Raw genomic sequence first — 41818 nt, forward strand, 5'->3', positions numbered from 1 at the left:
ACGCCCCTGGTACGACGGCGTCTTCGGGTCGCACCAGCCCGTCACCGAACACGTCGTCGTTGATCTCGAAGTCCGCCGCGATGTTCATCCGCAGCCGTTCCCCCGGACCGGTCAGCCCCCGCTCCCGCGCGACCCGGTCGCTGCGCTCGTGATGGTCGCGCAGCAGGTGCGACACCTCGTGCACCCACACCCCGGCGAGTTCCTCCACCGGGGTGCGGTCCACGAACGCGGGCGAGACGTAGCACCGCCAGTGCCGGTCGACGGCCATCGTCGGCACCAGCCGCGACTCCACGGCGTGCAGGGCGAACAGCGCCGTCGCCAGGTAGGGCCGGGCCCGTGCGGCGTGCAGCCGGGCGGCGAAGAGCTTGTCGCGGTCCAGCGCCCCCGACACGTCCGGGGTCACCGGTCCGCCTTCGTGGCCAGGGCGGCCCGGGCCGCCGCGCGGTCCGCGCGCCGCGACAGGGACACCGCTCCGGCGAGCCGCTCGATCGATGCCGGAACGTCCCAGTCCTCCCGGCGCAGCGTGGCCAGGGTGGTCGCGGGCACGACCACCAGGTCAGGGGCTCCGGTCTCCACCGCCCGGACCAGCAGCGCCCATGCCGCGTCCCAGCGGGACCTCTCGGGGCGCTTGCGGACCGCGTCCACCACCGCGTCCAGCGCGGCCTGGCGCAGATCCCCCCGTTCGGGCAGGGCGGCACCCGCCGGATCGGCGAGCAGCACCTCGGGGTCCGGGAGGTCCATCCGGTCCATGGCGGCCAGCAGTTCCAGCCCCGGACCGTCCCCGACCGTGCCCCTGACCAGTGAGGACAGCACGTCACGGGAGGAGCCCGCCGCGGTCGCGAAGGCGATCAGACGCAGCGTCATCTCCCAGGTGCGGGGCGAGGGCCAGGGACCGCCCCGGCGGGCCTCGTTGCCGGGCAGCCGGTGCACCAGCCCGGGGCGGGCGGCGAGGAGCCCGCACACCGCACGGCGGGCGAAGGCCACGGCCTCGGGCAACCCCGTCGGGTCGAGCCGCGGCAGCGTCGCCCGCGGCCATGTCCCGCCGAGGCCGCGCACCACCACGTCCTGGTCGTGGGTCCACGGGAGATGGACGAACCGGTTGGCCAGCGGCGGGCTCAGCTCCCAGCCGTCGGCCGCGGAGGACCGCGGATTGGCGGCGGCCACGATCCTCACCCCGCGAGGCAGTTGGAGGGCGCCGATCCGCCGCTCGAGCACCAGTCGGAGCAGGGCGGCCTGAACGGCCGGTGGCGCGGTGGACAGCTCGTCGAGGAACAGCAGGCCCCGGCCGGTCCGCACCAGTCGTACGGCCCAGTCCGGCGGGGCCATGGGGACACCGTGTTCCGCGGGATCGTCTCCGACCACGGGCAGCCCGGAGAAGTCGGACGGCTCGTGCACGCTGGCGATCACGGTGGTCAGCGGAAGGTCCAGGGCCGTGGCCAGCCGGGTCAGGGCCGCGGTCTTGCCGATCCCGGGCTCGCCCCACAGGAGCACGGGCAGATCGGCGGCGACCGCAAGGGTCAGGGCCTCCAGTTGCGCGTCGGGGCGCGGTTCGGTGCCGGTGTCCTGCAGCAGCGTCAGCAACGCGTCGGCGACGTCGAGTTGGGAGGCGGGGGCCGGGACCGCGGGGGCGCCGGCTGTGGTGGACGGGGTGGAAGGGGCGTATGCGGGCATGGGCGATCACCTATGGGTTCGTGGCGGGACGAGCGGGAGCGGGGGCGAGGCCCCCGGAGTCAGCCGAGGCCCCCGGCGTCAGCGGGAGGCCGCGTGGCGCGGGCGGGAGCGGTGGTCACGGGGACGGGGACGACCCGGAAGGGTGCGGCCGGGTCCGGGCCCGAACAGGCCGGCCCTGAACAGCCCGTAGGTGATCCGCCGCCGCGCCGCCGCCTCCAGTTCCTCCCGCAGCGTGCCGCTGCGCAGCAGGGCGTCGGGCCCGAGCAGATCCTCGACGGCGGCGAGCGCACCGGCGGTGTCCCCGTGGACGAGGCGTGCGCGGATGTCGGGGAGGCAGTCAGGACGACGGTGCGCCTCGTCGATGGCCCGCAGGCACGGAAGCGGAGTGCCGGTCAGCGCGGCCAGCAACTCCTCCCGGCGGATCTCGTCCGGGGCGTGGTCCAGCGCGGTCAGCACCCCGTCGACCAGCCCGATACGATGCCGGGCTCCCCGGCACTCGACGAGGCGCGGTCGTCCTCCCCGGTCCGCCGGCCGGGACGGACCGGCCGGCCGGTGATCCGGTAGCAGCGCCGACGCGACCAGCGGATGCAGCCGGTCGGCCTCGATCAGCCCGGCGCGGAGCAGTTCCAGATCGGGCGGTACCCAGGTCGCCGCGTCGGGCAGGATCAGCATCCCGGAGGCACCGGCCTCCGCGGGCGCCGCGGGGATCCGCACCGCGGGCGGCTTGGTGCCGTCCTCGTCCGCGGCCACGTCCAGGACCAGCCGATGCCGCGCCCCGAGCCGCACGGCGACGGTCCCGCCGGACCGCCCGTGGGCGCGCAGCAGGATCCCCGCCTCGGCCGCCCACCGGTCGACGGCGCAGTGGCGTCCCCCCGGCACGGCGTCCAGCAGGTCCGGGTCCACCGGGGGCGGACCGCCGGCGGTCGGCCGGTCGGCCCCGGAGCGGATGCGCAGTTCCCCGGCCCGGCGCGCGTCCCACAGATGGCGGTGCAGGTCGAGGCGGAACCGCCGGTCGGGGTGGGGACGGGGACGACGGCGGGCGCCGGCGGGGCGGGACTCGTCCCACAGCGCGAGGCTGAACCGCTGACCGGCGTCGGCCCAGGCCGGCGGGGTCCGGGCCACGAGGTGCACCGGGCAGGCGCCGTCGCCCCCCTCGGCCCCGTACCGGGCCAGGGTGAGGGTCAGACCCGGGCGCAGCAGTCCGTCGGGAGCGGTCCTCGGCATGTGCCAGCGCAGGAGGTCGGGAGCCAGCCGGCGCAGGTCGGCCCGTACCCGGGCCGCCAGTTCCCGGCCGTACTCGCGCGCCACGGAACGCAGGTGGAGATCGACATCGATGCCTGCGGCGGCGCACGCCCCCGCCCAGTCCCCGGCACGGCGGCAGGCGGTCGCAGTCTCGATCACGGAGGGCGGCACGGCGTACTCGCGCACATGCAGCCAGAGGGAAAGGCGGGAATCCCCACGCGCGGTGTCGGTGAGCATCAGCACTCACCTTGCGCGGACGGGTCCCCCAATCTGCTGAGAGAGTGAGTCGTCATCGCGGTGATCGTATCGTCGCGTCCCGTGATGCGCCAGGTTCCCGCCCGCCGGAGCCCCGATCCGGGACGGGGGGCGCACTGGGCCCGCGAAGGTCTCTCATCACTCACAGGGCGGACATGTACGCGTTCCGTGACCGATCTGCCCCGGCTGTGACACCCTCAAGATCACCATCTGGGTGATATTTCCTGCTGTAACAGGACGAAAAGCGCCTGATTCCTTGTCAGATTTAGAACGATTCTTTTTCTTGAATCATTCGCGTTTGTGGAGGTAGGTTGGCGCCATGACCGCATCCCCGACGCCGACCACCGCCGAGGAGCTGCGCGGTGCCGGCCTGCGTGTGACGGCCGCCCGCGTCGCGCTGCTCGAGACCGTCCGGGACGGTGACCACCTCGGTGCCGAGGCGATCGCCTCCGGGGTGCGTGATCGCGTGGGCCAGGTGTCCGTGCAGGCCGTGTACGAGGCCCTCCACGCGCTCACGGCCGCGGGACTCGTACGCCGCATCGAGCCGGCCGGCAGCCCGGCCCGGTTCGAGGGACGCGTCGGGGACAACCACCACCACGTCGTGTGCCGGTCATGCGGTGCCGTCGCCGACGTCGACTGCGCCGTCGGTGAGGCGCCGTGCCTGACCGCGTCCGAGGACCGCGGCTTCTCGATCGACGAGGCCGAGGTCATCTACTGGGGCCTGTGCCCCGGCTGTTCCACCACCGGCAGCTCCTGAGCACCGTGATCCGCCTGGTCCGGAAGGATTCCCATGTCTGAGAACCATGATGCAATCGTCGTAGACGCCAAGTCGGAGGGCGAGGGCGGCTGCCCCGTCGCGCACGGGCGCGCCCCGCACCCGACTCAGGGTGGCGGGAACCGCCAGTGGTGGCCGGACCGGCTCAACCTGAAGATCCTCGCCAAGAACCCCGCCGTGGCCAACCCGCTCGGCGAGGAGTTCGACTACGCCGAGGCGTTCACGTCGCTGGACCTCCCGGCGGTGAAGCGGGACATCGCGGAGGTGCTGACGACCTCCCAGGACTGGTGGCCGGCTGACTTCGGCCACTACGGCCCCCTCATCGTCCGCATGGCCTGGCACAGCGCGGGCACCTACCGGATCAGTGACGGCCGCGGTGGCGCCGGCGCCGGCCAGCAGCGCTTCGCCCCCCTCAACAGCTGGCCGGACAACGTCAACCTCGACAAGGCCCGCCGCCTGCTGTGGCCGGTCAAGAAGAAGTACGGCCAGAGGATCTCGTGGGCCGACCTCATGATCCTCGCCGGGAACGTCGCCCTGGAGACCATGGGCTTCGAGACGTTCGGCTTCGGCGGTGGCCGGGAGGACGTCTGGGAGCCGGAGGAGGACGTCTACTGGGGTCCCGAGAGCACCTGGCTCGGCGACGAGCGCTACACCGGCGACCGGGAACTGGAGAACCCGCTCGGCGCGGTCCAGATGGGCCTGATCTACGTCAACCCGGAGGGCCCCAACGGCAACCCGGACCCGATCGCCGCGGCCCGCGACATCCGCGAGACGTTCCGCCGCATGGCGATGAACGACGAGGAGACGGTCGCCCTCATCGCGGGCGGCCACACCTTCGGCAAGACCCACGGCGCGGGCCCGGCGGACAACGTCGGCCCCGACCCCGAGGCCGCGCCGCTCGAGGAGCAGGGCCTGGGCTGGAAGAGCTCCTTCGGCACCGGCAAGGGCGGCGACACGATCGGCAGCGGTCTCGAGGTCACCTGGACGAACACCCCGACGACCTGGGACAACAGCTTCTTCGAGATCCTGTTCGGCTACGAGTGGGAGCTGTTCAAGAGCCCCGCCGGCGCGCACCAGTGGCGACCGAAGGACGGTGCTGGGGCGGGTACGGTCCCGGACGCGCACGACCCGTCGAAGAGCCACGCCCCGGCGATGCTGACGACGGACCTGGCGCTGCGGTTCGACCCGGTCTACGAGCCGATCTCGCGCCGTTTCCTGGAGAACCCGGACGAGTTCGCGGACGCCTTCGCCCGGGCCTGGTTCAAGCTGACCCACCGCGACATGGGCCCGGTCGTGCGCTACCTCGGCCCGGAGGTACCCACCGAGACCCTGGTGTGGCAGGACCCGCTGCCGGAGGTGACCCACGAGCTCGTCGACGACGAGGACGTCGCCACCCTCAAGGCGCAGGTCCTCGCCTCGGACCTGTCGGTGTCCCAGCTGGTGTCCGCCGCATGGGCGTCGGCCTCGTCCTTCCGCGGGAGCGACAAGCGCGGCGGTGCCAACGGCGCGCGCATCCGCCTCGAACCGCAGCGCGGCTGGGAGGCCAACGACCCCGACCGGCTGGCGACGGTGCTGCGCACCCTGGAGGGGATCCAGGAGTCCTTCAACGCCGCCCAGAGCGGTGGCAAGCGGATCTCGATGGCCGACCTGATCGTGCTCGCCGGCGGTGCGGCCGTCGAGAAGGCCGCCAAGGACGCGGGCTTCGACGTCACGGTCCCCTTCACGCCGGGCCGCACGGACGCCACGCAGGAGCAGACCGACGTGGAGTCGTTCGCCGCGCTGGAGCCGACCGCCGACGGCTTCCGCAACTACCAGGGGAAGAGCAACCGGCTGCCGGCCGAGTACCTGCTGCTCGACCGGGCGAACCTGCTGACGCTCAGTGCCCCCGAGATGACGGTCCTCGTCGGCGGCCTCCGCGTCCTGGGCGCGAACCACCAGCAGTCGCAGCTGGGGGTCCTCACCACCACCCCCGGGGCCCTGACCAACGACTTCTTCGTCAACCTGCTCGACCTGGGCACGACGTGGAAGGCGACGTCCGAGGACGCGAACACGTTCGAGGGCCGCGACACGGCCACGGGCGAGCTGAAGTGGGCCGGCAGCCGTGCCGACCTCGTCTTCGGCTCGAACTCCGAGCTGCGTGCGCTCGCTGAGGTCTACGCGAGCGACGACGTGAAGGAGAAGTTCGTGAACGACTTCGTCGCGGCGTGGGTCAAGGTCATGGACCTCGACAGGTTCGACCTGGCCTGACCGTGATCGACACGTCCGGGCCGGCCCGCACGGGCCGGCCCGGACGTGCTGGATGACGGTGCCCGTCAGGCGCGGGGCGTCAGGACCGGCTCCCACGCGTCACCAGGCGGATGCGCAGCCGCTGCAGCGGGGGCATGAGCCCGTAGATGACGATCGGTACCGCGATGGTGGCCAGGACGAGGGTCCGCACGACGATCGGGGCGCCGTCGAGCACACCGAGACCGCGCAGCAGCAACTGCAGCAGGGTCAGGGTCGGGAAGACCGCGACCCAGATCATCAGGGCCATGTGGTGTCTGGGCGGCGGGGCGGCGGGCAGCGGCGCGCGGGCCGTCGAGTGCTCGGACATGACAGGGTGCTCCTTCGGACAGGGGTCCCACGGCCGTATGCCGTCCGGGGACGGGAATCGTGCGCATGGCAGGGGCGCCGCGCGGACCGGCGGCGCCCGGTGCCCGTCACCACGACGTCGTGTGCCATGGCGCCCACCCTGCGGTGCGTCCGCGTTTTCGGCAAACGTCCTTGCCGATCCCGCAACGGCATCACCACTGTGGGGCGGGCGGTCCGGCGGCCGTACGCGTGTCACCTCCGCCCGACGGGGAACTCCGAGCAACGAGGCGGGAGCGGACGCCGAGGCGCAGCAGGGGGTCCTTCCGTCACGAGGAGGCAGGCACATGACGGACCCCGAGGCAGCGGACACCACCGGCAAGGGGCCCCCGGGGAGCGGGCAGGACGCGCTCGCGACGGTGCTGGAGGCGCTGGACGCCGGCGCGTACCTGACGGACCAGCGCGGACACGTCCTCGGCGTCAACGCCCGGGCCGAACAGCTCCTGGGCCGGCCCGCCGAGGGTCTGATCGGTGAGGACGCCCATGACCTGCTGCACCGCAACCGCCACGGGGAACCCGTACCGAGGGCCCAGTGCGCGGTGCGGGAGAGCATTCTCGCCGGCCGCACGGCGCAGGGCGCCGAGGAGTGGATGGAGCGCGGCGACGGCTCCCTGCTGCAGGTGTGCTGGCTGGTCACGCCCTGCGGCACCGCCGCCCGTCCCGAGGCCACGCTCGTGCTCTTCCACCCCTGTGCCGACCCCGCGACGCCCGGCGAGCGGGAGCCTCGCGCCACCGCCGCGCCGTCCGAGCTGGAGCGGCTGGCGCTGCTGGCCGAGACGACCACGAAGCTGACCTCCACGCTGGACGTGGACGAGGCACTGCGCCGCCTGGTCGCCCTGATGGTGCCGCGGCTGGCGGACTGGGCGGTCATCGACCTGATCACCGAGCGCGACGAGGTGCGGCGCTTCGCCGTCACACACGTGGAGGGCGGCGTCCTGGTGCAGCGCCGAGACCTTCAGGGGCCCCTGCCGCCCGTGCCCGAACAGTCCGCGCTGCCCCTGGCACGCGCACTGCGCGGTGTGGCCTCGGCGCTCGTGGGGCCGGAGACCTGGCAGGGTCCACCGGAGTCGGACATGGCGGCCGAACAGCACCGCCTGTTCGAGGTGACCGGCATGCACTCCGCGGCCATGGTGCCGATCCACGGTCTGCGGGAGGTGCTGGGGGCCCTGACCCTGGGCCGCTCCGAGCAGCCCGGGCCGTTCACCCCCGCCGACCTCGCGCTGCTGGAGGACATCGCCCGCCGTGCGGGACTGGCCCTGGACAACGCCCGCCTCTTCCAGCAGCAACGCCAGGTCGCCGAGACCATGCAGCGCCACCTGCTGCCCCAGCTGCCGCGGGTGCCCGGCCTGGACATGACCGCGCGATACGTTCCCGCCCCCGACGCCTCGCAGGTCGGCGGGGACTGGTACGACGCCTTCACACTGGCGGACGGCGCCACGGCCGTGGCCATCGGAGACGTCGTCGGCCACGACCTGAACGCCGCAGCCGGCATGGCGCAGCTCCGCAACATGCTCCGGGCCTATGCCTGGGCGCAGCACGAACCTCCCAGCAAGATCGTCGAGTGGCTCGACCACGCGTGCCGGCACATCGCGGAAGTCTCCATGGCCACCATGATCTTCGCCCGGATCACCATGACCGACGACGAGCGATGCGAGATGACCTGGACCAACGCAGGCCACCCACCGCCCTTGCTGATCACCCACGACGGCCTGGCCCGCTACCTCACCGGCGGTCACGGCATCATCCTGGGCACCGGCATCCGCGAGGCCCGCGCCGACGCGACCGTGCCCCTGCCGCCCGGATCCACGCTGCTGCTGTACACCGACGGTCTCGTCGAGTCCCGGGACCACTCCCTCGACGAGGGGCTGTCCCGGCTGAGCCGGCACGCGGCAGCCCTCGCCCACCGTCCCCTGAAGCCCTTCACCGATCAGCTCCTCGACCGCGCCCGCCCGCCCCGCAACGACGACGACGTCGCCCTCCTCGCCCTCCGCATCCCCATCCGGGCCTGAGCACGGGGCGGCTGGCGACGTCACCGCTGTGCGCGGCCGCCACCGACGCGAGACCTCACACCCCGTGACCGGATCGTTCCGCCACGAGCCCTGATCGGGCCTGAGGCGAAGGAGCCGTACCTGGTCACAATGGGTGCCATGAATCGCGCACTGATCGTCGTCGATGTCCAGGAATCGTTCCGCGCCCATCCTCTGTGGGACCACATCTCCGACCCGGAGATCGCCGAGCCCGTCGACCGGCTGGTCGCCCTGGCCCGCGCCGCCGGGGACCTGATCGTCTGGGTCCTGCACAGCGAGCCGGGCTCCGGAGGGGTCTTCGACCCGGCATCGGGTCATGTCCGTCCCCTGGAAGAGCTGGACGGCCCGCGGCCGGGCGAGCCGGTGCTCCACAAGACGTCCCACAACGCCTTCACCACGACCAACCTCCAGCAACTCCTCACCGAGGCGGGTATCCGGGAGCTGCGGGTGTGCGGCATCCGTACCGAGCAGTGCGTGGAGACCACCACGCGAGTGGGCAGCGACCTCGGCTACCGCATGGTGTTCGTCACCGACGCCACCGCCACTCACCCCATCGGCGACCTGAGCACCGAGGCGATCATCCAGCGCACCGAGGCGGTCCTGCGCGACCGGTTCGCCCGCATCGCCACGGTGGCCGGACTGGAGGCGGAGGCGGAGGCGGCCGGAGCATGACCCGCGTCGTCTTCGTGCTGCTGCCCGGCGTGCACCTGCTCGACCTGGCGGGCCCCGCGCAGGTCTTCAGCACCGCGGCGCAGTTCGGACGGCCGTACCAACTGGCGTACGTCGCCGAACACGCGCAGGTCGTCAGCGCCCAGGGGCTGCCGCTGCTCGCGGACACCGAGTGGCCCCCGCTGCGGCCCGGCGACCTCCTCGTGGTGCCCGGCTGGCGAGCGCCGGCCCTGCGCGACGGCCCCGCCGTCGGCGACGAGGTGCTGCGGCGGCTGCGCGCCCACCACCTGGCCGGCGGCACGGTCGCCAGCGTGTGCGCCGGGGCGGAGGCGCTCGGCCGGGCGGGACTGCTCGACGGGCGACGCTGCACCACCCACCACGACCTGCAGGAGGAGCTGGCGTCCCGCCATCCGCGGGCGACCGTGGTACGGGACGTGCTGTTCACCACCGACGACCGCGTGGTCACCTCGGCGGGCATCGCCAGCGGCATCGACCTCGCCCTGCACCTGGTGTCCGTGCGGTACGGCCCCGGGCTCGCCGCCCGCGTGGCCCGGGAGATGGTCGTCCACGCCCGCCGCAACGGCCACGAGCCCCAGGCCAGCGCCATGCTGCGGTACCGGGCCCACCTGGACGACGCCGTGCACCGGGTCCAGGACCTGATCGACGGCCGTTTCACCGAACCGCTGCCCCTGGCCGCCCTGGCGGCACACGCGGGTGTCAGCGCCCGCACCCTCACCCGCCGGTTCGCCCGTGCCACCCAGGGCCTCACCCCCCTGCGCTACCAGCAGACCCTGCGGCTGGAGCGGGCCGAACACCTGCTGGGCCACGGCACCACCGTGGAGGCCGCGGCCCGCGAGGTGGGATTCGAGGACGCCAGGATGCTGCGCCGCCTGCGCCACCGCCCCACCGTCCGGTCCTGAGTCGCGGCCCGTCGACGGGGTGAGGCGCCGGCAGGGTCCAACTGCTCACCGCACCAGTAGAGTTGAGTGGCTCGGCGGGGATGGGCTGCCCGACGCCGGAAGGGGCGGGTCATGGAAGTGCTCTGCGGGATGGGCGTGGGCATCGCGGTCTCGTACGGTCTGGCTCACGGGGGAGTGGTGCACGAGGGATGGGTGCTCTTCGCGATATTCATCGGGGTCTCCCTCGCGGCGACGGCCATGTTCACGGCCATGGACCACCGGGCGACCAACGGCGGCAGCAGCCCCTCGGGCAGTGACTCCGACGGCGGTTACAGCTGCGGCGGCGGCCACGACGACTGACCGCCGGGACCGCTCGCCCTGCCTCTCTTCCACCGGTCCCCGGCCCGCCGGGGACCGGTTCCGCCTGCCCCTCCGGCCGTCGCACGCTACGCACGGGCGGCGGAGGACACTCCCGAGGAAAGCCAGCGCACCACCGATTCCGCGCTGTAGGGGGCGCCGTCCGGTGCGATCCGCGGGAGGAAGTCCACGTCCTGCCCGAAGGTGACGATGGGGGGCTCCACGTAGCCGTGGGGCCGGCGCTGCCCGAGCCCGATGGTGGCCAGCAGCCCGTTGCACAGGCACTGCCGCCCTTCCGTCTCCTCGATGGCCCCGCCCTTGCGGAGGTAGGCGACCTTGGGCTCCGCGGGGCAGCGGTAGCCCACGCCGCCGCGCTCGGTCCGGTAGGGAGTACGCAGATAGCCCAGGTCGCAGACCCGCCGGCGGGCGGCGCCGACGTCCGGATCGGAGAGCGTGCCCGGCAGGTCGGCGACCTTGAAGGGGAACGAGGTGGGGGACGCCGCCGGGTCGTTGCGGGCGATCGACGCGGAGCGCAGCGCGCGCTCGGTCAGCTGCCGCCGCAGCCGCGGATCGAGCCCCGACTCCTCGCAGAGGGCGAAGACGCTGCCCAGCTGGACCCCGGCGGCGCCGGCCGCCCGCGCCTGCGCGACCCGCTCGGGACCGCACTGGCCGCCGGCGACCCAGAACGGCAGGCCGAGGGCGGCCATCTTCGACAGGTCCGGGATGTCCTTGGGACCGTAGACCGGTTCGCCGTTCTCATCCAGCCGCAGCGGCCCGCGCGGTGGTGCGCTGTGGCCGCCCGCGGTGTGGCCCTCGACGACGAAGCCGTCCGGCCGGGTCTCCTCGGACCGGTTGAGATACGAGGCCAGCACCGGCAGCGACACGATGGCCAGCACGTCGGGGCGGCGCAGTTCCCCCACGTCGGCCCCGCGCAGGACGGAGGCGGGATCGAAGCGCTGCTGCCAGGGCTTGTCGTCACCCTCGACGGTCACCTGGGCGGTGACGGGCTGCTTCAGGGCCAGCAGGGTGGCGAGCGCCGGAATCTGGGCGGGGATGCCCGCGCCGACCAGGACGTAGTCCACCCCCGCCAGAATCGCCCCGAACATGGCGGGGACCGTGGCGAGCTGGACCTTTTCCAGGTAGTTGATGCCGACCGGCCCGCTGTGGCCCTCCTTGGCGAGCCACACCTCGCAGAAGTTGCTGACGACCGTCAGCAACTGGGCGGGGCAGTCGTCCTCGGCCCGCATCCGCGGGGTGGTGAGGAACCGCTCACCGTCCGCGATCCCGCCCTCGACGAAGTACCGTTCGCGGACGGCGTCGGCGAGTTCCGCGACGGGGAAGGCCGCCAGCGCCCGGCGGACATGCCCGCCGGGGTCGCCGTTCTGCAGCACCCGGGCCACCACGGTGTCCAGAGCGGTCCCCGAGACGACCCCCAGCTGTCCGGTGCGCGCGACGGCCTGGGCGAGCCGCCACCCCGACACCCCGATCCCCATCCCGCCCTGGATGAGCCATGGGCGCTCGGCCGACTGCTGGGTTGTGCTCACGGGTCCTCGCTCTGGGTTGCTGAACTGGGGACGTTCTACTTACGGCCCCGTAACCTACGGAACCGTAGCAACGTACCAGGGGATCTTCCCGTCCCTGCGAGCGGGCCTGGTAGGGCCGTACAGCCGGGGGAGGGGACCGAACGGCCCTATCCCCGCAGAGGAGGCGCGGTCAGCCCCGCGAGCACGAACGCGATGACCGTCTCCGCGTGCGGAAACCCCGAGGGCTCCGCGGGCATCTTGGCCAGAGGCCGCCCGTAGGTCTCCATCACCAGGCTGAAGGCGAGGCGGCAGCGCTCGGTGACCTCCCGGGGCGACAGGCCGGGCAGTGCACGCCCGATGAGCACCTCGAAGGGGGCGGGCGCGAAGAGGGACGAGACATGGGGGAGCTGGCCCGTGGGCAGGGCCGAGCGCGCCAGCAGATGGCACAGCACCCGGCCGTCCCGGGTGCTCACCAGCTCGGCGAAGGGCTCGACCAGCGCCGCCACCAGGTCGCGTACGTCGGGAACGACGCCGGGAGCGCCGGACAGGGCCCGCATCCGCTCCGTCCACAAAGGACGCAACTCCCGTTCCAGAAGCGCGGACACCAGCCCCTCACGGGAACCGAAGTGATAGTGGACCGCCCCGGGATTCAGCCCGGCGGCCGCGTTGACCGAGCGGAGCGAGACCTGGTCGGCCCCCTTCTCCAGGAACAACCGCTTGGCCGCGGCGAGGAGGCGCTCTCGGGTGGGGGCGTCCGCATGGCTCATGGATGTCATTGCACCACAGCCGTCGCCATCAGTGTTCAATCACTGATTGATATGTGATTGAATCGCGGTCGCACACGGCGGCCCCGCCGAAGAGGAGGACTGTATGGGCACCTACGCCATCACCGGATCCGCGTCGGGCATGGGCGCCGCGAGCGCCACCCGGTTGCGCGCGGCCGGTCACAAGGTCATCGGTGTGGACCTCCGGGACGCCGACGTGATCGCCGACCTGGGAACCGAGGGCGGCCGCCGGCACGCCGTCGAGGAGATCCTCTCGGCGGCCGGCGGCACCCTGGACGGAGTGGCCGCCGTCGCGGGCGTCGGCCCGGACACGCGTGACGCCGCGGCCGTCGTGTCGATCGACTACTTCGGCCCCGTGGTCCTGCTCGACGGGCTGCGCCCCGCCCTGGAGCGCTCGGGGGCCGGCCGCGCCGTGGTGATCAGCTCGAACTCGGCGACGACCGTTCCCCTGATCGACGACGCCCTCGTGGAGCTGCTGCTCGCCGGGAAGGAGGACGCGGCCCGTGCACACGCGGCCGCGGCGCAGGGCTCCATGCCGGCCGAGCTCCTGGGGACGGCCCCGAGCATCTCCGCCTACGCGACGTCGAAGCTCGCCCTGGCACGCTGGGTCCGCCGTACCGCGGTCACCCCGGAGTGGGCCCGCCGGGGCATCCTCCTCAACGCCATCGCACCGGGCGCGGTGCTCACCCCCCTGATGACCGGGTCCACCGGAGCGGCGGCGGACTCCGACCCCGACTCCTTCCCGACGCCCATGCCGCTCGGGATCTTCGGGCAGCCGGACGACATCGCCTTCTGGGTGGAGCAGTTCCTGCGGCCCGAGGCCCGCTTCACCACCGGTTCGATCCTCTTCGCCGACGGCGGCACGGATGCCGCGATGCGCGCAGACGCCCAGCCCTCCGCCCTGCGCATGTGACCAGCCCTCCGCCGTGCGCAGGCGACCTGCCGGCCCACCACGCCCCGGGAGACCCCGATGACCCCACCCGCACTGTTCGAGCCCGCCCGCCTCGGCCCCCTGACACTGCGCAACCGGTTCATCAAGGCGGCCACATTCGAAGGCATGACCAAAGGCGCCCAGGCCGGTGACGAGCTGATCGAGTTCCACCGCCGGCACGCGGCCGGAGGCGTGGCCATGACCACCGTCGCCTACTGCGCCGTCGCGCCGGAGGGCAGGACCGAGCGCCACCAGCTCTGGATGCGCCCCGACGCACTTCCCGGCCTGCGCCGGCTCACGGACGCCGTACACGCCGAGGGCGCGGCCGTCTCGGCCCAGATCGGCCACGCCGGACCCGTGGCCGACGGGCGCTCCAACGGCCTGCCCGCCCTCGGCCCCTCGGCCTCCTTCAGCGCCCAGGCCCTGCGCATGGTCCGCCGGGCGAGCCCGCACGACATCGAGCGCGTCACACGCGCCCACGCCGAGGCCGCGCTCCTCGCGATCGAGGCGGGTTTCGACGCGGTGGAGATCCACCTCGGTCACAACTACTTCGCCAGTTCCTTCCTGAGCCCCAGGATCAACCGGCGCGGGGACGAGTACGGCGGATCGCTCGTCAACCGCGCCAAGGTCGCCCGTGGCGCCGCCCGCGCGGTCCGTGACGCGGTGGGCGACCGTATCGCCGTCCTCGCCAAGCTGAACATGGACGACGGCGTGCCCGGCGGGCTGTGGCTGGACGAGAGCCTTCAGGTGGCGCGGTGGCTCCAGGCCGACGGCAGCGTCGACGCGCTCGAACTCACCGCGGGCAGCTCGCTGCTCAATCCGATGTACCTGTTCCGTGGCGAGGCACCGCTCGCGGAGTTCGCGGAGGCGATGCGCAACCCGGCCGTCCGTCTGGGCGTGCGCATGGTGGGCAAGCGGTTCCTGCGCGACTACCCGTACCAGGAGGCGTACCTTCTGGACAGCGCCCGGCAGTTCCGGGCCGCCCTCGACCTGCCGCTCGTCCTGCTCGGCGGCATCTCCCGGCGGCAGACCGCGGAACGGGCCATGGCGGAGGGCTTCCAGTTCGTGGCGATGGCCCGCGCGCTGCTGCGGGAGCCCGACCTGGTCGACCGGATGGAGAAGGACGGCGGCACGCGCTCCCTGTGCATCCACTGCAACAAGTGCATGCCGACCATCTTCAGCGGCACCCACTGCGTCCTGGCGGACAGGGCCGCCTCGCCCTGAACGGAGAGGAGGGCCGGCCCGCGCTCCGGTCGGCCGGAGGGGCCGCCGCCCACGCAGACCGGCTCCCGGGGCACCGCCCCACCGGCTCCCGCATCCATGACGAGCAGGACCGGACCGGCCGCGGGCACCCCGCGGCCGGTCCTCGCAGTGTTTTCCGCCACCCCCTTGCGGTCGTGTATCCGTCACGCGGGTGACGCGCATAGACTCCCTCCGCCGGCCAGGCGCCGGCGCGCCGGCGGATCGACGACCACGGGGGTGCGCGTGCTGCGGGTGGACCTCACCGGCCAGGAACTGTCCCGGCTGCGGATCGCCGAACGGATCGATCCGCTGTGGGAGACCGCGCTCAGCCTCCACCTGCTGCAGGGCCGGGACACCGCGCTCGCGTTCGGGCCCTGGCGGCGCGAGGTCACCGGGGCGCTGCGCCGCGCCGGGCTCCTCCCCGCGACCCGTGCGCTGATGCACCTGTGCCCCGCGGCCTCCTACTTCCCCGACTTCCTCACCCCGGCCTTCGGCGACGCCGACCTGGACACCGCCCTCGAGCGCGTCATGGCGACCCCGCGTCACCGGCTGCTGGCCGAACTCACCCGCCTGTACCACCGCACCAGGACCCCCGTCCCGCGCGGGATGCGGCTCCTGGCCCAGGGCCGTCCCGAGGCGCTCGCCCGACTGGGCCGCTGGGTGCGCGACTACTACACCATCGCCGTCGAGCCGTACACGGCCGCGATCCGGGCCGAGGCCGCCGTCGACCGCGCGGCCCGCGCCGAGGCCGTTCTGCACCGGGGGGCCGAGGGCCTGCTCGCCGGATTCGGCACCCTGCCCGGCTGGCGCTACGAGAGCGGCACCCTGCGCACCCCGTACCCGCTGGATCGCGAACTGCGCCTGAACGGAAGGGCCTTGACGCTCATTCCGGCCTTCTTCTGCGTCCGCGCACCGCTCGCGCTGGTGGACGAGACCCTGCCCCCGGTCCTGGTCTACCCCCTCTCGCCGGCCCCCGGCTGGCTGGAGCGCTCCCGCAACGGCGGCCCCGCTTCGTGTGCCGCGCAGCTGATCGGGGCCTCCCGCGCCCGCCTGCTGGAACTGCTGGACGGCCCCATGACGACCACCGGCATCGCCGCCGCCCTGGACCTCGCCCCGTCCACCGCCAGCCGCCACCTGTCGGTCCTGCGGGAAGCGGGACTGCTGGTCTCCCGCCGGGAGGGCATGCACGTCCTGCACCGTCGCACCCGGCTGGGGGAGGCGTTGCTGGCAGGCACGGTGCGGTGACGGCGCTGCGGAGGCGAGGCGACGGCCGGGACGGCGCCGGGCGTACGCGAAGGCCGGCCCGCCGGCGCCGCAGCGTACAGGGGCCGTACGGCGGACCAGCGGGCGTGAGGGGTGGGGCCGCCGGCCGGTCGTCGGCTGAGGCGGGGGCGGCGGGTCGGGTTCCCGGTGGCCGGAGAGCTGAGGGGCGGTCAGGGCCGGCGGGCCCGCCGGCGTGCGGTACGGGGCGCTGCGCAGGATGCCAGGAGTGCGGCGGCGAGGGAGACGCCGGCCAGCAGGCAGAAGAGCCGCCCGTAGCCGCCGAGGGGTGCGGCGAGGGCGGTTCCGGCGAACGGGGCCAGGGCCGCCGCGATGGTGGCCGGTGCCGCGAGCAGCCCGGAGAGGCGTCCGTAGTGGGCGGTGCCCCATCGGTCGGTGACGGCGGTGGCCTGGAGCAGGGTGAGGTTGCCGCGCACCGTACCGGCCGCGACGGACACGGCGATGAGCAGAGAGTACGGGCCCGGCACGGCGGCGAACCCGGCGGTGGTGAAGCCGCCGAGCGCGACGAGGGCCGTCGTGCGCGTGGCCGCCGCGGTGCGGCGGGCGAGGGTGGCGTACAGGGTGCGGCCGAGCGTCTGGCCGAGGCCGCCGAGGCCGAGCGCCCAGGCCGCCTGACCGGTGGTGTAGCCGCGTTCGAGGAGGAGCGGAACAAGGGAGACGACGACGGCGTACATCGCGAAGGCCGACAGGGTGAAGGCCGCGGCGAGCAGCAGGAACGACCGGCTGCTCGCCGCGGCCCCGGCCCCGCCTGCGGCCGCGTGCGCGGGGCCGGCCGGGGCCTTGGGCCAGGGGCCGCGCAGCGCCAGGGCGTGGGCCGGGACGGTGACGACGGCGAGGACGGCGGCCAGCACGAGGTAGGTGTGACGCCACGACAGATGGCCGGCGAGCAGGGCCGTCAGGGGCGCGAAGACGGTGGAGGCCAGGCCGCCGGCGAGGGTGACGATCGTCAGGGAGCGGACGTGGTGGGGCGCCCACCAGCGGGTCAGGGCGGCGAACGCGGGCTGGTAGAAGGTGGAGGCCATCGCCAGGCCGGCCAGGGCCCAAGCGGCGAAGAACACCGGCAGTCCGGGGGCCGTGGCCACGATGAGCAGGGCGGCGGCGGCGAGGGCCGAGCCGATCGTCATCACGGCGCGTGGACCACGCCGGTCGAGGATCCGCCCGATGCGGAGACCGGCGATCGCGGAGACGACGAGGCCGAGCGAGAACGCCGCGGTGGTCGCCCCGGCCGGCCAGCCGGTCGCCCGGCTGATCTGCGGGTTGAGGACGGGGAACGCGTAGTACAGGATTCCCCAGCTCACGATCTGCGTGGTGCACAGGGCGGGCAGGGCGGCGCGGGGCCGCGACCGGTCCTGCGACCCGGTCGCGGCCCCGCGTGCGGAAGTGCCGAGGCCGCTCACGCGCCGCAGCAGCCGCCCGCCGGAGCCTCCTCGGCACCGGCCGTGGCGGTGGCCGCGGCAGGCGCGCCGAGCTGGACGAGTTGCGGCGCGGGAGCGCAGCAGCCCCCACCCGAGGCGTCGGCCTCCGGGTCGTCGAAGAGTCCGGCCCCGCCGCACACGCCGGTCTCGGGCAGGGTGAGTTCGACGCGGTCGGCGGCCTCGACGTCTCCGGCGACGGCGGCGACGACGGAGCGGACCTGCTCGTAGCCGGTCATGGCCAGGAAGGTCGGGGCGCGACCGTAGGACTTCATGCCGACCACGTAGAAGTCCTTCTCGGGGTGCGCGAGTTCGCGGTGGCCGTGTGGATAGACCGTGCCGCAGGAATGCTGGTTGGGGTCGATCAGCGGTGCCAGGGCGACGGGGGCCTGGAGGCGCTCGTCCAGGTTCAGGCGGACCTCGGACAGGAAGGACAGGTCGGGCCGGAACCCGGTCAGCACGATCACCTCGTCCACCGGCTCCAGCCGCCGGCCGTCCTCGCCCGTGAGCACCAGACGTCCGTCAGCGCGGCGTTCGATCGTCTCGGTGCGGAAGCCGGTGACCGCGTCGGCGTGGCCCTCGTCGACGGCGGCCTTCGCCGCCAGTCCCAGGGCCCCGCGTGCGGGCAGCTGGTCGGCCGTTCCGCCGCCGAAGGTGGAGCCGGAGATGCCACGGCGCAGGACCCACAGCGCCTTGGAGCCGGCACCGTCGTCGGACTCGGCCAGCTCGGCGAGGTGGACGAGCGCGGTGAACGCGGAGGCGCCGGAGCCGATCACGGCCGTGCGCCTGCCCGCGTACCGGGCGCGGACGGCCGGGTCCTTGAGGTCGGGGATGCGGTAGGCGATGTGGCCGGCCGCGGCCTTCTCGCCGAGCGCGGGCAGTCCGTCGGCGCCCGCCGGGGACGGCGTGGTCCAGGTGCCGGAGGCGTCGATGACGGCGCGGGCGACGATCCGCTCTTCGCGGCCGTCGGCACCGCTGATGTGGACGACGAAGGGCTGGGCCTCGCGGTCGGCGTCGACGATCCGGTCGCGGCCGGCCCGGGACACGCCGGTGACCGTGGCGCCCAGGCGTACGCGGTCGCCGAGGGCGTCGGCGAGCGGCTGCAGGTACTGCTCGGCCCAGTCACCGCCCGAGGGGTAGGCCGCCGGGTCGGGGCGCGTCCAGCCGGTCGGGGCGAGCAGCTTCTCCGCGGCCGGGTCGACCACTTCGGCCCAGGTGGAGAACAGCCGGATGTGCGACCACTCGCGCACGGTGGTGCCGGCGGCGGGGCCCGCTTCCAGGACGAGCGGGGTGAGGCCGCGGTCGACGAGGTGGGCGGCGGCGGCCAGACCGGCCGGTCCGGCTCCGATCACGACGACGGGCAATGCGGCGGTGGGCGCGTTCACAGCGGCTCCTTGGGTGTTTCGACGTCTGTCGATGACTGCCCGGCCAGCATGCCAGGCTGTTTCGATGTACGTCAACATAGATACCCATCGAATCAGAACACGAATCGGCGGCTGCCGCGGTGGCCCCCACCGCCCGTGCGGCCTGCGCGGCCCACAGGCCTGTCCGGCGGATCTCGCCGGACAGGCCCCCGCCCCAAAGGAGGGCTCAGCGCTTGAGCGTGAAGGTGAAGTCGCCGGAGAGCCTGCCGCTCAGCCGGACCGCCGAAACGAGCCTCCCCTCCACGATGAGCCTCTCCGCCTCGGCCCGCGAAAGACCGCAGCCTTCAGCGATCAGCCGCACCGGCCGGACGGGGATCCGCGCCGCGAAGCGGACCGACACGTCGATCACCTCGCGGTCCAGGTGATCCGATCCCCCGGTGTCGAGGCGCCAGGCGTCGTCCCAGTCGAGGGCGATGCGGTTACGGCGCCGGACGACCGGATCCTGAAGCAGCTCAGCCGTCAGGCCCGAGTCGTTGTCATGCAGTCGGTCCAGCAGCCCGGGCCGTACGGAGCGCACGTTCGTCCGCTCCAGGACGGTGAGCTTCGCGGTCTCCCCGCAAGCGGTGCAGAGCGCGAGGAGCCAGGCGTCGATGAGCTTGTGGTGCGCGTTGACGCGGAATTTGCCGCTTGCCCGGAAGCGCTCGGACGCGCACGCGTGGCAACGCCGGACGACGAGAGGCAGGCAGGTGGGCACGACCACCCAGGTATTGAGCACAGAAGTACACCGGTTTCAGTGAGAAGTCCGCAGCAAGAAGGAGCGCGGCGCACATGCGCGCCGCGCGACGGTTCAGCGCTCGGGAGGTCTCACAGGGTGTACAACGGCATGTCCTCGACCAGACGACGTGGTTCGGCAGCACGGTAACGGCGGTACAGGGCGCTGTTCCACCGGGTTTCCAGCCGTCGTCGAGCCGGGACAGCGGGCCCTACGGACTCAGTGCAGGCAGAGGCAGAACGGATGGCCGGCCGGGTCCGCGTAGACCCGCCAATTGGCCTCCGGGCGCAGCTGGTCCGTCCGCTCCAGCACGGTCGCGCCGAGCGTGAGCGCCCGCTTCTCCTCCCCGTCGAGATCGTCCACGTCGAAGTCCAGGTGGAGCTGCTGCGGGCGCTCCTGGCCGGGCCATTCGGGCGGTCGGTAGCCGTCCACCCGCTGGCAGGCCAGCGGCGTGCCCTCGAACCCGTGCACCTCGACCCAGTCGGGTTCTTCCGGATCCGTGACCACCCGGCCACCGAGCAGATCCGCGTAGAACTCCGCGAGCCGTACCGGATCAGCGCAGTCCAGCGCGACCGCCTGCAGTTTTCGAATCACTTCCGACACCCCTCGCTCTTCGGCCGCTTCCGTGACGTCCGTGTACGGGAGGGACGTACCCGCCACCGTGCCGGGCATGCGCGGCGGCACGCCGGACCACCGCCGGGCCTCCCCCGGCAACCGGCCGCCGCCGTGCACCGCCTCCGCCCGCGACGGACGACACCTTTTCCGGACCGGGGATCACCCACGCGGTAGGCTCGTTGCGCAACACGACCCGAGGGGGAGACCGGTGGCGCGGGTTGCGGTGATCGGCGGGGGTGTCAGCGGGCTCGGCACGGCGCTCATGCTCGGCCGGCGAGGCCACACGGTCACGTTGTTCGAGCAGGACGCACGGCAGGCCGGAGAGGACCTGGACCGGGACTTCTACCGATGGGACAGGCCCTGGGTCCCGCAGGCGGTCCAGCCGCACTCGCTGCTCGCGCCCGTGCGTACCGTGTTGCGCGCCGAGGCCCCTGATGTCCACGCGGACCTGCTGGCACGGGGAGCCCGGGAGTACCACGAGTTCGACTGGTTCGGTGGGCATCCGCCGTATCGGGCTGGGGACGAGGACTTGGTGACCCTGCGCTCCCGCCGCATCGTGCTGGAGGCCGCCCTGACCGCGGCCGTGCTGCGGGAACCCACCGTCGAGGTGCGGCGAGGCCGCCGGGTGGGCGCCCTGGCCCTCCGGGAAGGCCGTCCTGCCCGGGTCACCGGCGTGCGGGTGGGCGCGGAGACGCACCATGCGGACCTCGTGGTCGATGCGTCCGGTCGTCGCTCGCGGGTGCCCGCATGGCTGATCGCGGCCGGCTGCCGCCCGCCCGTGGTCGACAGCCATCGCACCGGGATCGCCTATGTGTGCCGCTGGTACCGCCTGCGTGCCGACGGCCCGCGTGACCCCGGGCGGGTGAAGACCGGCTCGGCCGCGCCGTTCGCGCTCGGCGGCGTCTTCCCCTCCGACAACGACACCTTCGCGTTGAGCGTGGTGCTCTCCACGGGCGATCCGACCCGCGGCGCGCTCACCGACCCCGCCGTGTTCGAGGCCGTCGCCCGCTGCTTCCCCGCGACTGCCGCCTGGCTCGACCTGGATCCCGAACCGCGCTCCGCCGTCCTGGCGATGGCCGGCCTGGACAACCGCTGGACCGCCCTCGCCGACGATGACGGACCCGTCGTCACCGGCCTGGTCAACGTTGGGGACAGCCTCATCCACACCAACCCCACCTTCGGTCACGGCGCGGCCCTCGGGCTGCGTGCCGCCCAGCACCTCGCCACCCACGTCGACCGGATCGCCGCCGACCCCATGGGCCACCACACGTGGACGGCACAGGCCCTCCGCCCGTGGTTCGACGCTCAGGTCGCGGCCGACCGCGCCGACGGGCAACGCCTCGCCGAGGGCTCACCACCGGCAGACCGGCGGGCTGCCGCCCTGGCCGCCTGTGCCTTCGACGATCCCGTCGTCATGAGAGCCCGAGCCCGGGTGCGCCATCTCCTGCAACCCGCCGACGACGCCTACGGCACCGACGAAGTGGACCGGCACGTCACCGCCTGGCTTGCTGCCCACCCGGACTTCGAGCCGAGACACGACGGCCCGACCCGAGCGCAGTGGGAGGCGCTCATCCCCGGCTGAGCTTGGTGGCGGCGAACGGCGACACGTCGAAGGTCCCCCGGCCCGACCGGCTCTCCCGCTCCGCGCTTGGGCGATGTCCGGGGTGCCGTCCGGGCCGGCCGAACTCCAGGGTGAGCCCGGTGAGCCCGGGGCCGCGCCGCCCGGCGTCGGCCGACCGTCTCGCCGTACCGGCCGCGAGAACCACCACCCGCCTTGTTCGACGTGTGTCAACATAGACGCATGTCTAAGCCGACTGCCGGCCGTGGCATGACCCACAGCGCGAAGCGGGAGAGGGAGAGGGAGCCGCAGGTGAACAGCGCAGCCGTGAGCGCGGTGATCGTGCCGCTGACCGCCGAGCACGCCGAGCGGGTACTGGCGATCTATCAGGTCGGCATCGACGAGGGCAACGCCACCTTCGAGACCAGCGCGCCCACCTGGGAGGCGTTCGACGCTTCGAAACTGGCCGGGCACCGCTTCGCCGCGCTGGACGAGGACGGAGCCGTGCTCGGCTGGGTCGCGGCGACCAGGGTCTCCGACCGGTGCGCCTACGCCGGCGTGGTCGAGCACTCCGTCTATGTCGATCCCGCCGCCCGCGGCCGGGGGGTCGCCTCGGCCCTGCTGAAGGCGCTGATCGACTCCACGGAGCGGGCCGGGATCTGGACCATCCAGTCCGGGATCTTCCCGGAGAACACCGCCAGTCTCGCGGTTCACCAGCGCGCGGGATTCCGCGTCATCGGGAGGCGGGAGCGCATCGGGCGCCACCACGGGGTCTGGCGTGACGTCCTCCTCGTCGAGCGCCGTAGTCCCGCCATCACCTAGCCGATCGGCTGCCGCCGTCTTCGGCGGTGCGGCCTCACCGGAGCCGTGCGATGTCGTGGGCGGCGTCGCGGGCCGGCCGTCCGACGCCGATGAGGGTGGCGGAGGCGGGGCCGGTCCAGTCGCCGTAACCGAGCAGATGCAGCCGCGGCTCACCGAGGGCGCGCGTGCCGTGAGTGGCGACGCGCCCGCGCGGGCCGCGCAGGTTCAGCGGGGCGAGGTGGGCCAGGGCCGCGCGGAAGCCGGTGCACCAGATGACCGTGTCGACGCCGTCGCGGGTGCCGTCGGCCCACCGGACACCGTCGGCGGTGAGCCGGGAGAACATGGGCTTGGCGTGAAGGAGTCCGGCGTCGCGTGCGGCGCGGACGGGCGGCACGGCCACGATGTCTCCGAGCGAGGCCACCCCGCCGGTGTCGCCGCCTCCGGCATCCAGGGCGCGGCGGCGGGCGGTGGCGACGGCGAACAGGGCACGGCCGTCGATGTCGTCGGCCAGGAAGCGCGGCGGGCGCTGCGTCGCCCATGTCACCTCGACGCCTCCGTCCAGGGCGAGGTCGGCGGCGATCTGCGCGCCGGAGTTCCCGCCGCCGACCACGAGGACGTGCTGCCCGGTGAAGTCGGCGGGGCGGCGGTAGTGCACCGTGTGCAGTTGCCGCCCGGTGAACGCCCCGCGGCCGGGGACGGCGGGAAGGAAGGGGCGCGACCAGGTGCCGGTGGCGCTGACCACCGCCCGTGCCCGCCAGGTGCCGCTGTCCGCCTCGACCAGGAGCCGGTCGCCGTCGCGGCGTACGGCGTCGACGCGGGTGCCGTGCCGGACGGGCAGCTCGTAGCGCTTCTCGTAGTCGGTGAGGTAGCCGACCACGTGCCCGGCGTCGGGGTACGGCACGCCGGGCTGGGCGGGCATGAGCCGCCCCGGCAGGGAGGAGTGGTCGGCCGGCGAGAACAGGCGCAGCGACTCCCACATGTGCTGCCAGGCTCCGCCCGGGGCCGGGTCGGCGTCCAGGATGACGTGGCCGAGGCCCTGGCGGCGCAGATGGTAGCCAGCGGCGAGCCCTGCCTGGCCGCCGCCGACGACCACCACATCCACGTGCTGGGTCATGAAGCCGGCTGCGCGGCCGTGAACTTCCTCCGCCAGGCCAGGGAGACGTAGACCAGCGCGACCAGGACGGGCACCTCGATGAGGGGGCCGACGACGCCGGAGAGCGCCTGGCCGGAGGTGACGCCGAAGGTGGCGATGGCGACCGCGATGGCGAGCTCGAAGTTGTTGCCGGCGGCGGTGAACGCCAGGGTCGCCGTGCGGTCGTAGGCCAGGCCGATCGCCTTGCCCAGGGCGAAGACGCCGAACCACATCACCGCGAAGTAGGCCAGCAGGGGGAGCGCGATCCTCGCGACGTCCCACGGCTGCGAGGTGATCGTCTTCCCCTGCAGGGCGAAGAGGATGACGATCGTGAACAGCAGCCCGTACAGCGCCCACGGCCCGATCTTCGGCAGGAACGCGGACTCGTACGTCTCCCGGCCCAGTCTCCTCTCCCCGATGCGGCGGGTGAGGAATCCGGCCAGCAGGGGGATGCCGAGGAAGATGACGACGTTCAGGGCGATCTTCCCCATGGAGATGTCGAGGTGGTCGCCGTCGCCGAGGCCCAGCCAGCCGGGCAGCAGGTCGAGGTAGAACCAGCCCAGCAGGCCGAAGGCGATGACCTGGAAGATCGAGTTGAGGGCGACCAGGACGGCGGCGGCCTCGCGGTCGCCGCAGGCGAGGTCGTTCCAGATGATGACCATGGCGATGCAGCGGGCCAGGCCGACGATGATCAGGCCGGTGCGGTACGCGGGCAGGTCCGGCAGGAAGGTCCACGCGAGCGCGAACATCACCGCGGGCCCGATGAGCCAGTTGACGACCAGCGACGACACCATGAGCCTTCTGTCGCCGGTGACGGCGTCGAGGCGGTCGTAGCGGACCTTGGCCAGGACCGGGTACATCATGATCAGCAGGCCGATGGCGATCGGCAGGGAGACGCCGCCGATCTCCACCTCGGCCAGGGCGCCGTTCAGGCCGGGGACGGCCCTGCCGAGCCCGAGGCCGACGGCCATGGCGGCGAGGATCCATACGGCCAGGTAGCGGTCGAGTGTGGACAGCTTGGCGACGACCGAGGCTTCCTCGGCGGCGGTCCCGGCTGGTTCGGTACGGGTCACGGGCAGGCCCTCTTGGTGTCGGTGTTGGCGCGGGCGGTTTCGGCGAGGGCGGTGAACCGGCCGGCGAGCGTCTCGAGGACCTCGGGCCTGAGCCGGTAGTAGGTGAACCGGCCGCACGGCTCGGTCTCCACCACTCCGGCCTCGCGCAGCACCTTCAGATGGTTGGACAGGTTGGTCTGCTTGGCGCCCGTCTCCTCCACCAGGTGCGTGGTGCACAGCGTCTCGCGGGCCAGCAGGGTCACGATCTGCAGCCTGAGCGGGTCGGCCAGGACCCGGATCAGTTCAGTGTCGACTGACGTCAGCATGGACTGATACTCTCACATCACCCGAGACTGATACCAGTCCGGGCTGACCTGTAGGCCCGTCGGAAGGGTCTTCCCATGTCCGTCCCACCGCCCCTGCTGCCCGACGAGCGCCTGGCCGCCGGCACAGCCCGGCTCGCCACCCTGCACGCAGGCCGCTTCTCCGTGGAGACCGTCCAGGGCATGCTCGCCGACTCCTACCGGCGCCTTGCCGAGACCGCCTCCGTGACCACGCACCTGGTCGTGCTGGCCGAACGCTTCACCGCCGAGCGCCTCGACGCCCTCGCCCACGTCCAGAACACGCCGGGTTCGGGACCGCCCCGGGTCCTGTTCGTGTGCAGCCACAACGCCGGGCGCTCCCAGCTCGCCGCCGCGCTGCTGAAGCACCGGGCGGCGGGCCGGGTCGTGGTCTCCTCCGCGGGAACCCACCCGGGCCCCGCCGTCGAGCCGTACGTCGTGCAGGCGCTGACCGAGGCGGGCGCCGACCCGGCCGCCGCGTTCCCCAAGCCGCTGACCGACGAGGTCGTCCAGGCCGCCGACATCGTCATCACCATGGGCTGCGGGGACGCCTGCCCGATCGTGCCCGGCCGCCGCTACCTGGACTGGCCCGTGGCCGACCCCGAGGGCGCCCCGATCCAGGTCGTCCGCAAGATCCGCGGCGACCTCGACGCCCGCATCACCGATCTGCTCGCCGGCCTGCCGAACACCTGACCCCCGCACCACCTGCCACCACGTCGTGAAGGAAGAACGCATGTCCTCCGCCCCGCTCGCCTCCGTGCTGTTCGTCTGCGTTCACAACGCCGGCCGCTCGCAGATGGCCGCAGGATTCCTCAGCCACCTCGCCGGCGACCGCATCGAGGTCCGCTCCGCCGGCTCCCTCCCCGGCGACCAGGTCAACCCGGCCGCCGTCGAGGCGATGAGGGAAGTCGGCGTCGACATCGCCGATCAGAAGCCGAAGGTCCTCACCACCGAGGCCGTCCAGGCGTCCGACTACGTCATCACCATGGGCTGCGGTGACGCCTGCCCGGTCTTCCCCGGCAAGAAGTACCTCGACTGGGCCCTGGAGGACCCGGCGGGCAAGGGCGTCGAGTCGGTCCGCCCCATCCGCGACGAGATCAGGACCCGCATCGAGGCCCTCATCGCCGAGATCGACGCCAAGCGGCAAGCGTGAGGCGATGACGCCCCAGGCGACGCGCGCGAGCCCCCGCCGGCTGCACCGCGGCCCCCCGCCTCCTGTCCCGCCGGCTGCACCGCGGCCCCCCACACCACCCGCGGCCGGCTCGGACCACCGGCCGCCGCGCGGGCGGGGGACCGCCACAGTCCTTTCGCCTGGCGCTCGGCGAGGCGGTGAACGGACCGGGCGGCTGCTTCAGCGGCCGCCCGGACACCCTCGCCGACTGCCTGCGCGGTACCTTCGGCCACACCGCCCCCGCGACCCTGCCGTGGCGGGACGCCGTGACCGCGCGCAGGCACCCGTTCTCGCGTCCTGACGCGGCCGGCCGACCGTACGACCTGTTCGCCGACGACGTGCTGGATGTCCTGGCCGAGGGCGTGACGCGGGCCGGGGGCCGTGGTGTCAGGCCGATACCAGGGCGACGGCCGCGAGGAGCGCGACCGAAGCCACCATCTCGGCGATGCCGACGCGTTGGGGGCTGAGACTGCGCTGCGGCAGGACGGCCGCGCGGATCAGGTATCCGGTGAAGGGTACGGCGTACAGGGGGGCCAGCCATGCGGCCGCCACCAGCGCCACGACGTGGAAACCGACCGATGCGGCCAGCATGCGCCGGTTGCCTCGCTCTCGGATGGTCGTCCTGACGAAGAGCAGCGACCCGGTGAAATAGAGGAGCGTCACCAGGAACGTACCGGCGACCTGCCAGGGTGCCACGCCCCCGGCCACGGCGACGACGGGCAGAATGAGCGTCGCGGCCACGACCGAGACCAGGCCGTTGCCCAGGGCGCGGTCCCGCCGGGCCGAGGCGAAGAGCCCGTTGACCGCGAGCACCACGGCGAAGACCGGCGCGAAGAGCAGAAGCCGCGGCCGGGCGACGAGGACCGTGCCCCCGGCCGCCAGTGTGACGCTCCCGTAAAGGACGAGCTGGGCACCGACCCGGCCGGGACGGTGTGTCTTGACCGCCAGCAGAGCGAAGTAGGACAGCATGTAGCCGCCCACCCAGGCGAGGAGGAGCGGGACCTGCACCCATGAGAAGCCCACGGTGATCAGGCCGGCGGCATAGGGGACCAGCAGCATGGCCCAGGCGCCGTGTTGAGGCGGAATCCAGCGCCCGCGCCGGCGCCGCCGGGCCGGACCGGGGCGAGGGGCGCCGGCCCTGCGGGTCTCACAAGTTCTATCGGTCGAGGCGGACACGCCGGTCATCACCCTTGGAGATCTCGCTGCCGAGGCGGGTGAGCAGTCCGCCGAGCACCTTCTGCGCCTGGGACTCGTCGAAGTCCTCACCGAGCCGCTTGCGCACGCCGTCGTCGCTGAGCAGGTGGTGCACCGTCGGCGCAACGCCGTGGCGGGCAAGGCAGTTGCGTGCGCACTGCAGGACGCAGCCGTCGATCGCGATGACGGGCCGGCCGCTGGTCGCCTTGCGCACGAGGCTGGGCACGTCACCCCCGACCCCCGCGATGCACGACATCTCGGCGAAGCCGCGACGGTCGAGCTGGATGGCGAGCCAGTTCGTCATCTGCGCAGCGCTTGAGCAGCCTGAACAGGAATAGACGAGTGGGAGATCGCGGCGTTTGGTCAACGGGAATCCTTTCCGGGGCGAGCCGGTCGTCTCCGCCACCCTCCGGGCGCCACGGGGCCGGTCCGCCGGACGCGACGGAGCCCGTAGAAACGAAAGCCATTGTTTCTACTAATCAAGACTGTAACATAATGGGGCGCATATGAGGGCCGCGGGCCGGTCAGCGGGGTGCGACGGCCCCAGCGGCGCCGAGCGGCCCCAAGGGCCCGGCCGGGCGATCCTGACGACGCATGGGAACCGGGCGCGGCCGGATCGTCCAGAGGGCGCCGTGGACACGGGGCGTCGTCGCGGGTGAGGTGGGCCGCGTCCACCGCGGTGTGGCGCTGGTCTGGGAGTTCGCTGTCACCAGCATGGGGGCGGAGGCCGCGGGCCGGCGTGTGCTGTGGGACCTTCGGGGCGGAGGCCGGCCGACACCGGATTCCGCCCCGCCCTCCCACCGGCGAAGCGGCTGGCCAGCAGCGCTCCCGGTGGGGAACTGGCCATGCCGGACGTTTTGGATTCCTGCGCGAATGGAGTTGCTCACTTCGGGGTGTTGAGGCCGCGGAGGGAGGCGGTGAGGTTCGACCGGTCGGCCGGAAGGTGGGGTGGCCATGCGCACGTCGGTCACCTGATGCGTCATGGGTGATTCCTGTGCGCACCGGCCACACCCGTGAACCGCCTTACCGCTGGGTGTAGATGAAGCCGATCTTGTCGACCTCGCTGCCCGAGCGGCCGTGGAATCCGGCTATCTGCCAGCCGGCCGGCGCCGTGCGGGTGACGCAGTCGGAGGTCTTCGTGCCGCCGGCCAGGGTGTTGCCGAGATTCGTCGTGAACTCGGCGTAGAAGACCCTGGTCCGGCCGTCTTTCTGGCCTTGGCACAGGCGGGCGGTCGTCAGGTACTCGCCACTGCCCAGGGTGAGCGAGGACGCGGTGCCGCCGGTGCCGCCGTGGGTGAGCGCGGTGCCGTTCGCCAGGGTGATGCTCATCTGGTCGACGCGGGAACCGGAGCGCAGGGCGACGGTGGTGGCGCGGGCGCCGGCCGGGACACCGTCGATGTCGGTGAAGTAGTCGCCGTGCGGGCCGCCGAACTGATCGCTGAGCCGGAAGGCGGCGTTGCGCGACCAGGAGAAGCCGACGGCGATCGGGTCGTGGTCGGAGAGCATGAGTCCGTCGCCGGTGAGGAACCCGGCATGTTCGTTGGCGTAGGACGTGGCGTTCAGTGAGACGAGCTTGCTGCCCCGGTAGAGGACCTTGTCGACGACCTCGCAGGTGTTGGGCACGGTCGCCCCGGACTGGTCGCAGACGAGCGCGTCGCTGCCCTTGGCGGGCGGGGTCCCGCCGCGGATCAGCCGGACCCAGGCGTCCGTGAGGCCGTTGGCGGCGGCGAACTCGGCGATGGTGTCGCCGGTTCGGGTGTAGCGGGTGTTGGTGTCGCCCATGACGACGACCGCGTTGCCCGCCGAGTGCGTCGCGATGAAGTCGGTGAGCTGACGGAGGTTGTCCGCGCGGGAGGCGAGGTCGCCGTCGTTGGTCCCGGCGTTGGTGTGCACGTTGTAGAAGTCGACGTAGACCCCTTCGGCGAGCTGCTCGCGCATGAAGGTGAAGCCCTTGGGGGTCAGGCAGTCGCCCGAGTCCCACTGGCAGGAGTTCCAGCCCACCCGCTCGAAGTCGTCCTCGTCGTAGGGGATCTTGGACAGGGTGTTGAGCCCGCTGCCGATGCCGGCTCCGCCGCTGGTGGGGGTGCGGTAGGAGTGGGCGGTGTCGGAGGCGTAGAGGTAGGCGTGGTAGTTGAAGTCCTCCTGGACGTGGACGATGTCGTACGGCGCGATCCGCTGGCCGATCGCCGTGGTGCTGGAGTCGCGGGGCGTCGGGGCGCTGGAGAGGCTCTCGGGCAGGCCCGCGATGTTGTACGTGAGAACGCCGAAGGTGCCTGAGTCGGCGGCCGCCGCGGAGGGGGCGGCCGCCGTGAGTCCGCCGAGGGCGGCGGCCGCCGCCGCAAGGCAGGCGAGGATTCTGCGCATGGGGAGTGTCTCCTGGGAAGGGAAAGCGGTTGCGGTCGGAACGGAGCAGAAGTTACCGCCGGTTACCCCATGCTTGTCGAGGCTTTGGACGTTCTTTCCGGGGAACTGCCAGCCGCGCGCGGGCGGTTGGGCACTCACCGTGCACCGCTTCACACGTGTCGGGCGGGCGGTCGGGGCGGCTCCCGCAGCCGGCACCGAACGGTCGGTGTAGGGCGGCGCGCCCGGCAACCGTCCGGGGGTGGGCCGGCCCACCCCATCCGTGCCGTGCCCGCCCGTGTGCCTCCCGGCGGGCATCCGCTGCCGGCCGAGGCGGACCACATCGCGGTCGACGGCCGGCGGTGGCGCATCCTGCCGGACGACGCGCCGCCGGATACCGCGGTGAGCAGGTCGCCGCCCCCGCCGCGCAGTACGCCGGCCCGGCCGGGCCCGGGCCCGACGCCTCTTGCGGCAAGCGGCTGGAGCGCCTCCTGCGCGACTGGCGTGACGGCTGACCGGCATCACCCCGCTGGACCTGGACGACGTCGCCGGCGCCGCCCGCCATCCGCTCCATGCTCCTGCTCACCACCTTCCAGGTGCTTCTCGGCCACGGGACGGGCCGGTGCACTCCGCGTCGGCGGTGCGAAAGCGGCCCGCGGCCGCGGTGCCGGTGCCGCCCGCCCCGACGGGCTGGCCGCCTGCAGGCGGCGGCCTCGGGCGTCCGCGGCGCAGGCGTCCCGCCCGACGCGGGTGACCTCGAAAGGGTTCACCTCCGTGGACGGTGGCCGCTCCGTGCCGCGGTTCGCTGCGCCCGGTGGTCATGGCCGGGTCCTTCTCGCCGGTGCCGGCGTCTGCCGGATGCCCGCCGGCCGCGTACCGGGAGACCGGCGGGGTGCGACGGGGACCGGCCGGCCCTCGCGCGGGCTGCCGCGGCGGGCTGCCGCGACGAGCCGCCCCACCGGGTCTGTTGCCGGCGGATGTGCGGCGGCAGGCCCGTTGCGGGGGAGTGGAGGCCGCCCGAATCCATACCCCGGTGGGTACCCGGGTGGGGACGAGCGGCCCATGTCTGGTGCTCGTCCCCGGCACCACAGTGGGGGCATGGGCACACACCTGGTGATTCTCGGTGGCGGCACCGCCGGCACGATGACGGCGAACCGCCTGCAGCGCACATACCATGACCGGGATTTCCGGATCACCGTCGTCGACCAGGACGACGACCACATCTACCAGCCCGGCCTGCTGTTCGTACCGTTCGGGCTGGCCCAGCCGCACCACCTCGTCCGCTCTCGCCCGCGGCAGCTGAACGCCGCCGTCGACTACAAGCAGGCCCGGATCGAACGGGTCGACCTGAACGAGCGGACGGTCCACCTCGCCGGCGGCATCAGGCTGAGCTACGACGTCCTCGTCGTCGCCACCGGCGCCCGGCTGCTGCCGGAGGAGACGGAGGGGCTGACCGGTCCCGGCTGGGGCGAGAACGTCTTCACCTTCTACGACCTGCCCGGCGCCATCGGCCTGCACCGCGCGCTGGAGCGCTTCGACGGCGGCCGGATCGTGATCGACGTGGCCGACCTGCCCATCAAGTGCCCGGTCGCCCCCTTGGAGTTCGCCTTCCTCGCCGACTGGTACTTCCAGCGCCGCGGCATCCGCGACCGTGTCCGGCTGACCTACGCCACCCCGCTCGACGGCGCCTTCACCAAGCCGGTCGCCGCGAAGGCGCTGGGCGGGCTGCTGGCGGACAAGGGCATCGAGCTGGTCACGGAGTTCACCCTCGGCGAGGTCGACGGGACGGGCGGCCGCCTGGTGTCGTACGACGAGCGCGAGGTTCCGTTCGACCTGGCCGTCGTCGTCCCGCTGCACGGCGGCGCGGAGTACGTCGGGCGCTCCCCGGGCCTGGGCGACGAACTCGGCTTCGTGCCCGTGGACCCGCACACCCTCCAGCACCCCGACCGCCCCGAGGTGTTCGCCATCGGGGACGCGGCGGGACTGCCCGCCTCCAAGGCCGGCTCGGTGGCCCACTTCGAGGGCGAGGTGCTGGTGCACAACATCGGCGCCTTCCTCGCCGGACGCCCGCTGGACGGCTCCTTCGACGGGCACGCCAACTGCTTCGTGGAGACCGGCCACCACAAGGCCCTGCTCATCGACTTCAACTACGACACCGAGCCGCTGCCCGGACATTTCCCGGCCTTGGTCGGCCTGCCGCTGCTGAAGGAGGCGTACGCCAACCACCTCGGCAAGCTCGCCTTCGAGTGGCTGTACTGGCACAGCCTGCTGCCCGGCCGGGAACTGCCCGGCATCAGCTCGGCGATGCCCGAGCACGGCAAGCGCCACGCCCACGCCTGAACCAAGAGGAGCGTCCCCGTGCCCACCGCCACCTACGGCGACACCCCCCCTCCCGGCCGACGACGAGGGCTCCTTCACCGACCCCGACCGGTGGACCGAGCCCATGGCCGGGCGGATCGCCCGCGAAGCCGGCACCGAGGCGCTGACCGACCTGACCGACCGGCACCGGAGGGACATCCGCTTCACGCGCGAGCAGTACGCCGCCGAGGGCACCGGCCCCACCGCCCGCGTACTCGGCAAGACCTCCGGCGTCAGCATCAAGGAGCTCTGCCGGCCCTTCCCCAAAGGGCCGGCGAAGACCACCGCCAAGATCGCCGGGCTCCCCGAGCCCCGCGGCTGCATCTGAGAAGGAGAGGGCCCGCCATGGCCGCCACCGCCACGATCGAGAAGGTCTCGGTCATCGTCTCCAAGGGTTCCCTGGAAGGGATCTACCCGGCCCTGATCATGGCCAACGGCGCCCGCGCCGAGGGGATCGAGGCCGACCTGTTCTTCACGTTCTTCGGCCTCGACGCGATCACGAAGAGGCGCTGGGAGCACATCGAACTGGCCACCGTCGGCAACCCCGGCCTCCATCTGCCGACCCTGCTGGGCGGCATGCCGGGCGTGCCGCACCTGCTCACCCGTTACATGGAACGCAAGATGGACAAACTCGACATCCCGCCGATCCCCGAGTTCATCGAGATGATCTCCGACACCGGCGCGGGCATCTACGCCTGCAAGGCGTCGGTGGACCTGTTCGAACTCGACAAGGACGACCTGATCGAGCAGGTCCAGGGCATCATCACGGTCGGCGAGTTCTACGAGCGCGCCGCCGCCGGCCAGATCGTCTACACCTGATGTCCGGCATGCTGCCCGGCCTGCCGGACGGGGTGCGGCGAGTGATGGCCGTGGTCGCCCATCCCGACGACGAGTCGTTCGGGCTGGGCGCCCTCCTGGACCTGCTGTCCGGCGGAGGGGTGCCCACGACGGTGCTCTGCTTCACCCACGGTGAGGCGTCCACCCTGCACGGCCGGCCCGGCGACCTGCACACGATCCGGGCGGACGAACTCGCCAGCGCCGCAAAGGAGCTGGGCGTCGAGCACGTAGAACTGGCCGACCACCCGGACGGCGCTCTCGTCCAGCTCCCGTTGCCCGGGCTCGCCGCGGAGGTGACCCGCCTGATCGATGAGCAGCGTCCCAGCCATCTGCTCGTCTTCGACACCGGAGGCGTCACCGGGCACCAGGACCATCAGCGGGCCACCGACGCCGCGCTGCTCGCCGCCCGCCGCTCCGGTGTCGCCGTGCTGGGCTGGACTTTGCCGCAGCAGGTGGCGGGGCGACTGAACGCCGAGTTCGGCACATCCTTCATCGGCCGGGACCCGGCCGAGTGCCGTGTCGTAGAACCGGCGCCGCGCGAGCGGCAACGCCGCGCCATCGCCTGCCATGCCAGCCAGTCGTCCGACAACCCGGTGCTCTGGCGCCGTCTGGAACTCCTGGGCGAGCGGGAGTATCTGCGGATCCTGGAGTGACGCGGACCGGCGCCGAGGCCGGCGGAGCGGGAGGCTTCACTGTCGTGTGTCTCCTCGGCGGCGGCACGCTCGCGCGCCCGGCGTGCCAAGGGGCCGGCGGCGGGGGTGGATCTTTGTGGTGAACCCGCCCCGGGACCGGCCCAGCCCGTGATCGTCCGTTTCGGTCCCTGTTCCGCCCGGCGGTTCCTTCTGCGCCGCCCCGGCCCTGCGCGCGCCGGCCGCGTGCTGATGGGCCCGGCAGACGGTGGAGTCGACATTCACCGCCCAAGTGATCAGGCCCGCTGCATCGGCCCGCGGCCGTAGCGCGGTCAGGAGCCAGGCCCACACTCCTTCGCGCTGCCAGCGCCGGAACAACCCGTACACGGTCTGCCAGGGCCCGTACTGGGCTGGAAGATCCCGCCAGGGCACCCCTGTGCGCACCCGCCAGCGGACTCCGTCGATCAACCGCCGCCGATCCCTCGCCGGGCGCCCCAAACCAACCACCGGCAACAACGGCTCCAGCACCGACCACTGCTCATCGGAAAGATCCCCACGCCCCACACCGAGATCATCACGGCATGAGACGTGGTCAGGAGCCGACTTCTAAGAGGTCCTAACAGAAGTTTTTGATCAAGTGACCGTCGGCTTGTCTGCTCGTTGGTCGGGTCGTGGGGAAGCGTCAGTCTCGGCCGTGGATCGTGTCGGACGAACTGTGGTCGCTGATCGAGCCGTTGCTGCCCGAGCCGGGTCCGAAGCTGGTGGCGGGTCGGCCGCGAGTTCCGGACCGGCAGGCCTTGTGCGGGATCCTGTTCGTGCTGCATACCGGCATCCAGTGGGAGTACCTGCCGCAGGAGCTGGGGTTCGGTTCGGGCATGACCTGCTGGCGGCGCCTGGCCGCCTGGAACGAGGCCGGCGTGTGGGAGAAGCTGCACCTGGTACTGCTGAAGAAGCTGCGGTCGGCGAAGCAACTGGACTGGTCGCGGGCGGTGATCGACTCCTCCCACGTGCGGGCGGCCCGGCGGGGCCCAAAAGCGGTCCCAGCCCGGTCGACCGAGCGCGGCCGGGCAGCAAGCACCACGTCCTTGTCGACGGGCAGGGCATCCCGCTCGCGGTATCGCTGACCGGCGGCAACCGCAACGACGTCACCCAGCTGATCCCGCTGCTGGACAAGGTCCCACCCGTGGCCGGCACGGTCGGGCGGCCACGGCGCCGACCGGCCATGCTCTTCGCCGACCGCGGCTACGACCACGACAAGTACCGGCGACTGCTGCGGCAGCGAGGCATCCGACCAGCGATCGCCGAACGCGGCCAGCCCCACGGCTCCGGCCTGGGCATCTTCCGCTGGGTCGTCGAGCGAACGATCTCCTGGCTCCACGGCTTCCGCCGCCTGCGCATCCGCTGGGAACGGCGAGACGACATCCACGAAGCCTTCCTCGGCCTCGCCACCTGCCTCATCACCCACCGACACGTCCAACGCCTTTGTTAGGACCTCTAAGTGCGTTGCGGCAAAGGGAGTCCCTGTTCGATGAGCAGGGGCTTCTTCGTGTGCGGGGCATGATCGCGAAGGGGTAGGGGCAGGCAGCGGACGGCTTGTTGTGGATCGAGGAGGGTGCGATGCCGTCGGTGCTGGGGTTGATGGAACGGCGTGAGGCGCGGGCGAGGCAGGATCTGGAGTCCTGGACGGAGGTTCTGGAGCAGGCTCAGGCGGAGGTGGACGCCGCGCGGGAGGTCGACCAGCATGGCCATCCACTTCACGCCGTTGTCGACCAGGTAGCGCACAGCGTCGAGCATCTCGCGGTGGCAGTACGCCTCCGGACGCCCACCCTGCTTGAGGAGCCAGGCCGGCACCGGCATCGCGGAGCGGGCCTCGGCCCACTCCGCATCCGTCATGTCACTCGGATAGCACCGCACCCGCCGTCCCGGAGCGATCGAACCGAACCTGTGCACGTAGCAGTCACACCCAGGGGTGACCGCGGTGGACGCAGACACAGAGATACTGCTCAACTGATCAGGTAACGGGCTTCCTTGGTCGTGCTGGTGTCGTAACCGCGTCACTACCAAGGGGCCCGTTCTCTCATACCCACGGCCGCACCCGTACCTCTGTCCAGAGGATCACCCGCGCCGCACACCTCGAACGAAATCCGGTTTGCCACAACGCACTGAGGCGCCGGGTAGTGGGCCGGCCGTCCCAGCGAAAGCGCTTGGTCGAGCGCCGAATGAGCATGCGGAGCGTGACGAGGGTGGCGGCGAGGTAGAGGTAGAAGTCCACGACCCTTCCGCTCTTCTCTGTGCAGCGCCGGAGCTTGCCGTAATTGTTCATCCAGGAGTGTGTGCGCTCGACCACCCAACGCTTGCCAGCCTGGATTGGGGCTGGCACGCCCCAGCGTGCGATCTCGGCCGTGAACCTCAACTCAGCCATTACCACACATGACTTGGCACTGAGGTCTTCTCGGCAACGTAACGGTTGCGGTGTGTGACGGGGTGAGGGTGCCCGCTCGCGGCCTAGGCCTGCGGTGCCAGGGTGCGTAGGACGTCGAACTCGTTGCCCTCGGGGTCTGCCATGACTACCCAGTTTCGGTCTGACCCCTGGCCCACATCCGTTTTGGTGGCGCCGAGGCCGAGCAATCTGGTCACCTCGTCCTCGGTGCTGCCGTCGATTGGGCTGACGTCGAGGTGAAGCCGGTTCTTCACGGTCTTGCCCTCAGGTACCTGGATGAACACCAGGGTGGGCGGCATCTGACGGGCCCGAACGTCCTCGACGGTCGGCACCCAGGAGCCGATCTCGACCTTGCCCTCGCTCCGGTCGATCACCTTGAAGTCCAGGACCTCGCACCAGAAGGCCGCGAGCCTCTCAGGATCGTGGCAGTCAACGGCCAACTCAGTGAACCTACTTGTCATGATTCTCCCCAGGCAGTGCGGACGAAGTTCAGAGTATGGGCCAGGCCGCCCGTCCGACAGATCCGCGATCTTCCTGGCTGGCGAGGCCATCAGACGGGCTTGACCCGGCATCAGATACGCGAGAAGCCCCTGGTAGGAACAGGTCTGCGAAGATCACGTTCCGGAACCCAGAGGCTTCACGCGTTGACCAGTATCACCTACACCGCAACACTCGACGTCGGCAGGGAGACCGCCGAGGCTCTCGCCCAACTCTTGCGCGAGCACGGCGAACGGCTCGGCACCCGCAGGGGGACCCGCGCTCTGGGCGTCTTCAAGCAGGGTGTCCTGGTGCTGCGGTGGTTCGTCGACGGGACCCGGCTTGCCCAACTCGCCCGGGACAACGGGGTTTCGGTGCCCACCGCGTACCGCTACTTGCACGAAGGGCTGACCGTGCTCGCCGACCACGCCCCGGATCTGTCCACCGCGCTGGAACGGGCGGCGGCCGCCGGCTACACCCATCTCAACCTGGACGGCACCGTCATCCGTACTGACCGCGTCGCCGCCTCCGGCCCCCAAGGCGCCGACCTCTGGTGGTCCGGGAAGCACCAGCACCACGGCGGCAACGTCCAGGTCATCTCCGCCCCTGACGGCTGGCCGATCTGGGTCTCCCCGGTCCGCCCCGGCCGCGAGCATGACACCACGTGCGCCCGCACCCACGGCCTGGTCGACGCCCTCAACCGGCTCGCATCCACCCTGGACATTCCCACCCTGGCCGACCTCGGCTACGAGAACCTCGGCGACGGCTTCCGCCACCCGGTCAAGAAGCCCAAGGGCAGCGAACTCGATGACGAGCAGCAGGCGTTCAACTCGGTCATCCGAGGCGTCCACGCGGTCGCCGAGCGGACCAACGCCTGCTCAAGGTCACCTTCAAGACCCTGCGCCGGGTCAGCGTCGACCCCAGCGGCATCACCCGGATCGCCCGAGCCGCCCTCGTCCTGCTCCAGCTGCAACACGGCCGCACCGCCTGACCGAAGATCACGAACCGTCACGAACCATCACGAAACGTTACCGAGATAGATTCGCTGTTGTAACCGCGATCGAGGTTGACAGTGACGGTTTCCGGGAGCGCGCCGACCTGATCCTTCGTAGCTTCCAGCGTCGGCTCGAGCAGTGGTGAGTCATGCCGGTTGGCCCCGTCGGAGACGATCCCGAGCGGAACTCCGCAGGCATCGGAGGCGACCGAGGGTTTCAGTCCCCGCTTGCCCCGGTCGACCGGCGATCGCCCCGCCTTCTCGCCACCAGACGGGGCCTTGGTGATGCAGCCGTCCACCGAGATCTCACCCAGTCCGAGGCCGATCATGCGGTCGTGCGCCTCCAAAGCGAGGGTGCACACGCTCGGCGATCCCCTGCTCGGGCCACTCCTTGACGCGACGTCGTATCGTGCGGTCTGAGCAACCGGGAGTGGAGATGCGTTCGTATCCGGAGCCGTGGACCAGCGCGAGCATGACGTGCTCGAAGACTGTTCGGTCGTCGATCCGGCGGCGGTGACAACCCGGCGGGTGCTCCGCGGCGAACTCTCCCCGGGCGGGCAGGAGTGCAGCGAACTGGTCCCACAGGGGTTCGAGCAGGCAAGACGGCAGCGCGGGCACGGTCGTCCTTCGTGATCACTGAGCGTAGAGAACTCCATGATCACGTGGACTCGTGCCCGCGCTGGACCCACCCCGTCTCCTCGCACCACACCGGCTGCCAATTGCCGGTCGGTCTGAGCTTGGCATTTAACCTCGCAGGTCACCCGACCTGCTGATCTGCGGTTCTTCCTGGCCGGGCTACGGCTGCTGGGAGCGGACAACATCGCCAAGACCACCCGAGCGATCCGAGGCGCACCCGAACACGCCATCTGGATCTGGGGCATCACCGACAGCCCGCTCCTACCGGGAACTTGAAGCGGCCCTGCCGACAGTCGGCCTCTGCACGAGGTGCTTACATCCGAACCGATGATGCGGAATGGCTGCCCATCCGCACCCGCCACCATCCCGTGCCGGCGGGCCTCATTGGGGAAGGCGGCCTGGGGCGCTGACCCGCGACGCCCGGCGCCGCCGGTGGTGTCCTGGCGGCGCGGGGCGGCGTCACTCGGCGGCTGCGGGACTCTCCACAGGCTGGAGGTGGGCTGCCATGGCCGGGTCGCTGATGCCGTCCCTGCCGGTTTCCATACGGCCCGCGAAGCGGCGCTCGAGCGACGAGCCGTCCAAGGTGACGGTGAAGTCGTACCAGTGACCGCTCGGGCCCAGCGACCAGTGCCGCGTGACGTCCTTGCGGGGCGGCACAAGAACGGTCCGGGGCCCGGTGAAGCGGTAGGCGTGGGGCTCGATGTGCAGCCTGACCGACTTCGGCCCGGGATTGTGCACGGTGAGGACGACGGAGTTGCCGTGACGGTCGTACCGGACCTGAAGGTGCGGCTCGGCCTTGGCCGTGGTGGTCCCGGTGAAGGAACGGAAGAAGCCGCCCGGTCCGTGGACCTCGAGGTCGTACGCGCCCGAGTCGGTCGCCATGGCGTCCCATACGCCGGTGAGCTGCTTGCCGGCCTCGACGGTGTAACGCTGGGGGATCCGGTCGAGGTGCAGTCTGTCGTACACGTGGAAGACGGCGCCCTTGCGGCCGGTGTTGAGGAACCGGAGGGTGACCGTACCCGAGTCGGGGTCGGTGGAGGCGTCGGTGTGGAGCCGGTACGGCAGCGCGCGGGAGTAGCGCGTCCCGTGCTCCTGGAACAGCGGCTCCGGCGTCGCCGGCGCCTTCGGCGCCGGCAGGGCGCGCTGCCGGGCGTCGGAGTCGGCCCAGTCGCTCTGGTCGGGAAGTGTCGGGAAGCGCTGGTCGTTGGGGTGCTTGAAGTCGAAGGCCGAGGTGAGATCACCGGAGACCGCTCGGTGCCATGGACTGACAGCGTCTATGCGCACGTTGAAGCGCTGTTCGAGGAACATGCCCACCGAGGTGTGGTCGAACACCTCGGAGTTGACCCAGCCGCCCCGGCTCCACGGGGAGATGACGTAGAGCGGCACTCGCGGGCCCAGGCCCCACGGCCGGGTCGTCCCGGTGACTGAGTCCTCGGGTTTGAGCCACGACGACGTCTTGGCGGATGCGTCGAAGTACTCACCGTCTAGCGGGACGGTCGACTTGCCGGCGAGCGTGCCGTCGAGGTTGTAGGACGGAACCGCGGGTGCGGGCACGTGGTCGAAGAGGCCGTCGTTCTCGTCGAAGGTCAGCAGGAAGACGGTCTTGCTCCACACCTCGGGGTTGGCGGTCAGCGCGTCCAGCACGTCGGCGGTGAAGTTGCCGCCGTGTGTCGGGCTGGAGCCCGCGCCGGGGTGCTCGGAGTTGCTCTTCGTCGTCAGCACCCAGGAGACCTGCGGCAGTTTGTCGTCGAGCACGTCCTGCCGGAGCCGGTCCAGGAAGTCCGGGCCGCCGGTCATGCCGTGCTCGTACACCGGGGTCCCGGGCCGCGCGCTCCGGAAACTCTCGAACGCCAGGCAGCCGTGCATCGCGCCGGTCCAGTTGTCGTTCATGTCCTGGTAGATGTGCCAGCTGACGCCCGCACGCTCCAGCACGTCCGGGATGGTGTCCCAGTCGAACGCGTTGCTCGCGTACGTGTAGGTGTGCGGCCATGAGCCGGGCACCCACGTACCCTTGACCCAGCACCGGAGGTTGTTGGGCTCGGACTGGTCGTGCTGGGGGTTGATGCCCTGACGGCCGAGGCCGGGGTTGAAGTTGGACCCTGACCAGAAGATGATGCGGTTGGGGTCGGTGCCGCCAGTGATGGAGCAGTGGTAGGCGTCGCAGATCGTGAACGCCTCGGCCAGGGCGAACTGGAACGGAATGTCGTCCCGCTCGTAGTACCCCATGGAGTACTCGGTCTTGTACTTCGCCCAGTGGCCGAGTTTGCCCTGGTTCCAGGCGGCCTGCGCGTCGCCGAAGGCGTGGGGGGTCGAGGGTATGAGGAGTGCGCTGGAGCGCTCGGGGTCGAGGTGGTACGGCGGGATCTCCCTCAACCCGTCGGACTGGTACCAGACCGGTTTCCCGCTCTCCAGCGGGGTCGGGAATCGGTCACCGAAGCCGCGCACACCGCGCATCGTGCCGAAGTAGTGGTTGAAGCCGCGGTTCTCCTGCATCAGGATCACCACATGCTCGACGTCCTTGATGGTCCCCGTACGGACGGCCGCGTCGACGGCGAGGGCCCGGCTGATGGAGGCGGGGAGCACGGACGCGGCGGCCGCCGCCCCCAGAGTGGTCGCCGATCTGCGCAGGAAGTCGCGTCGGCTGGTCGGTGAGGACATGGTGTGTTCTTTCGCTCGGTGGACAGGGCTGAGCCCGGACGGGGACCGTCAGCGAAAGCGCGCCGGCCGGGGCCGGGCGTTCGCCGTGGGGTGACGGCTGCAGCCAGCACAACCTAGGAAGGCTTCATGAACCCCGGCTGACCGTGCAGAAGAATGGCGTGAACGGCTCTGGACACGGAGCCGGGCTCGCGGCGCCGCACACCGCGCTGAGCGGGCGAAGGCAGCCGGGCGCGCCCGCCGACACGTGCCGCCGGATAGCCGGGACGCTCGTCGGACGGTGCGGGGAGCGGGGTCGAGCGGACCTCAGCCTGGGCCTGGCCCGTGCCGCATCGCTGCACGGGCCGCTGCACGACGTGTCCGAACCTGTGGGTCAGTGGAACGGGGCTCTCTGACGGTCTGAGAGCAGAAGGGAGCCGATGACCCGCGGCGGCGCGGATCGCGTCCCATGAAGTGGTGTAGCCGGGCAGGGTCCCGGAACGCGCGGGTGTCTGCCCGGGGCGTGCATCGGCTGACCGTGCATGCTCCCTGAGCAAGGGCAGGCCATCGCGCAAGTCTCCCTGGTGAACGGGCAGTTCAACCGGAGGAGCACGCGATGGCCTTGTCCCAGTCTGAGCTGATGCGGCTGCTGGAGTCACTACGTCGGGCCGATGGAGTTGAGGCAATCAGGGTGGTGTGCGAGCGCATCCTGCAGGAGCTGATCGAGGCAGGCCAGGGTCTGTCCAGCCAACGGTGTAACTCGGGTGGTGTGAGTT

The 41818-nt window shown here is 72.0% G+C and carries 36 protein-coding genes and 5 pseudogenes (1 of these 41 only partly in view); 19 read left to right on the forward strand and 22 right to left on the reverse strand.

Annotated elements, in window-relative coordinates:
• The 3 genes from ACZ79I_RS39100 to ACZ79I_RS39110 all read right to left on the reverse strand — a co-directional run.
• A protein-coding gene (locus ACZ79I_RS39100; RefSeq protein WP_471504579.1) for a vWA domain-containing protein crosses the window boundary here: on the reverse strand, positions 1-403 show its beginning. It extends 839 nt beyond the left edge of the window; only the first 403 of its 1242 coding nucleotides appear in the window; its start codon is at positions 401-403; its stop codon lies beyond the left edge, outside the window.
• Complete coding sequence (locus ACZ79I_RS39105) at positions 400-1671, reverse strand: AAA family ATPase (protein ID WP_471504582.1); 1272 nt, start codon at positions 1669-1671, stop codon at positions 400-402. The genes ACZ79I_RS39100 and ACZ79I_RS39105 overlap by 4 nt, the downstream gene beginning before the upstream one ends.
• 78 nt (positions 1672-1749) lie before the next feature.
• Positions 1750-3150: a hypothetical protein gene (locus ACZ79I_RS39110; RefSeq protein WP_471504585.1), complete on the reverse strand. Its 1401-nt coding sequence runs from the start codon at positions 3148-3150 to the stop codon at positions 1750-1752.
• 337 nt (positions 3151-3487) lie between these two features.
• On the opposite strand from ACZ79I_RS39110, the gene ACZ79I_RS39115 reads away from it, so the two are divergent.
• Together ACZ79I_RS39115 and katG are read left to right on the forward strand one after the other, a co-directional pair.
• Complete coding sequence (locus tag ACZ79I_RS39115; protein ID WP_471504588.1) at positions 3488-3925, forward strand: Fur family transcriptional regulator; 438 nt, start codon at positions 3488-3490, stop codon at positions 3923-3925.
• 33 nt (positions 3926-3958) lie between these two features.
• Positions 3959-6190 (forward strand): catalase/peroxidase HPI, encoded by a 2232-nt coding sequence (gene katG / locus ACZ79I_RS39120; RefSeq protein WP_471504590.1) that lies wholly within the window; start codon positions 3959-3961, stop codon positions 6188-6190.
• 79 nt (positions 6191-6269) lie between these two features.
• Here katG and ACZ79I_RS39125 read toward each other — a convergent pair whose 3' ends face one another.
• Entirely contained in the window at positions 6270-6536 is a 267-nt protein-coding gene (locus tag ACZ79I_RS39125) for a hypothetical protein (RefSeq protein WP_471504593.1), read from the reverse strand.
• Positions 6537-6858: 322 nt separating this feature from the next.
• Here ACZ79I_RS39125 and ACZ79I_RS39130 point away from each other — a divergent pair, with 322 nt between their 5' ends.
• From ACZ79I_RS39130 to ACZ79I_RS39145, 4 genes are all read left to right on the forward strand, one after another.
• Positions 6859-8580, forward strand: coding sequence for a PP2C family protein-serine/threonine phosphatase (locus tag ACZ79I_RS39130; RefSeq protein ID WP_471504596.1), 1722 nt, complete (start codon positions 6859-6861; stop codon positions 8578-8580).
• Positions 8581-8718: 138 nt separating this feature from the next.
• Positions 8719-9270 (forward strand): cysteine hydrolase family protein, encoded by a 552-nt coding sequence (locus tag ACZ79I_RS39135; RefSeq protein WP_471504598.1) that lies wholly within the window; start codon positions 8719-8721, stop codon positions 9268-9270.
• The gene (locus ACZ79I_RS39140) at positions 9267-10187 is read left to right on the forward strand and encodes a GlxA family transcriptional regulator (protein WP_471504600.1); all 921 of its coding nucleotides are present in this window, start codon (positions 9267-9269) and stop codon (positions 10185-10187) included. Before ACZ79I_RS39135 ends, ACZ79I_RS39140 begins: the two co-directional genes overlap by 4 nt.
• Before the next feature lie 111 nt (positions 10188-10298).
• Positions 10299-10526 (forward strand): hypothetical protein, encoded by a 228-nt coding sequence (locus ACZ79I_RS39145; protein WP_471504603.1) that lies wholly within the window; start codon positions 10299-10301, stop codon positions 10524-10526.
• A gap of 86 nt (positions 10527-10612) precedes the next feature.
• On the opposite strand, the gene ACZ79I_RS39150 is transcribed toward ACZ79I_RS39145, so the two are convergent.
• Together ACZ79I_RS39150 and ACZ79I_RS39155 are read right to left on the reverse strand one after the other, a co-directional pair.
• A complete protein-coding gene (locus ACZ79I_RS39150) occupies positions 10613-12067 on the reverse strand; it encodes a nitronate monooxygenase (protein ID WP_471504606.1) in 1455 nt (484 codons plus the stop codon).
• A 146-nt stretch (positions 12068-12213) separates the two neighbouring features.
• Positions 12214-12813 (reverse strand): TetR/AcrR family transcriptional regulator, encoded by a 600-nt coding sequence (locus ACZ79I_RS39155; RefSeq protein ID WP_471504609.1) that lies wholly within the window; start codon positions 12811-12813, stop codon positions 12214-12216.
• A 103-nt stretch (positions 12814-12916) separates the two neighbouring features.
• Here ACZ79I_RS39155 and ACZ79I_RS39160 point away from each other — a divergent pair, with 103 nt between their 5' ends.
• From ACZ79I_RS39160 to ACZ79I_RS39170, 3 genes are all read left to right on the forward strand, one after another.
• A complete protein-coding gene (locus ACZ79I_RS39160; protein WP_471504612.1) occupies positions 12917-13744 on the forward strand; it encodes an SDR family oxidoreductase in 828 nt (275 codons plus the stop codon).
• A gap of 57 nt (positions 13745-13801) precedes the next feature.
• A complete protein-coding gene (locus tag ACZ79I_RS39165; RefSeq protein WP_471504614.1) occupies positions 13802-14986 on the forward strand; it encodes an NADH:flavin oxidoreductase in 1185 nt (394 codons plus the stop codon).
• 261 nt (positions 14987-15247) lie between these two features.
• Positions 15248-16249: an ArsR/SmtB family transcription factor gene (locus ACZ79I_RS39170; RefSeq protein WP_471504616.1), complete on the forward strand. Its 1002-nt coding sequence runs from the start codon at positions 15248-15250 to the stop codon at positions 16247-16249.
• A 188-nt stretch (positions 16250-16437) separates the two neighbouring features.
• Here the strand turns inward: ACZ79I_RS39170 and ACZ79I_RS39175 are convergent.
• From ACZ79I_RS39175 to ACZ79I_RS39190, 4 genes and pseudogenes are all read right to left on the reverse strand, one after another.
• Positions 16438-17538, reverse strand: a pseudogene (locus ACZ79I_RS39175) (MFS transporter); the annotation flags it as partial.
• Between the two features lie 140 nt (positions 17539-17678).
• Positions 17679-19082 (reverse strand): FAD-dependent oxidoreductase, encoded by a 1404-nt coding sequence (locus ACZ79I_RS39180; RefSeq protein ID WP_471504618.1) that lies wholly within the window; start codon positions 19080-19082, stop codon positions 17679-17681.
• A 205-nt stretch (positions 19083-19287) separates the two neighbouring features.
• Positions 19288-19836: a DUF1062 domain-containing protein gene (locus ACZ79I_RS39185; protein WP_471504621.1), complete on the reverse strand. Its 549-nt coding sequence runs from the start codon at positions 19834-19836 to the stop codon at positions 19288-19290.
• A gap of 216 nt (positions 19837-20052) precedes the next feature.
• Complete coding sequence (locus tag ACZ79I_RS39190) at positions 20053-20427, reverse strand: VOC family protein (RefSeq protein ID WP_471504623.1); 375 nt, start codon at positions 20425-20427, stop codon at positions 20053-20055.
• A gap of 229 nt (positions 20428-20656) precedes the next feature.
• On the opposite strand from ACZ79I_RS39190, the gene ACZ79I_RS39195 reads away from it, so the two are divergent.
• Both ACZ79I_RS39195 and ACZ79I_RS39200 read left to right on the forward strand, forming a co-directional pair.
• The gene (locus tag ACZ79I_RS39195) at positions 20657-22030 is read left to right on the forward strand and encodes an FAD-dependent oxidoreductase (protein WP_471504626.1); all 1374 of its coding nucleotides are present in this window, start codon (positions 20657-20659) and stop codon (positions 22028-22030) included.
• A 288-nt stretch (positions 22031-22318) separates the two neighbouring features.
• Positions 22319-22828 carry a GNAT family N-acetyltransferase gene (locus tag ACZ79I_RS39200; RefSeq protein ID WP_471504628.1) on the forward strand — a complete coding sequence of 170 codons (510 nt, stop codon included), beginning with the start codon at positions 22319-22321 and terminating at the stop codon, positions 22826-22828.
• 34 nt (positions 22829-22862) lie between these two features.
• On the opposite strand, the gene ACZ79I_RS39205 is transcribed toward ACZ79I_RS39200, so the two are convergent.
• Genes ACZ79I_RS39205 through ACZ79I_RS39215 form a run of 3 tightly spaced genes read right to left on the reverse strand, consistent with a single transcriptional unit; the run spans position 22863 to position 25317 of the window.
• Positions 22863-23921, reverse strand: coding sequence for an ArsO family NAD(P)H-dependent flavin-containing monooxygenase (locus ACZ79I_RS39205; RefSeq protein ID WP_471504631.1), 1059 nt, complete (start codon positions 23919-23921; stop codon positions 22863-22865).
• On the reverse strand, positions 23918-25012 hold the full coding sequence (gene arsB, locus ACZ79I_RS39210) for an ACR3 family arsenite efflux transporter (protein ID WP_471504634.1): 1095 nt from the start codon (positions 25010-25012) through the stop codon (positions 23918-23920). The genes ACZ79I_RS39205 and arsB overlap by 4 nt, the downstream gene beginning before the upstream one ends.
• Positions 25009-25317 (reverse strand): ArsR/SmtB family transcription factor, encoded by a 309-nt coding sequence (locus ACZ79I_RS39215; protein WP_471504636.1) that lies wholly within the window; start codon positions 25315-25317, stop codon positions 25009-25011. The genes arsB and ACZ79I_RS39215 overlap by 4 nt, the downstream gene beginning before the upstream one ends.
• Positions 25318-25392: 75 nt before the next feature.
• On the opposite strand from ACZ79I_RS39215, the gene ACZ79I_RS39220 reads away from it, so the two are divergent.
• Together ACZ79I_RS39220 and ACZ79I_RS39225 are read left to right on the forward strand one after the other, a co-directional pair.
• Entirely contained in the window at positions 25393-26025 is a 633-nt protein-coding gene (locus tag ACZ79I_RS39220; protein ID WP_471504639.1) for an arsenate-mycothiol transferase ArsC, read from the forward strand.
• Positions 26026-26065: 40 nt separating this feature from the next.
• Positions 26066-26485, forward strand: coding sequence for an arsenate reductase ArsC (locus ACZ79I_RS39225; protein ID WP_471504641.1), 420 nt, complete (start codon positions 26066-26068; stop codon positions 26483-26485).
• Positions 26486-26890: 405 nt separating this feature from the next.
• Here the strand turns inward: ACZ79I_RS39225 and ACZ79I_RS39230 are convergent, their stop codons facing one another.
• The 3 genes from ACZ79I_RS39230 to ACZ79I_RS39240 form a co-directional block, all read right to left on the reverse strand.
• Positions 26891-27688 (reverse strand): YwiC-like family protein, encoded by a 798-nt coding sequence (locus ACZ79I_RS39230; RefSeq protein ID WP_471504644.1) that lies wholly within the window; start codon positions 27686-27688, stop codon positions 26891-26893.
• A complete protein-coding gene (locus ACZ79I_RS39235) occupies positions 27660-28103 on the reverse strand; it encodes a putative zinc-binding protein (protein ID WP_471504647.1) in 444 nt (147 codons plus the stop codon). Before ACZ79I_RS39235 ends, ACZ79I_RS39230 begins: the two co-directional genes overlap by 29 nt.
• Positions 28104-28720: 617 nt before the next feature.
• The gene (locus ACZ79I_RS39240; RefSeq protein ID WP_471504649.1) at positions 28721-30061 is read right to left on the reverse strand and encodes a jacalin-like lectin; all 1341 of its coding nucleotides are present in this window, start codon (positions 30059-30061) and stop codon (positions 28721-28723) included.
• Positions 30062-31135: 1074 nt separating this feature from the next.
• Here ACZ79I_RS39240 and sqr point away from each other — a divergent pair.
• The 4 genes from sqr (at position 31136) to ACZ79I_RS39260 (ending at position 33885) form a co-directional block, all read left to right on the forward strand.
• Positions 31136-32377 carry a type III sulfide quinone reductase, selenoprotein subtype gene (sqr, locus tag ACZ79I_RS39245; protein ID WP_471504651.1) on the forward strand — a complete coding sequence of 414 codons (1242 nt, stop codon included), beginning with the start codon at positions 31136-31138 and terminating at the stop codon, positions 32375-32377.
• 103 nt (positions 32378-32480) lie between these two features.
• Entirely contained in the window at positions 32481-32723 is a 243-nt protein-coding gene (locus ACZ79I_RS39250; protein ID WP_471504653.1) for a TusE/DsrC/DsvC family sulfur relay protein, read from the forward strand.
• 17 nt (positions 32724-32740) lie between these two features.
• Positions 32741-33214, forward strand: coding sequence for a DsrE/DsrF/DrsH-like family protein (locus ACZ79I_RS39255; protein WP_471504655.1), 474 nt, complete (start codon positions 32741-32743; stop codon positions 33212-33214).
• Entirely contained in the window at positions 33214-33885 is a 672-nt protein-coding gene (locus ACZ79I_RS39260) for a PIG-L deacetylase family protein (protein ID WP_471504658.1), read from the forward strand. The genes ACZ79I_RS39255 and ACZ79I_RS39260 overlap by 1 nt, the downstream gene beginning before the upstream one ends.
• Positions 33886-33990: 105 nt before the next feature.
• Here the strand turns inward: ACZ79I_RS39260 and ACZ79I_RS39265 are convergent.
• Positions 33991-34425, reverse strand: a pseudogene (locus tag ACZ79I_RS39265) (IS5 family transposase); the annotation flags it as partial.
• A 134-nt stretch (positions 34426-34559) separates the two neighbouring features.
• Here ACZ79I_RS39265 and ACZ79I_RS39270 point away from each other — a divergent pair.
• A protein-coding gene (locus ACZ79I_RS39270) for an IS5 family transposase (protein WP_471504694.1) occupies positions 34560-35350 on the forward strand; the annotation gives its coding sequence in 2 pieces (ribosomal slippage) (positions 34560-34881 and positions 34881-35350; 792 coding nt in all).
• 5 nt (positions 35351-35355) lie between these two features.
• Here ACZ79I_RS39270 and ACZ79I_RS39275 read toward each other — a convergent pair.
• From ACZ79I_RS39275 to ACZ79I_RS39285, 3 genes and pseudogenes are all read right to left on the reverse strand, one after another.
• Entirely contained in the window at positions 35356-35754 is a 399-nt protein-coding gene (locus ACZ79I_RS39275) for a transposase (protein ID WP_471504661.1), read from the reverse strand.
• A gap of 271 nt (positions 35755-36025) precedes the next feature.
• Positions 36026-36277 (reverse strand): annotated as a pseudogene (locus ACZ79I_RS39280) (IS5/IS1182 family transposase); the annotation flags it as partial.
• A gap of 89 nt (positions 36278-36366) precedes the next feature.
• The gene (locus tag ACZ79I_RS39285) at positions 36367-36762 is read right to left on the reverse strand and encodes a VOC family protein (RefSeq protein ID WP_471504663.1); all 396 of its coding nucleotides are present in this window, start codon (positions 36760-36762) and stop codon (positions 36367-36369) included.
• A 183-nt stretch (positions 36763-36945) separates the two neighbouring features.
• Between ACZ79I_RS39285 and ACZ79I_RS39290 the strand changes: the two are divergent.
• A pseudogene (locus ACZ79I_RS39290) lies at positions 36946-37769 on the forward strand (HARBI1 family protein).
• Positions 37770-37819: 50 nt separating this feature from the next.
• Here ACZ79I_RS39290 and ACZ79I_RS39295 read toward each other — a convergent pair.
• A pseudogene (locus ACZ79I_RS39295) lies at positions 37820-38390 on the reverse strand (transposase); the annotation flags it as partial.
• A 477-nt stretch (positions 38391-38867) separates the two neighbouring features.
• Positions 38868-41066, reverse strand: a complete 2199-nt coding sequence (locus ACZ79I_RS39300) for a phosphocholine-specific phospholipase C (protein ID WP_471504665.1) — start codon at positions 41064-41066, stop codon at positions 38868-38870.
• Between the last annotated feature and the right edge of the window lie 752 nt (positions 41067-41818).

Source organism: Streptomyces sp. PSU-S4-23, from assembly GCF_055632315.1.

Bases quoted from the DNA above. Each gene is read 5' to 3' on its own strand.
- ACZ79I_RS39300 (WP_471504665.1), bottom strand. From the start codon at position 41,066: ATGTCCTCACCGACCAGCCGACGCGACTTCCTGCGCAGATCGGCGACC.
- ACZ79I_RS39250 (WP_471504653.1), top strand. From the start codon at position 32,481: ATGGCCGGGCGGATCGCCCGCGAAGCCGGCACCGAGGCGCTGACCGAC.
- ACZ79I_RS39165 (WP_471504614.1), top strand. From the start codon at position 13,802: ATGACCCCACCCGCACTGTTCGAGCCCGCCCGCCTCGGCCCCCTGACA.
- ACZ79I_RS39135 (WP_471504598.1), top strand. From the start codon at position 8,719: ATGAATCGCGCACTGATCGTCGTCGATGTCCAGGAATCGTTCCGCGCC.
- ACZ79I_RS39145 (WP_471504603.1), top strand. From the start codon at position 10,299: ATGGAAGTGCTCTGCGGGATGGGCGTGGGCATCGCGGTCTCGTACGGT.
- ACZ79I_RS39140 (WP_471504600.1), top strand. From the start codon at position 9,267: ATGACCCGCGTCGTCTTCGTGCTGCTGCCCGGCGTGCACCTGCTCGAC.
- ACZ79I_RS39220 (WP_471504639.1), top strand. From the start codon at position 25,393: ATGTCCGTCCCACCGCCCCTGCTGCCCGACGAGCGCCTGGCCGCCGGC.
- ACZ79I_RS39275 (WP_471504661.1), bottom strand. From the start codon at position 35,754: ATGACGGATGCGGAGTGGGCCGAGGCCCGCTCCGCGATGCCGGTGCCG.
- ACZ79I_RS39255 (WP_471504655.1), top strand. From the start codon at position 32,741: ATGGCCGCCACCGCCACGATCGAGAAGGTCTCGGTCATCGTCTCCAAG.
- ACZ79I_RS39160 (WP_471504612.1), top strand. From the start codon at position 12,917: ATGGGCACCTACGCCATCACCGGATCCGCGTCGGGCATGGGCGCCGCG.
- ACZ79I_RS39125 (WP_471504593.1), bottom strand. From the start codon at position 6,536: ATGTCCGAGCACTCGACGGCCCGCGCGCCGCTGCCCGCCGCCCCGCCG.
- ACZ79I_RS39110 (WP_471504585.1), bottom strand. From the start codon at position 3,150: ATGCTCACCGACACCGCGCGTGGGGATTCCCGCCTTTCCCTCTGGCTG.
- katG (WP_471504590.1), top strand. From the start codon at position 3,959: ATGTCTGAGAACCATGATGCAATCGTCGTAGACGCCAAGTCGGAGGGC.
- ACZ79I_RS39240 (WP_471504649.1), bottom strand. From the start codon at position 30,061: ATGCGCAGAATCCTCGCCTGCCTTGCGGCGGCGGCCGCCGCCCTCGGC.
- ACZ79I_RS39130 (WP_471504596.1), top strand. From the start codon at position 6,859: ATGACGGACCCCGAGGCAGCGGACACCACCGGCAAGGGGCCCCCGGGG.
- ACZ79I_RS39225 (WP_471504641.1), top strand. From the start codon at position 26,066: ATGTCCTCCGCCCCGCTCGCCTCCGTGCTGTTCGTCTGCGTTCACAAC.
- ACZ79I_RS39105 (WP_471504582.1), bottom strand. From the start codon at position 1,671: ATGCCCGCATACGCCCCTTCCACCCCGTCCACCACAGCCGGCGCCCCC.
- ACZ79I_RS39285 (WP_471504663.1), bottom strand. From the start codon at position 36,762: ATGACAAGTAGGTTCACTGAGTTGGCCGTTGACTGCCACGATCCTGAG.
- sqr (WP_471504651.1), top strand. From the start codon at position 31,136: ATGGGCACACACCTGGTGATTCTCGGTGGCGGCACCGCCGGCACGATG.
- ACZ79I_RS39115 (WP_471504588.1), top strand. From the start codon at position 3,488: ATGACCGCATCCCCGACGCCGACCACCGCCGAGGAGCTGCGCGGTGCC.
- ACZ79I_RS39230 (WP_471504644.1), bottom strand. From the start codon at position 27,688: ATGACCGGCGTGTCCGCCTCGACCGATAGAACTTGTGAGACCCGCAGG.
- ACZ79I_RS39155 (WP_471504609.1), bottom strand. From the start codon at position 12,813: ATGAGCCATGCGGACGCCCCCACCCGAGAGCGCCTCCTCGCCGCGGCC.
- ACZ79I_RS39215 (WP_471504636.1), bottom strand. From the start codon at position 25,317: ATGCTGACGTCAGTCGACACTGAACTGATCCGGGTCCTGGCCGACCCG.
- ACZ79I_RS39205 (WP_471504631.1), bottom strand. From the start codon at position 23,921: ATGACCCAGCACGTGGATGTGGTGGTCGTCGGCGGCGGCCAGGCAGGG.
- ACZ79I_RS39260 (WP_471504658.1), top strand. From the start codon at position 33,214: ATGTCCGGCATGCTGCCCGGCCTGCCGGACGGGGTGCGGCGAGTGATG.